The 57,671-nt window shown below is 71.7% G+C and carries 41 protein-coding genes and 1 pseudogene (2 of these 42 only partly in view); 25 read left to right on the forward strand and 17 right to left on the reverse strand.

Translation table 11 applies throughout. The features are described from left to right. The 4 genes from ACSRUE_RS10800 to ACSRUE_RS10815 form a co-directional block, all read left to right on the forward strand. Window positions 1–404: the 3' portion of a hypothetical protein gene (locus ACSRUE_RS10800; RefSeq protein WP_441290928.1), read on the forward strand. Its footprint begins 100 nt before the window's first position; 404 of the gene's 504 nt are visible here — the last part of the coding sequence; its start codon lies off the left edge, out of view; its stop codon occupies window positions 402–404. 81 nt (window positions 405–485) lie between these two features. Continuing rightward, window positions 486–2,291 carry an acyl-CoA mutase large subunit family protein gene (locus tag ACSRUE_RS10805; protein ID WP_441290929.1) on the forward strand — a complete coding sequence of 602 codons (1,806 nt, stop codon included), beginning with the start codon at window positions 486–488 and terminating at the stop codon, window positions 2,289–2,291. Between the two features lie 346 nt (window positions 2,292–2,637). Next, window positions 2,638–4,374 (forward strand): ABC transporter substrate-binding protein, encoded by a 1,737-nt coding sequence (locus ACSRUE_RS10810; RefSeq protein ID WP_441290930.1) that lies wholly within the window; start codon window positions 2,638–2,640, stop codon window positions 4,372–4,374. Between the two features lie 144 nt (window positions 4,375–4,518). Continuing rightward, window positions 4,519–5,166, forward strand: coding sequence for a hypothetical protein (locus ACSRUE_RS10815; RefSeq protein ID WP_441290931.1), 648 nt, complete (start codon window positions 4,519–4,521; stop codon window positions 5,164–5,166). 43 nt (window positions 5,167–5,209) lie between these two features. Here the strand turns inward: ACSRUE_RS10815 and ACSRUE_RS10820 are convergent, their stop codons facing one another. From ACSRUE_RS10820 to ACSRUE_RS10830, 3 genes are all read right to left on the reverse strand, one after another. After that, a complete protein-coding gene (locus ACSRUE_RS10820) occupies window positions 5,210–5,881 on the reverse strand; it encodes a c-type cytochrome domain-containing protein (RefSeq protein ID WP_441290932.1) in 672 nt (223 codons plus the stop codon). A gap of 184 nt (window positions 5,882–6,065) precedes the next feature. Then, window positions 6,066–7,295 (reverse strand): AAA family ATPase, encoded by a 1,230-nt coding sequence (locus tag ACSRUE_RS10825; protein ID WP_437764050.1) that lies wholly within the window; start codon window positions 7,293–7,295, stop codon window positions 6,066–6,068. Window positions 7,296–7,360: 65 nt separating this feature from the next. Continuing rightward, window positions 7,361–8,299, reverse strand: coding sequence for an FKBP-type peptidyl-prolyl cis-trans isomerase (locus ACSRUE_RS10830; RefSeq protein ID WP_441290933.1), 939 nt, complete (start codon window positions 8,297–8,299; stop codon window positions 7,361–7,363). 190 nt (window positions 8,300–8,489) lie between these two features. Here ACSRUE_RS10830 and ppdK point away from each other — a divergent pair, with 190 nt between their 5' ends. The 12 genes from ppdK to ACSRUE_RS10890 all read left to right on the forward strand — a co-directional run bounded on the left by ppdK (window position 8,490) and on the right by ACSRUE_RS10890 (window position 24,569). Then, window positions 8,490–11,255: a pyruvate, phosphate dikinase gene (gene ppdK / locus ACSRUE_RS10835; protein WP_441290934.1), complete on the forward strand. Its 2,766-nt coding sequence runs from the start codon at window positions 8,490–8,492 to the stop codon at window positions 11,253–11,255. Between the two features lie 202 nt (window positions 11,256–11,457). Then, window positions 11,458–13,002 (forward strand): hypothetical protein, encoded by a 1,545-nt coding sequence (locus ACSRUE_RS10840; RefSeq protein ID WP_441290935.1) that lies wholly within the window; start codon window positions 11,458–11,460, stop codon window positions 13,000–13,002. Between the two features lie 88 nt (window positions 13,003–13,090). Continuing rightward, a complete protein-coding gene (locus tag ACSRUE_RS10845) occupies window positions 13,091–13,822 on the forward strand; it encodes a PspA/IM30 family protein (protein WP_441290936.1) in 732 nt (243 codons plus the stop codon). Window positions 13,823–14,032: 210 nt separating this feature from the next. After that, the gene (locus tag ACSRUE_RS10850) at window positions 14,033–14,725 is read left to right on the forward strand and encodes a hypothetical protein (protein ID WP_441290937.1); all 693 of its coding nucleotides are present in this window, start codon (window positions 14,033–14,035) and stop codon (window positions 14,723–14,725) included. Window positions 14,726–15,113: 388 nt separating this feature from the next. Further along, a complete protein-coding gene (locus ACSRUE_RS10855; RefSeq protein ID WP_441290938.1) occupies window positions 15,114–15,431 on the forward strand; it encodes a helix-turn-helix domain-containing protein in 318 nt (105 codons plus the stop codon). Between the two features lie 196 nt (window positions 15,432–15,627). Beyond that, window positions 15,628–16,794 carry an MFS transporter gene (locus tag ACSRUE_RS10860; RefSeq protein ID WP_441290939.1) on the forward strand — a complete coding sequence of 389 codons (1,167 nt, stop codon included), beginning with the start codon at window positions 15,628–15,630 and terminating at the stop codon, window positions 16,792–16,794. Continuing rightward, complete coding sequence (locus tag ACSRUE_RS10865) at window positions 16,791–19,106, forward strand: molybdopterin oxidoreductase family protein (protein WP_441290940.1); 2,316 nt, start codon at window positions 16,791–16,793, stop codon at window positions 19,104–19,106. The genes ACSRUE_RS10860 and ACSRUE_RS10865 overlap by 4 nt, the downstream gene beginning before the upstream one ends. 18 nt (window positions 19,107–19,124) lie before the next feature. Continuing rightward, window positions 19,125–19,760, forward strand: a complete 636-nt coding sequence (locus tag ACSRUE_RS10870) for a 4Fe-4S dicluster domain-containing protein (RefSeq protein WP_437764059.1) — start codon at window positions 19,125–19,127, stop codon at window positions 19,758–19,760. Further along, window positions 19,757–20,323 (forward strand): ubiquinol-cytochrome c reductase iron-sulfur subunit, encoded by a 567-nt coding sequence (locus ACSRUE_RS10875; RefSeq protein WP_441290941.1) that lies wholly within the window; start codon window positions 19,757–19,759, stop codon window positions 20,321–20,323. Before ACSRUE_RS10870 ends, ACSRUE_RS10875 begins: the two co-directional genes overlap by 4 nt. Further along, window positions 20,320–20,544 (forward strand): DUF6755 family protein, encoded by a 225-nt coding sequence (locus ACSRUE_RS10880; protein WP_441290942.1) that lies wholly within the window; start codon window positions 20,320–20,322, stop codon window positions 20,542–20,544. Before ACSRUE_RS10875 ends, ACSRUE_RS10880 begins: the two co-directional genes overlap by 4 nt. Continuing rightward, a complete protein-coding gene (locus tag ACSRUE_RS10885; protein WP_441290943.1) occupies window positions 20,545–21,618 on the forward strand; it encodes a tellurite resistance/C4-dicarboxylate transporter family protein in 1,074 nt (357 codons plus the stop codon). A 1,412-nt stretch (window positions 21,619–23,030) separates the two neighbouring features. Then, window positions 23,031–24,569 carry a hypothetical protein gene (locus ACSRUE_RS10890; RefSeq protein WP_441290944.1) on the forward strand — a complete coding sequence of 513 codons (1,539 nt, stop codon included), beginning with the start codon at window positions 23,031–23,033 and terminating at the stop codon, window positions 24,567–24,569. Between the two features lie 25 nt (window positions 24,570–24,594). Here the strand turns inward: ACSRUE_RS10890 and ACSRUE_RS10895 are convergent, their stop codons facing one another. Further along, a complete protein-coding gene (locus ACSRUE_RS10895; RefSeq protein WP_441290945.1) occupies window positions 24,595–27,096 on the reverse strand; it encodes a hypothetical protein in 2,502 nt (833 codons plus the stop codon). A 506-nt stretch (window positions 27,097–27,602) separates the two neighbouring features. Here ACSRUE_RS10895 and ACSRUE_RS10900 point away from each other — a divergent pair. The 3 genes from ACSRUE_RS10900 (at window position 27,603) to ACSRUE_RS10910 (ending at window position 35,597) form a co-directional block, all read left to right on the forward strand. Continuing rightward, window positions 27,603–29,336, forward strand: a complete 1,734-nt coding sequence (locus tag ACSRUE_RS10900; protein ID WP_441290946.1) for a S53 family peptidase — start codon at window positions 27,603–27,605, stop codon at window positions 29,334–29,336. 70 nt (window positions 29,337–29,406) lie between these two features. Beyond that, a complete protein-coding gene (locus tag ACSRUE_RS10905) occupies window positions 29,407–32,859 on the forward strand; it encodes a poly-gamma-glutamate biosynthesis protein PgsC/CapC (protein ID WP_441290947.1) in 3,453 nt (1,150 codons plus the stop codon). Then, a complete protein-coding gene (locus ACSRUE_RS10910; protein ID WP_441290948.1) occupies window positions 32,856–35,597 on the forward strand; it encodes a hypothetical protein in 2,742 nt (913 codons plus the stop codon). Before ACSRUE_RS10905 ends, ACSRUE_RS10910 begins: the two co-directional genes overlap by 4 nt. A 150-nt stretch (window positions 35,598–35,747) precedes the next feature. Here ACSRUE_RS10910 and ACSRUE_RS10915 read toward each other — a convergent pair whose 3' ends face one another. Beyond that, window positions 35,748–36,092 (reverse strand): hypothetical protein, encoded by a 345-nt coding sequence (locus ACSRUE_RS10915; protein WP_441290949.1) that lies wholly within the window; start codon window positions 36,090–36,092, stop codon window positions 35,748–35,750. Between the two features lie 630 nt (window positions 36,093–36,722). On the opposite strand from ACSRUE_RS10915, the gene ACSRUE_RS10920 reads away from it, so the two are divergent. The 4 genes from ACSRUE_RS10920 to ACSRUE_RS10935 all read left to right on the forward strand — a co-directional run bounded on the left by ACSRUE_RS10920 (window position 36,723) and on the right by ACSRUE_RS10935 (window position 45,813). Continuing rightward, window positions 36,723–37,796 (forward strand): PEGA domain-containing protein, encoded by a 1,074-nt coding sequence (locus ACSRUE_RS10920; RefSeq protein WP_441290950.1) that lies wholly within the window; start codon window positions 36,723–36,725, stop codon window positions 37,794–37,796. Further along, window positions 37,796–38,743, forward strand: coding sequence for a formylglycine-generating enzyme family protein (locus ACSRUE_RS10925; protein WP_441290951.1), 948 nt, complete (start codon window positions 37,796–37,798; stop codon window positions 38,741–38,743). Before ACSRUE_RS10920 ends, ACSRUE_RS10925 begins: the two co-directional genes overlap by 1 nt. Window positions 38,744–38,995: 252 nt before the next feature. Then, window positions 38,996–44,431 (forward strand): hypothetical protein, encoded by a 5,436-nt coding sequence (locus ACSRUE_RS10930; RefSeq protein ID WP_441290952.1) that lies wholly within the window; start codon window positions 38,996–38,998, stop codon window positions 44,429–44,431. Between the two features lie 206 nt (window positions 44,432–44,637). Beyond that, on the forward strand, window positions 44,638–45,813 hold the full coding sequence (locus ACSRUE_RS10935) for a serine hydrolase domain-containing protein (protein WP_441290953.1): 1,176 nt from the start codon (window positions 44,638–44,640) through the stop codon (window positions 45,811–45,813). A 96-nt stretch (window positions 45,814–45,909) separates the two neighbouring features. Here the strand turns inward: ACSRUE_RS10935 and ACSRUE_RS10940 are convergent, their stop codons facing one another. The 3 genes from ACSRUE_RS10940 to ACSRUE_RS10950 form a co-directional block, all read right to left on the reverse strand. Further along, window positions 45,910–46,341: a nuclear transport factor 2 family protein gene (locus ACSRUE_RS10940; protein ID WP_441290954.1), complete on the reverse strand. Its 432-nt coding sequence runs from the start codon at window positions 46,339–46,341 to the stop codon at window positions 45,910–45,912. A gap of 22 nt (window positions 46,342–46,363) precedes the next feature. Further along, complete coding sequence (locus ACSRUE_RS10945; protein ID WP_441293077.1) at window positions 46,364–47,593, reverse strand: flavin-dependent oxidoreductase; 1,230 nt, start codon at window positions 47,591–47,593, stop codon at window positions 46,364–46,366. A 226-nt stretch (window positions 47,594–47,819) separates the two neighbouring features. Next, complete coding sequence (locus ACSRUE_RS10950) at window positions 47,820–48,083, reverse strand: hypothetical protein (protein ID WP_441290955.1); 264 nt, start codon at window positions 48,081–48,083, stop codon at window positions 47,820–47,822. Window positions 48,084–48,293: 210 nt separating this feature from the next. On the opposite strand from ACSRUE_RS10950, the gene ACSRUE_RS10955 reads away from it, so the two are divergent. Further along, window positions 48,294–48,731 (forward strand): hypothetical protein, encoded by a 438-nt coding sequence (locus ACSRUE_RS10955; protein ID WP_441290956.1) that lies wholly within the window; start codon window positions 48,294–48,296, stop codon window positions 48,729–48,731. 211 nt (window positions 48,732–48,942) lie between these two features. On the opposite strand, the gene ACSRUE_RS10960 is transcribed toward ACSRUE_RS10955, so the two are convergent. The 5 genes and pseudogenes from ACSRUE_RS10960 to ACSRUE_RS10980 form a co-directional block, all read right to left on the reverse strand. After that, complete coding sequence (locus ACSRUE_RS10960) at window positions 48,943–49,461, reverse strand: hypothetical protein (RefSeq protein WP_441290957.1); 519 nt, start codon at window positions 49,459–49,461, stop codon at window positions 48,943–48,945. A gap of 542 nt (window positions 49,462–50,003) precedes the next feature. Next, window positions 50,004–50,261 (reverse strand): annotated as a pseudogene (locus tag ACSRUE_RS10965) (hypothetical protein); the annotation flags it as partial. Then, window positions 50,210–51,073, reverse strand: coding sequence for an alpha/beta fold hydrolase (locus tag ACSRUE_RS10970; RefSeq protein WP_441290958.1), 864 nt, complete (start codon window positions 51,071–51,073; stop codon window positions 50,210–50,212). The gene ACSRUE_RS10970 and the pseudogene ACSRUE_RS10965, both read right to left, overlap by 52 nt. Before the next feature lie 270 nt (window positions 51,074–51,343). Beyond that, entirely contained in the window at window positions 51,344–51,754 is a 411-nt protein-coding gene (locus tag ACSRUE_RS10975; RefSeq protein WP_441290959.1) for an ADP-ribosylglycohydrolase family protein, read from the reverse strand. A gap of 390 nt (window positions 51,755–52,144) precedes the next feature. Beyond that, entirely contained in the window at window positions 52,145–52,642 is a 498-nt protein-coding gene (locus tag ACSRUE_RS10980; RefSeq protein WP_441290960.1) for a DUF4260 domain-containing protein, read from the reverse strand. 113 nt (window positions 52,643–52,755) lie between these two features. Here ACSRUE_RS10980 and ACSRUE_RS10985 point away from each other — a divergent pair, with 113 nt between their 5' ends. After that, entirely contained in the window at window positions 52,756–53,739 is a 984-nt protein-coding gene (locus tag ACSRUE_RS10985; protein ID WP_441290961.1) for a LysR family transcriptional regulator, read from the forward strand. A gap of 130 nt (window positions 53,740–53,869) precedes the next feature. Here ACSRUE_RS10985 and ACSRUE_RS10990 read toward each other — a convergent pair whose 3' ends face one another. The 4 genes from ACSRUE_RS10990 to ACSRUE_RS11005 form a co-directional block, all read right to left on the reverse strand. After that, entirely contained in the window at window positions 53,870–54,319 is a 450-nt protein-coding gene (locus ACSRUE_RS10990) for a hypothetical protein (protein WP_441290962.1), read from the reverse strand. Between the two features lie 8 nt (window positions 54,320–54,327). Next, window positions 54,328–55,302, reverse strand: a complete 975-nt coding sequence (locus ACSRUE_RS10995; protein ID WP_441290963.1) for a hypothetical protein — start codon at window positions 55,300–55,302, stop codon at window positions 54,328–54,330. Window positions 55,303–55,369: 67 nt separating this feature from the next. Then, window positions 55,370–56,287 carry a hypothetical protein gene (locus ACSRUE_RS11000; protein WP_441290964.1) on the reverse strand — a complete coding sequence of 306 codons (918 nt, stop codon included), beginning with the start codon at window positions 56,285–56,287 and terminating at the stop codon, window positions 55,370–55,372. A gap of 273 nt (window positions 56,288–56,560) precedes the next feature. Next, window positions 56,561–57,671, reverse strand: partial view of an AAA family ATPase gene (locus ACSRUE_RS11005; protein ID WP_441290965.1) — the end only. The gene runs 3,914 nt beyond the window's last position; 1,111 of the gene's 5,025 nt are visible here — the last part of the coding sequence; its start codon lies off the right edge, out of view — the gene reads right to left on this strand; it ends in the stop codon at window positions 56,561–56,563.

A 57,671-nucleotide genomic window follows, 5' to 3' on the forward strand; every position in this document is an offset into this window, starting at 1 on the left:
AGCCGTCCATCGCGGCGCCCGAGGCGACCGTCTCGGCGAGTGCGCTCGGGACCGGCCTGACCGCGAGCTTCGCGCTGGAGCTGCACCTGAGCGCGCGGGCCAGCGGGCCCAGCCGCGTCGCGGTGCGCACCTTCGCGATCACGAGCGCCGATCAGAAGACCTCGATCGTCGAGCCGCTCCCCGTCGAGACCACGGCGGCGCTGCCGGTCGAGGTCGCTCCGGACAGCGACGTCACCGTGGCGTTCACCGTCGATACAGGCGCTCAGGGCGGGACGTTCCCGGCCGACGCCGCGGCGGCGCTCTGCGCCCCGGAGGGGATCCGCATCACGGGCGCGATCGAGGACTCGCTGGAGGACGGGGCGACGCCGGTCGCCTCCGCGGTGTTCCACCCGGTCTGCCCGTGATGCGGCGCACGCCCGCCGCCCCGGCGCGTTCACCGGCATTGTCCGGCGTCGTCGCGCGCGCGCCGCGCTAAAATGCCGGCCATGGCGCCTCGAGAGATCACCCCCCCTCCGGAGACCGCGGCGGACCGAGCGGCCGGGTCCCCGGAAAACGCCGACGCGAGCGGCGGCGACGCGCTCCCCTCCACGAACGGCGGGGGCGGAGAGGGGCTCGCGCTCGACGAGGCAGGGCTCGCGGCGCTCCGGCGCGCGGTGGCCGCGTGGCGCGCGGGCCCGGTCGCCGAGGCGTCGGCGCGCTTCCCGCCGCGGAGCGAGCGGTTCACGACGTGGAGCGGCATCGACGTGCCCGACCTCGCGACCCCGGCCGACGCGCCGGTCGACCACGCGGCGGATCTCGGGCTGCCCGGGGAGTACCCGTTCACGCGGGGCGTCCAGCCGACGATGTACCGCGGCAGGCTCTGGACCATGCGGATGTTCGCGGGCTTCGGCACGCCGGAGCAGACGAACGCGCGGTTCAAATACCTGCTCGCAGAGGGCCAGACGGGCCTGTCGACCGCCTTCGATTTCCCGACCCTCATGGGCTACGACTCCGACTCTCCGCGGTCGCTCGGCGAGGTGGGGATGTGCGGTGTCGCGGTCGACACGCTCCGCGACATGGAGGCGCTCTTCGACGGCATCCCGCTCGACCAGGTGACGACGTCGATGACCATCAACGGCCCCGCGGCCGTGCTGCTCGCGTTCTATATCGCGCTCGCCGACAAGCGCGGGATCCCGCGGAGCCGCCTCGGCGGCACCGTGCAGAACGACTGCCTCAAGGAGTTCATCGCCCAGCACGCCTGGCTCGTCCCGCCGCGCCCGGCGATGCGCGTCGTGACCGACATGATCGAGTTCTGCGCGCGCGAGGTGCCGCGGTGGAACTCGGTGTCGATCAGCGGCTACCACATCCGGGAGGCGGGCTCGACCGCCGCGCAGGAGCTCGCGTTCACGCTCGCGGACGGCCTCGCCTACGTCGAGAGCTGCGTCGCGCGCGGCCTCGACGTCGACGCCTTCGCGCCGCGCCTGTCGTTCTTCTTCGACGTCCATAGCGACTTCTTCGAGGAGATCGCGAAGTTCCGCGCCGCGCGCCGCATGTGGGCGCGATTTCTCAAGGTGCGGTACGGGGCGAAAAAAGCCGAGAGCATGAAGCTCCGGACGCACGCGCAGACGGCCGGCGTGTCGCTGACGGCGCAGCAGCCGTACAACAACGTGGTCCGCGTCTCGCTCCAGGCGCTCGCCGCCGTGCTCGGCGGCACCCAGTCGCTCCACACGAACTCGCTCGACGAGACGTACGCGCTCCCGACCGAGGAGAGCGTGACCATCGCCCTCCGGACCCAGCAGATCATCGCCCACGAGAGCGGGGTCGCGAACACCATCGATCCGCTCGGCGGGAGCTACTATGTGGAGTGGCTCACGGACCGCCTGGAGAAGGAGGCCCTCGAGTACATCCAGCGGATCGACGAGATGGGCGGGATGGTGGCCGCCATCGAGAAGGGGTATCCGCAGCGCGAGATCGCCGCCTCGGCCTACAGGTTTCAACGAGAGCTGGAATCGAACGAGCGGATCATGGTGGGCGTCAACCGATACGCCGCGGTGGGCGAGAAGACGATCCCCCTCCTCCGGATCGACGAGGAGGTGCAGCGCGTTCAGTGCGAGAACCTGGCCCGGGTCAAGGCCCGGCGCGACCAGGACCGGGTGCGGCGCGCCCTGGCCGACGTGAGGAGCGCCGCGCGCGGCCGTGACAACCTGATGCCGCCCCTCATCGCGGCGGCCAGCGCCTACGCGACCGAGCAGGAGATCTGCGACGTGCTGCGCGACGTCCTGGGGACGTACAGCGATCCGGCCGAGTTCTGAGCGTGCGGGAACGCGCGGGCAATCGCGCGGGAACCCGCGGGAACGCGCGGGCAATCGCGCGGGTAGGAGCGAGCGCGCGCGGCTTGCTGCGGTGCGCCGCGGCCCCGGCGTGCGCATCCGATCAGGTCGCGGGCGGCGCGGCGGCCGGGGAATCCCTCGATTCGTCAGGTTGACACTTCTCTACGTCGGCCGGTAGAGTGCGCCGGCGTCAGGTTGCCGCAGTCGCGGCTCATCCGTGGCGCCGCCGTACGGTCTGCTGTTGTCGCTGCGCTGCGGCGCTGCGAGCTGTCGGTCGAGTGAGAGGATCGTCGTGGGCGACCGAGGTCGCCGCGTAGGGAGCAAGCTTATGAAGAGTCGATCCATGTCGCGCCGCATTTTTGCCCTTTCGGCGCTCGTCCTATCTGTCGGCGCCACGGCGGCCTGCGACAACAAGTCCGAGTCCGGCGGCACGGCGCCCGCGGGCTCGGCCGGTGCCGCGGCCGGGCCGGCTGCGAAGGGCGATGCGAAGGGCGGCTCGAAGTTCGTCACCATCTCCAGGGAGCAGCAGGCGTCCTGGGTTCGTAACTTCAACCCCCTTCTCGGCGAGGGGGCCACGCGCTTCCCCACCGTCGCTGGCATCTACGAGCCCATGATCGTGTACAACACGATGAAGGGCGAGTACGTCCCGTGGCTCGCCACGAAGTACGAGTGGAGCGACGCGAACAAGAAGCTCACCTTCACGACCCGCTCCGAAGTCAAGTGGTCTGACGGACAACCCTTCTCGGCGAAGGACGTCGCGTTCACGTTCGGGCTCCTCAAGAAGTTCCCGGCGCTCGATCTCACGGGCGTGTGGAAGCTCGTCGACTCGGTCGAGGCCAAGAACGACACCACGGTCGAGTTCGTCTTCAAGGAGGCGTTCGTCCCCGGCCTCACCTACATCGGCCATCAGCCGATCGTGCCGGAGCACAAGTGGAAGGACGTCGCCGACCCGGTCACGTTCACGAACGAGAACCCGGTCGCGACGGGGCCCTTCACCGAGGTGAAGACGTTCCAGAACCAGATCTACGAGCTCGGCAAGAACCCGAACTACTGGCAGAAGGGCAAGCCGGCGGTCGAGGGCCTGCGCTTCCCGGCGTACCCGGGCAACGACCAGGCGAACCTGGCGCTCATCAACGGCGAGGTCGACTGGGCCGGCAACTTCGTGCCCGACATCGACAAGACCTACGTCGCCAAGGACCCGGAGAACAACCACTACTGGTTCCCGCTCGTCGGCGGCACCGTGACGATCTACCCGAACGCCACGAAGAAGCCGTTCAACGACATCAAGCTGCGCAAGGCCATCAGCATGGCCATCGACCGCGCCCAGATCGCGAAGGTCGCGGTCAACGGCTACACGGTCGGCGCGGACGGGACCGGGCTCGACGACGCCTACGGGCGCTGGCGCAGCGACAAGGCCGCCGCGGCCGGCGCCGAGTGGACGACCTTCGACGTGGCCAAGGCGAACGCTCTCCTCGACGAGGCCGGCTACGCCAAGGGCTCCGACGGGATCCGCGCGAAGGACGGCAAGCCGCTGAAGTTCGACATCAACGTCGTGACCGGCTGGTCCGACTGGGTGCGCGCGGTCCAGATCACCACGCAGAGCCTGAAGGCCGTCGGCATCGAGGCCACGCTGAAGACGTACGACTTCAGCGCGTTCTTCGAGGCGCTCCAGAAGGGCACGTTCGACATGTCGATGGGCTGGACCAACACCGAGCCCACGCCGTTCAACTACTACCGCGATCTCATGGCCCCGGAGTTCGTGAAGCCCGTCAACGAGGTCACGAACCGCAACTGGCACCGCTTCGCCGCCAAGGACGCCGAGCCGCTGTTCAAGAAGTTCGCGGCCGCGACGGATCCGGCGGAGCAGAAGAGCATCGTCGAGGACCTGCAGATGATCTACGCCACGCAGGTGCCGGTCATCCCGCTCTTCAAGAACCCGTCCTGGGGCGAGTACAGCACGAAGCGCTTCGTCGGGTGGCCCAGCAAGGAGAACCCGTACGCGAAGCTGTCGCCGAACAACTCGCCGGACTACCTGCTCGTCCTGACCGAGATCAAGCCGAAGTGACGGCTCCTGCGCTGCGCGCCGGGCGTCCGGCGCGCAGCGCGTGTGTTCTCGGCTAGCAGCGTTTCTCGCTCTCTCTCCTCTCTTTCACCTCCGACTCAGCACAAACCTTGGCCGCCGGCGGCGCCGGTGCGAAGATCGCGCTGCATGCTCCCCTCGGGCGTCCAGATTGCGCGCTTCGCCGCGCTCCTCTCCGGAGTCTTCCTCGCCGCCTGCGGCGGCAACCAGCACGCGGGCGCCGCGGCGTTCTGGGAGGGCGACACCGTCGATCCCGCCGCGCCGGCGGATCAGGCGGGCGCGAAGAAGAAGGCGCCGCGCAGGGCTTTCGGCGCGTCCGACGATTTCGGCGGCGCGCCGTCGACGCCCGAGGAGCGGGCGCCCTCGTCGTGGGTGGGCGTGCGGCACGATCTCTCGCTCGCGCGCGCCGACTCGCGCAAGGAGCGCTGCAGCTGCCTGGCCGTGGAGGTGGGGGAGGCGCGCGATTCCAGGTTCCAGTGGGCGGCCGGCGCGCCGGAGACCTCGGCCAACACGCTGGCCATCGCGCTGAGCGCGCGCGGGGTGCCCTGCCCGGGCGGCGCTCCCGACGAGGAGAGCCGGCGCCCCTCGATCTCGGCGGTCGATCAGGAGGGGAACGATATCGTCATCGAGGTCGAGGAGCTGCCCACAGGACGGCCGCTCGCGACGGGCGCCGTCATCCCGAGGCCCGCTCCGGGCGGGGCGATCTACGTGAAGGGGCGCAGCGCGAAGATCCCGTATGCGCGCGCCGCGGGCGGCGCGCGCTGCAAGGTCTACTGAGCGCCTGCGCTGCAGGGACAGGCGCTGAGCCGGGCAGACGGGCTCACTGGGCGGGAGCGCCGGCGCAGATCCAGTCGTTGATCTTCTTGATGCTGGCCTCGGGCAGGGCCGCGCCCGCGGTCATGGGGGGCATGCGCGAGTCGTCGCCGCAGAGGCCGGAGCCGCGCACCTTGTTGATGATGTAGCTCTCGCTCGGCTTGCCCGGCACGACGAGCTTCCGGCCGGTGCATTCCGTGCTGTTCCCGTTGACGAGCTCGCCATGGGCCGCGTTCGCACGGAGATCGAGGCCGGCGGACGCGGGGCCGTTGTTGCCGTGGCACCCAGCGCAGGTCGTGTTCAGGATCATCCGCACATCAGCGAATGTCGCGGTGCCCGCGCCGCAGAGGGGGTCGCCGACGGGGGCGGAGCCGCCTTCGCCGCCGGTGCCAGCGCCGCCGGCGCCGCCGCCCTGGCCGCCCGTGCCGACATCGGAACCGCCGGCGCCGCCGCCCTGGCCGCCCGTGCCGACATCGGAACCGCCGGTGCCGCCGCCCTGGCCGTCGGTCCCGCCGGTGCCGCCGCCCTGGCCCGCGCTGCTGCTGCTGCTGCTGGCGCTGCTGCTGGTCGAGGAGCTGGTGCTGGTGTCGGTCTCGCCACCATCGTCAGAGCAGGCAGCCGCCGAGAACCCGATGGTCAGACAGAGGACCAGTTGAAGTGCAGTTTTCTGGGAAAGCATGTGAGGACCCTCTTTGACGCTGTGTTCGCGCGGCGAGCGCCGCGCTGTCAACTCGCGGAGGACCCTAGATGGCATTGTGAGTATCCACAACGCATTTCAAGAAAATGAAAATGATTATCAGTGCTGCGAGCTCGCGACACTGCAATGCAATGATAGGGCTGTACTGGACTTTGTATCGTCGCGTCTACGCGGAGAGCGCCTTCGAGGAGAGCAGCTCTCCCGGATCGCGCTCGGCCAGGTCCTCGAAGCGCGGGAGGTCGGCGAGGCGGCGCGTCGTCGTGGCGGAGGTCTCGGGGTCGCGCTGGAACGCGATCGCGCGGCTGAGGCCCTGCTTCGACACCCCCCGGAGCAGCGCGGGCGAGTGCGTCGTCGCCACGATCTGGCAGACGGAGGGCCGCGCCGCCCCCTCGAGGAGCTGCGCGAGCAGGCCGGCGCGCTCGGGGTGCATGCCGGCGTCCGGGTCCTCCACGAGGAGGAGCGAGCCCTCCGGCGCGGTGAGCACGCCGGCGATCTTGCCGAGCGCGCGCAGCGCGCCGTCCGGGAGGCTCGGCGCCGGGACGCGGGCGCCGCCCTGCTCGACGAGCACCATCATCACGTCGCCGAGGCCCGTCTCCGCGAACTCGATGTCCTCGATCTCGGGCGCGAAGATCGAGCGCACCCAGCCGAGCACGTCGGCCTTGTGCTCGGCCTCCTGGCAGAGCCAGCGGAGCACGGCGGAGAGGTTCTGCCCGCCGGCGCCGAGGTTCTCTATCTCGTGCGGCACATACCCCCTCATCCGCGAAGGATCGATGTCGAGGGAGAGCGTGCTCCGCATCGCGACCTGGAGCGCGTTGCAGAGCGCGATGACGTCCGCGAGGCTCACGTCCTCGCCGCGCCCGCGGTGGTGCTCTATCTGGCCGAGCAGGCTGCGCCGCGCGGGGGAGCGATCCATGGATGCGATCCGCATCGAGCGGCCCTTCTTCGACGCCGCCTTCATCGCTCCGCCCGAGGCGAACCCCTCCAGCCCCTTCAGCGCCGACGCCGGCGTGTCGAAGAGCGGGCCCCCGGCCGACTTCGCCTCGAGCGACTCGTGCTCCACGATCACGTCAGGCTCGACCTGACACGTGATCTTGTGTGTGAGCTCCTCCTTCCCGATCGCCCATCGGCTCTCGATGGTGAACGACTTGGCGCCCCTGTGCGTGGCCCCTTGCGTGCCGCCGCGCAGGCCCGGCCACACCTCGCGCCTGCCGTCGACGCGGCCGCGGAAGATGTCGCACAGGGGCAGATCCAGCCCGACGCCCTGCAGGAAACGCAGGGCGTCGAGGAAGTTGCTCTTCCCGGAGCCGTTGGCCCCGAGCAGCAGCGTGAAGGGGGACAGCTCCACCGTTTGATCGGCGAAGCTCTTGAAGTTCCTGAGTCGGATGGATGTCAGCATGCCTGGCCGCTCGCAGCCATCATGTGACCAGGCAGTCGGCCGGATGTAAAGCGCCGGCCGACGGTTCAGCGAAAGTCGATGAGCTCGACGTCGAACACCAGCATGCCGGCGGGCGCGCCGGGTCGTGTGGGCTTGTCGCCGTAAGCGAGGTCGGCCGGTATCCAGAATCGCGCCTTCTCGCCTTTCACCATCAGCTGTAAGCCCTCGGTCCACCCCTTGATCACGCCGCCCACCGGGAAGGTGGCCGGCTCGTCGCGGACGATGGAGCTGTCGAACATCTTTCCGTCGGTCGTCCAGCCCGTGTAGTGGACGACGGCGCGGCTCGTCGGCTTCGGGTGCTCGGTGCCCGTGCCCTTCTGCAGGACCTGGTAGGCGAGCCCGGAGGCGGTCTTCTTCGCGCTCTTCGGCGCGGCCTTCACGTCCTTCGGCGCGGGCGGCGGCTTCGGCGCGGGGGCGAAGTCGAGCAGCTCGACGTCGAACACCAGCATTCCGGCCGGGGCGCCCGGCTGGGCCGGCGTGTCGCCATAGGCGAGCGCCCCGGGGATCCAGAGGCGGCGCTTCTCGCCCTTGCTCATGAGCTGGAGCGCTTCCGTCCACCCCTTGATCACGCCGCCCACCGGGAAGGTGGCCGGCTCGTTGCGGACGATGGAGCTGTCGAACATCTTCCCGTCGGTGGTCCACCCCGTGTAGTGGACCGTCACCTTGTCGTCCGGGCCGGGATGCGCCGTGTCCTTGCCCGGCGCCAGCACCTTGGACGCGAGGCCCGATGCCGTCTTCTGCGCGTCGGCGGGCGGCGCCGCGACGTCCGGCGGCGCGGGCAGGCCGCCGGGCTCGGGCGGCGGCTGCAGCGAGGCGGCGGGCTCGGGGGTGGGCGCGGGCGGCGGGGCCGGCTTGACCGAGACGCTCACCGGCGCGTCGGCGGTCGCCTGTGAGGCCGGCTTCTGGTCGCACGCGGTGAGGGGGACGGCGAACATCGCGACGAGGACGAGAGAGAAGCGCTTCATGCGCGGCTTCATAGCTCGTCCGCCGTCGAGAGCCGGTATTTTTGTGAGGTGCACGCGTGAGGTGCGCGCCGCGGTTCCGACGGCTCTGGATCGGAGTGGGGCCGTCTGCGGTCGGCCGTCCGTCGTACCCTCATTCCGCCGTTCGAGGGCGCTCGACCTGACTGCGAGGACGGTCTAGCGTGCACCCGCCATGGGGAGATCGATATATTTCTTCGGCGCAGGGCAGGCGGACGGGGACGCACAGCAGAAGGAGCTGCTCGGCGGAAAGGGCGCGGGGCTCGCCGAGATGACCCGGCTCGGCATCCCGGTGCCGCCGGGCTTCACGGTCACCACCGAGGTCTGCAACGCCTATTACGCCTCGGGCAAGGCGCTCCCCGCGGGCGTCGAGGACGAGATCAAGGCGGCGATCGGCCGGCTGGAGTCGCTGCGCGGCGCGGGGTTCGGCAGCCCCGAGGCGCCGCTGCTCGTGTCGGTCCGCTCGGGCGCGCGCGCGTCCATGCCGGGAATGATGGATACCATCCTGAACCTCGGCCTGAACGACGAGATCGCGCGGGGGCTCGCGCGGCGCACGGGCAGCGAGCGATTCGCGCTCGACGCCTATCGGCGGTTCATCCTGGCGTATGCCGATATCGTGCTCGGCGTGCCCCGCGACCGCTTCGAGGAGGCGCTCGGCCGCGCGCGCAGGCAGGCCGCCGCGAAGCTCGGCGTCGACGCGACGCGCCTGAACTCCGCCGAGCTCGAGCGCAAGGTGCCCGACTCCCAGCTCGATCCGGAGTCGCTCGCGGCCTTGATCCAGCGCCAGAAGGATATCGTCCTCGGGGCGACGGGCCGCCCGTTCCCCGACGAGCCGTACGCGCAGCTCTGGGGGGCGATCGGCGCCGTATTCGATAGCTGGAAGAACCACCGGGCGCAGGTGTACCGGAAGATGCACGACATCCCGGAGGCCTGGGGGACGGCTTGCACCGTCCAGGGGATGGTGTTCGGCAACCTGGGCGACGACTCCGGCACGGGGGTCGCGTTCACGCGCGATCCGTCGACCGGAGAGCGGCGCTTCTATGGCGAGTGGCTCCCCAACGCGCAGGGCGAGGACGTCGTCGCGGGGGTGCGCACGCCGCACCCGCTGTCGATGACTGGCACCGGCGGCGGCGGCGCGGACGACGAGAGCTCGCTCGAGGCGCGGATGCCCGCGGCGTACGCGGCGCTCGTCGAGGTGCAGGGCAAGCTCGAGCAGCACTTCCGCGACGTGCAGGACCTGGAGTTCACGATCCAGCAGAACGAGCTCTTCCTGCTCCAGTGCCGCACCGCCAAGCGCACGGGCCGCGCGGCCGTGCGCATCGCGGTCGAGATGGCCAAGGAGGGCCTGATCAGCCAGCGGGAGGCCATCCTGCGGGTGGATCCGGGCTCGATCGATCAGCTGCTGCACCCGAGCATCGACCCGAGCGCGCCGAAGTCGCTGCTCGCGCGCGGCCTGCCGGCGAGCCCCGGGGCGGCGACGGGGCAGGTGGTGTTCAGCGCGGACGAGGCGGAGCGGCGCGCGGGCCAGGGCAGGGCGGTGATCCTCGTGCGGTCCGAGACGTCGCCGGAGGACATCCACGGCATGAAGGCGGCGCGCGGCATCCTGACGGCCCGCGGCGGCATGACGAGCCACGCGGCCGTGGTGGCGCGGGGGATGGGCAAGAGCTGCGTCGCCGGCTGCTCGGCCATCAGCGTGAGCCAGGGCCGGATGGCGGTGACGATCTACGACGATCACGGGCGCGCGACCGGCACGATCACGGTGAAGGACGGCGATCTCATCACGCTCGACGGCGGCACCGGCACGGTCTACCTCGGCGCGGTGCCGACCATCCCGGCGGCGCTGAGCGGCGAGTTCGAGGAGCTCATGGCGTGGGCCGACGCGGTCCGGCGCCTCAGGGTGCGGTCGAACGCCGACACGCCGCACGACGCGAGGACGGCGCGCAACTTCGGCGCCGAGGGCATCGGGCTCTGCCGCACCGAGCACATGTTCTTCGACGAGGAGCGTATCCAGGCGGTGCGCGAGATGATCCTCGCGGACGGCGAGCTCGGGCGGCGGCGCGCGCTCGCGAAGCTGCTCCCGTTCCAGCGCAGCGATTTCGCGGGCGTCTTCCGGGAGATGGCCGGCCTGCCGGTGACGATCCGGCTGCTCGATCCGCCGCTGCACGAGTTCTTGCCGCAGGACGAGGCGCAGCTCCAGCAGCTCTCGAGGGCGACGGGCGCCTCCGCGGAGGAGCTCCGGCGCAAGAGCGAGGAGCTCGCCGAGTACAACCCCATGCTCGGCCACCGCGGCTGCCGGCTGGCGATCACGTCGCCGGAGATCTACGAGATGCAGGCGCGCGCCATCCTCGAGGCGGCGTGCGAGGTCGCGGCGGCGGGCATCGAGGTGGAGCCGGAGATCATGATCCCGCTCAGCATGACCCGGCGCGAGCTCGCCCTCACGCGCGGGCTCGTCGAGGGGGTCGCGGAGAAGGTCTTCGCCGAGAAGGGGCGGCGGGTCGACGTCCGGTTCGGGACGATGATCGAGCTCCCGCGCGCCGCGCTCAGGGCCGGCGAGCTGGCCGAGGAGGCCGAGTTCTTCAGCTTCGGCACGAACGATCTCACGCAGACGACGCTGGGCATCTCGCGCGACGACGCGGGCCGGTTCCTCGGCGCGTACGTCGAGGCCGGCATCTTCGCGAAGGATCCGTTCCAGTCGCTGGACGTGCCCGGCGTCGGGGAGCTCGTGGAGATCGGGCGGGATCGAGGGCGCGCGGCGCGGCCCGGGCTGAAGCTCGGTGTCTGCGGCGAGCACGGCGGCGATCCGAGCTCGATCGCGTTCTTCGAGCGGGCGGGGCTCGATTACGTGTCTTGCTCCCCGTTCCGCGTCCCCATCGCCCGCCTCGCCGCGGCGCAGGCGGCGCTCGCGGCCGAGGCCGCGCGCGGTCCGCGCGCGACGGACTGACACCCACCTTCCGGTGAACTATGCCCGGACAGGGCGCCGGGACATCCGTTCTCACGAGCGTGCTTTGATTACGCTCGTGCGAGCTTTGGTATCGCGCCAAGTCTGCTAAACCAGGAACCTCGCTGTTCATCGCCGGTGTCTCGCCGGGCGCGCCTGCCTGCCCGGGCCGCTCCACCGCGCGCTGGCGAGACATGGAGGTTTCATGCGTCATCTCGGCGTCTCCTCTGCGCTCCTCGCATTTCTCGGGGCCGCGACATCGGGTGTGTTCGTCGCGGTCGGCTGCCACGCCTCAGGCCCGCGCGTCGAGGTCGGCGCGAGCGGCGGCGCGCCCGGCGACGGCGGAGGCGGCGCGGGCGGCGGCGGCGCGCCCGAGGGCGGCAGCGGCAGCGGTGATTTCGTTCCGGATAACGGCCTTGGCGGGGCTGCCCCTGGCGACGACGCCGGCGGCGGCGGCGATGCCGCCGTGAACCCGTGCGGGACCCAGTGCGGTCCCGAGGAGCTCTGCGATCTCAACCACCTCGGCCTCGACGACGACTGCGACGGTCAGGTCGACGAGACGTGCTCCTGCGTCGCGGGGCAGGCGCACGCGTGTTTCATGGGCGATCCGTCGTACCGCGGGGCGGAGGGGTGCTTTCCGGGCACCGAGCTTTGCAACGAGGTGGGCGTCTGGGGGCCCTGCGTCGGCGGCAGCCACGCGACCGAGGCGTGCTTCAGCGAGAACCCCGCGGGGTGCCACGCGCTGAGGGTGCCTCCGTTCGCGAACGTGGATCTGAAGGAGGGGACAGGCACGTTCAGCGTGGACGCCGAGCCTGGTTCGGAGACCTGGAGCGTCGTTTGCCCCGCGGGCATCGACCCGTGTCCGGCGGTCTCCGGGGCGAGCCCGGCGGATGATTACAAGCCGCTCCAGTCGGGGGAGTACAAGGTCATCTACACGAAGCGCCTCGCCGACGGCGCGACCGAGTCGTGCGAGTATGCCCTTTACGTCGGCGCGCCCGGCCTGCGGGTCGAGCTCGAGTGGGAGCACGACCTCGGCGGCGAAGGGGTGGATCTCGATCTGCACCTGCACAAGCCGGGCGACACGCGGCCGTGGGCGGTCTCCGGCTCGCCGGACGACTGCGGTTACAACAACTGCACCGTGGACACGCTGGGGTCGGATCCGGAGCTCCGGTGGTTCAGCGACGGCGCGTCGCCGCCGGAGCCGGTGAGCTGGTATGCGGACCCGGAGGAGGCCAAGAACACGTGTTATTTCGCCCCTCGCGGCGCCGGGCAGGCGTGGCGCGATCTCGGCCAGGGTTGCTATAACCCGCGGCTCGACATCGACAACATCACGTGCGACCCCGACGTCACGGACCCGGACAGTGATGATTTTTGCGCGCCCGAGAACATCAACGTGGATTTCCCGCCGTTCGGGCAGTGGACGCGGATCGGCGTCCATTACTACTCGGCGCATGGCCGGAACTACGCGGTTCACCCGCGGATCAAGATCTTCTGCAATGGCTCCCTCGGGGCGGATCTCGGCCCGACGGGGTTCTACGACCCGGAGGCGCCCGTCACGTTCGCGCCGGCCGACGGGAGCACCCGGTACTGGCTGGTCGCCGACGTCGCGTTCGTCGAGGGGGGGGAGTGCGGGGAGGACACCTGCGTGGTGAGACCGCTGTACGAGGACGAGACGCTGAAGACGCCGCTGCTGACGACGCGGTCGTCGGTGGAGTCGAGCTTCGGTCCGGCGTACCCGCCGCCGCCCTGATCGCCGGTCTCCCCGGGGCCGCGGGGGGCGCCCGCGGCCCCGCGCGCGGGCGCTTTACAGGGGCGGCGGGGCGGTGCACGCTAGCGGCATGGGCATCTTCGACCGCATGGGAAAGGTCATCTCGAGCAACGTCAACGCGCTCCTCGACAAGGCGGAAGATCCGAAAAAGTCGCTGGATCTCATCGTCGAGGAGATGAAGGACCAGGTCCGCGCGGCGCGGAAGGAGCTGGTCGACGCGGTGGCGGCCGAGAAGGTGCTGCGCAAGAAGGTCGACGAGCTCGACGCCGAGGCGGAGAAGTGGGAGAAGCGCGCCGAGCTCGCGCTGAAGGCGAACGACGAGAAGCTCGCGCGCGAGGCGCTCGTGCAGAAGAAGCGCGTGGTGGGCGAGCGCGACCGCGCCGAGGCGATGCGCGCGGAGCAGCGCTCGGCGGTGCTCTCGATGAAGACCGAGCTCGAGCGCATGGAGGCCAAGCAGGAGGAGTTCCAGGCGCGGAAGGGCACGCTCGCGGCGCAGATCCAGCAGCAGCGCGCCGGCGGCGGGTCCGAGGGGCTCGGGGCGCGGGGCGGCCAGAGCGCGTTCTCCGAGTTCCGGCGCATGGAGGAGCAGGTCGAGGGGCAGGTGGCGCAGGTCGCGGCGTCGCGCGAGATCGAGGAGGCGATCTCCGGCGGCGGGCTGTCGGCGGCCGAGCTGGAGGCGAAGTTCGCCCAGCTCGAGCACGGCCGCGGCGGCGCCGGCGTTGGCAGCGCGGACAAGCCGGGCGGGGCGGCGGTCGACGACGAGCTCGCCGCGCTGAAGAAGCGGATCCGGATCGGGTCCTGAGGGGCTGAGGGGGAGAGCGGCCGCACCACGAACCGGCGGGGGCCGCCTGCCCACGCCGGGGCGCGCGGGCGCGGGCGGCAGCGCCGAGGGGCGCGTCGGGGGCCGTCCGGGTCGCTTCGTTCTGCGTGCATGGGGCTCATGTTACGCTCCCACGCATCGCAGAGAGCTGAGGTGCGAATGAAGTGGACATCGATTGTCTTTGCTGGATGCTTGCTGGTTGCCTGCGGAGACGATGATCCCAACCCGGGCGGCGGCGGCCATGCCGAGGGCGGCGGCGGCGGCGGCCATGCCGAGGGCGGCGGCGGCGGCGGCCATGCCGAGGGCGGCGGCGGCGCGGGCGGCCATGCCGAGGGCGGCGGCGGCGGCGGCCATGCCGAGGGCGGCGGCGGCGGCGGCCATGCCGAGGGCGGCGGCGGCGCGGGCGGCCATGCCGAGGGCGGCGGCGGCCATGCCGAGGGCGGCGGCGCGGGCGGCCATGCCGAGGGCGGCGGCGCGGGCGCAGGCGGTCATGCCGAGGGCGGCGGCGGCGCGGGCGGCGGCGGCCTCGGCTCGGTGGAGCTCGCGATTGCAGCGGACGAATACGCCACGGCGGGCTGCGCGACGTTCGTCGCCGGGGCCTGGGGCGTGGGGGAAACCGACTTCAGCGACGGTGAGCCCACGAACGACGAGTGCGCCCTGGTGCCCGTGATGGCGGACGGGGAGCCCTTCTGGATCGCGTCGCGCGAGTTCGAGGGCGACATCCATCTCGAGGGGCTGGAGCACAGCTTCTCGACCGCCGCGGCGTTGATATCCGAGACGAGCTACTCGCTCGTCCTCTTCAACTTCACCTTCGAGGAGATCTTCTCCGGCAGCCTCACCGTGACGTACCTGACAGGCGATACCGTCACCCTCTCCATCGAGTAGAGCTCGTCCTTTGAGGAGGCGGGAGCGGTGAGCGACGAGGTCTCCCCGTGCTCACCGCGACCGTCGAGAGCCGCGAGAGCCGCGAACGATGCTACTCGTACGCCCACAGGACGAGGAACTTGGTCGTGTTGCTCCCCGGATTGAACGCGTCACCCTCGTGGATGCTTGCCGTGAACTTGATCGCTCGGTTGTTGTCGATCAGCGACGCACTGTGCCCGATAGAGCCCTTGTGGCCATCGATCTGGACGGAGACCGTGCCGGGGACGATCTTTCTCCCATCTCCGAGCCGCTTGTAGCGACGGTGAGCTCGGCTGTATTCGGCGGGCGTCTGCGCCTTGTAAGAGCAGGACGGCCTGCCTTCGCAAGCTGCTACGTCGCGCCGGCCATCGTGGCCATCAGCGGATCGGCGAGCCCGGCGGCATCGTTCCGTCTCGCCCAGATGGGCGTGCGCTCGTTCCTGGCCAGGCCGCTGCGCCTCGAGGAGCTGGATCGCACGATCGACGACGCGCTGGCCCGTTCGCCCGATCTGCGCCCGCAGGTGCGCGCAGCCGTGGGGCGGACCTCGATCCAGGAGGTCGAGGAGCAGGTCCGCACCATCCTGGTCGACGAGGCGCTCGCGCGCGCCGGAGGGAGCCGGCGGAAGGCGGCGCAGCTCCTGAACATCTCGCGCCAGCTGCTCCAGCACATCCTCCGGCGGCGGTCGTAGGCGGTCGTAGGCGGTCGTAGAGGAGGCCCGCGCCACGAAAATACGGCGAGGTTCGACGCGTGCCTGTGCTACAGCGCGAGAGCGCCGCGCGAGAACGCGGGATGGATCGGCGCAAAAATGACGCGATCCACGCCTGAGCTCGACGCTCGTCCGTCAGCTCACGCAAATTCACGCAAGTCGAGAGGGACATCAGGCGATGACTCGAACACGAACCACGACCCGCGAAGTCGCACGTTCGGTGACGTGGGGCCTCGTCGCCACGATGGTGCTCGGGGCCCTCATCCTGGTGGGCTCTCGCAACCTCGCCCACTTCGATGCGGCGCTCGTGGCGTACACCTTCTCGATCCTCTTCGCGACCTTCGGCCTCACGTACCGCTACGTGATGTGGCTATCGCGTCCACCGACCGCGCTCTACTGGCGGCGCGGCTGGCAAGCGTTCCTCCGGCGCGGCTTCCGGCTGCGCAACGCCCGCTCCTGGCTGTCCCGCTTCAGCCTGGATGTCCTCATGAACCGCTTCATCGTGCGACGCGGAGCGCTGCGCGGCTTGACGCACCTGCTCATCATGTGGGGCTGCACCCTCGCCGTGGCGATCACGTTTCCGCTCGTCTTCGGCTGGCTCCACTTTCGTCCGGTGTCCTCCGATCCGGCGCTCTACGAAGCGGTGGTCTTCGGATTTCCTGCGTTCCAGTTCCCCCACGACTCGGCGCTGGGGTTCTTCCTGTTCCACGGCCTCGTGTGGGCGTCGTTCCTCGTGATCGCGGGGGTCATGCTGGCCATGCGGCGCCGGATGCGGGAGCAGGGCGCGGGCGCGCTGCAGCGGTTCGCCGAGGATCTCATGCCGCTCCTCCTGCTGTTCGCCGTGAGCGTCACGGGGCTCATGCTGACGGCGAGCTATACGTGGATGAAAGGGTACGGGTTCACGTTCATCTCCATCCTGCACGCCGTCACCGTGATCATGACGTTCGTCTGGCTGCCGTTCGGCAAGTTCTTTCATATCTTCCAGCGCCCGGCCCAGCTGGGCGTCGGCTTCTACAAGGACATGGGGCGCGCCGAGGAGAAGGCGCACTGTCGGCGCTGTGGACACGCCTTCACCTCGCGGATGCACGTGCTCGACCTGATCCAGGTGGAGCGAGAGCTGGGATACCGCTACGAGATCCCTGGCAGTGAGGCCGAGCACTACCAATGGATCTGCCCGCCCTGCCGGCGCGCGTCGTTCGCGCTGGCGCAGGGGTTGTCGTGGCATGGCCGCCGCGGCGGCGCGCCGCTGCCGAGCGAGGGGCCTCTCCCCATGCCGGTGTATGCCAATGCTGGGCTCGGCGAGGGCCCTCTGGACACGGAAGACGCGGAGAATTTTCACCCATGAACGGATCGAAGGACACCTCCGGAAATGCTGCGGCGCGGCCCGCCTTGCCGACGCCGGAGCTGGATCTCGGCGTGATCCGCGAGTTCGGACCTCACCGGGCCTATGCGAGCGACCTCCGCGTCGACAGCGGCGTCGAGCCCGACAAGCTCGTGAAGACGCATTGCTGCTTTTGCGGTCAGCAGTGCGGAATGCAGCTCAAGGTCAAGGACAACACGATCGTCGGGATCGAGCCGTGGTACGAGTTCCCCTTCAACCGCGGCATGCTCTGCCCGAAGGGGGTCAAGCGCTACCTGCAACAGGCGCACCCCGATCGCCTGCTCTCCGCCTACGAGAAGGACCCGGCGGCGCCCTCGGGCTTCCGGAGGCTCGCTTATGAAGACGGGATCCGCCGGGTCGCGGACGCCATCGAGCGTATTCAGCGGGAGCACGGCCGGGACGCGTTCGCCCTCCTGTCGGGCGCCAGCCTGACGACCGAAAAGACGTACTTGATGGGCAAGTTCGCCCACATGTGCCTGCGGACGGCCAACATCGACTACAACGGTCGGCTGTGCATGGTCAGCGCGGGGGCGGGCAACAAGAAGGCGTTCGGCGTCGACCGCGCGGCGAACCCGTGGAGCGACATCCTGGGCAGCGAGGTGATCGTCGTCGCCGGCGCCAACGTGGCAGAGTGCGCGCCGATCACCACGGACTACCTCTGGCAGGCGCGCGAGCACGGGGCGAAGATCATCGTCGTCGATCCGCGCATCACGCCGATCGCCCGGACGTGCGACCTGTTCCTCCCCGTCAAACCGGGGCGCGACACCGCCCTCTTCAACGGCATCTTGCAGCTGATGATCGAGAACGACTGGCTCGATCACGACTTCATCCGGCAGCACACCGTGGGCTTCGACGCGGTGGCCGAGCTGGTGCGCGAATGGACGCCGCGGAGGACCGCGGAGGTCACCGGGATCGCGGAGAAGACGATCCGGCAGGCCGCCGAGTGGTGGGGCACGGCGAAGACGAGCTTCTTGCTGCACGCCCGTGGGATCGAGCACCACAGCCACGGCGTGCAGAACGTCCTCAGCACGATCAACATCGTCCTTGCTTCGGGGCGCATCGGGCGGCCGGGCTCCGGCTACGCCACCATCACGGGTCAGGCCAACGGGCAGGGCGGCCGCGAGCACGGGCAGAAGTGCGATCAGCTGCCGGGCGGCCGCGATCTCGGCAATCCCGAGCATCGGGCGTACGTGGCGAGCGTCTGGGGCATGAGCCCCGACGACCTCCCGCGGCCCGGCGTCGATGCGTACGAGATCATGCGCAAGGCCCACGCCGGAGAGATCCGCGGCCTGCTCTCCATCTGCTTCAACCCGGTCGTGTCGCTGCCGGACAACAACTTCGTCCGCGCAGCGCTCGAGAAGCTCGATTTCTTCGTCGCGATCGACTTCTTCATGAGCGAGACGGCGCGCTACGCGGACATCGTGCTTCCGGGATCGCTCCAGGAGGAGGACGAAGGGACGGTGACGCAGGTGGAGGGGCGCATCGTTCGCATCCACAAGGCGGTCGATTGTCCCGGGGAGGCGCGGCAGGACTGGCGGATCATCCAGGACATCGCGAAGGCCCTCGGCCGGGAGCGCGGGCTCACCTTCGAGGGCCCGCGGGAGATGTTCGATGAGCTCCGGATCGCCTCGAAGGGCGGCATCTGCGATTACTCCGGCGTGACGTACGAGCGGATCGAGGAGAACTTCGGCGTCTTCTGGCCGTGCCGGAGCGAGACGCCGGAGGGAGCGCCCGACCCGGGCCCCCAGGGGACCGTGCGGCTGTTCGAGCCCGGTTCGTGGAACCCCGTGGCCAAGGGGAGCGGTCCGTTCTACTTCCCCGACGGGAAGGCTCGCTTCAACCCCACGCCCTACGTCGGGCCCGCCGAGGACGTCGACGACGCGTACCCGGTCATCCTCACGACCGGGCGGGTCGTCAGCCAGTTCCTGTCCGGCAACCAGACGCGCCGCATCGGGCCGCTCGTCGATCATTGCCCGGAGCCGCGTGTGGAGATCCACCCGCGGCTCGCCGGGCAGCTCGGGATCGCCGAGGGGGACTGGACCCAGGTCGAGAGTCGTCGAGGGAGCGTCACGTTGCGCGCGTCCGTGGTCAAGACCATCCGGCCGGACACCGTCTTCGTCCCCTACCACTGGGGCGGCCGGAAGAGCGCCAACCAGCTCACGATCTCCGCTCAGGATCCGATCTCGAAGATCCCCGAATACAAGGTTTGCGCCGTCCGGGTGAGCAAGGCCGACGCTCCTCCGAACCACGCAATGATCCTCGAACCCCAGCAGTGAGCGGAGGCTCCTCGTACGATGCCCGTCCCCGAGACGCACGAATTCTTCGTCGACCCCAGCCGCTGCATCGGCTGTCAGTCGTGCATCCAGGCCTGCACCGAGTGTGACACGCACAAGGGGCAATCGATGATCCAGCTCGACTACGTGGATCGAGCGCGCTCGACGCAGACGCTGCCGGTCATCTGCATGCACTGCGACTCGCCCACCTGCGCCGAGGTCTGCCCCGCCGACGCCATCAAGCGCACCGAGGACGGCGTCGTCCAGACGGCGCGAAAGCCGCGCTGCATCGCCTGTAACAACTGCGTGCTCGCGTGTCCGTTCGGTGTCCCGAAGATGAACACCCGGATGAACCTGATGATGAAATGCGACATGTGCTACGACCGCACGTCGGTGGGGCTCAAGCCGATGTGCGCCTCGGTGTGTCCGAGCCAGGCGCTCGCCTTCGGCACGCGCGAGGAGATGGCCAGGCTCCGCCCGCGCGCCAGGCCGGTGAACACGTTCCGCTTCGGGGCCCAGACGATCCGGACCAAGGTGAACGTCATGGTCCCGGCGGATTCGGCGCAGGAGATCATCGACGTCACCGCGGCGATGTACGAGCCCACCATCGGCCATGACATGCTCGACGACGTGTTCGCGGGCGAAGGGGGAGCATGAGCCAGCCCATGACCGGCGATCGAGGCCCTCTCGAGCCGCGCTCGGTGCCGCCGGACCGAGCCCCGGACACCGTGCAGCCGCGCTGGCGGCGCGACTTCCCGATCGACTGGGCGGAGGACGACTATGTCTCGCGCCGCGATCTGATCAAATACGTCGTGTTGACGAGCGGCGCCTTCGCCGTCGGACACCTCTGGCTCGTCTACAAGAGCCTGTTCGGCCGGCGCGAGGCGAGGGCGCCGGCGCGCCCGGTGGCCGCCGTCAGCGAGCTCCCCGTGGGGGGGGCCAAGACGTTCACCTATCCCGAGGGCAGCACGCCGCGGCTCCTGGTGAAGACGGGGCCGCGCGCCTTCGTGGCGTACGATCAGCAGTGCACGCACCTCCAGTGCCCGGTCATCCCCGCGGTCGAGCAAGGCAAGCTCCACTGCCCCTGCCATAACGGCTGGTTCGACCTGCACACAGGGGCTCCGCTCGCCGGTCCGCCGCAGCGACGGCTCCCTCGCGTGCTGCTCGAGGTGCGCGACGAGACCGTCTATGCGACCGGCGTCGAGGACTCGGCGACATGAAGCCGAGGAGCCGCATCGCCCGCGCCCAGCGCATGACGATCATCAACGGGATGCTCGTCTTCGTGATCTTGGTCGTCGTGCTTCAGCTCTGGCTCTTCACGGCGACGGTGAACGCGACGCTGGGCGGCGACACGACGGTCGCGCTCCCCGCGGCGCTCGTGAGCCTTTTGTGCCTGGGTCTCAACATAGGACTCCTCCGGTACCTGGTCCGGTTCGAATAGATGGACGGCTCAGGCAGGACGACGCTGACCCGCCGGATCGCGCGCGGAATCGAGGACCTGTATCCCGGCTATTTTGCGCTCGTCATGGCGACGGGCATCGTCTCGATCGCGTCCGAGCTCGTCGGTCTGTCATGGACCGCCCGCGCCCTGCTCGGGGTCAACCTCGCGATCTACGCGCTCCTGAGCCTGCTCCTGCTCATGCGCCTCGCCGTCTACCCCGGGCGCGTGCTGGGCGATCTCCGCGATCACGGCCGCGGTCCTGGGTTCTTCACGCTCGTCGCCGGGACTTGCGTGCTCGGAACGCAGCTCCTCGTCGTCGGCGGTGCGCCCTCCGCCGCGCGCGTGCTCTGGTTCGCGGGCATCGCGCTGTGGGGGGTCGTCATGTACAGCTTCCTCACCGCGGTCATCGTGCGCGAGCAGAAACCCTCGCTCGAAGAGGGCATCAACGGCGCCTGGCTCATCGCGATCGTCGCCACGCAGGGGGTCTCCGTCCTCGGTTCGCTCCTCGCTCCCGGCATGACGGCGCCCGCCCCGGTGCTGTTCTTCGCGCTGTGCATGTTCCTGCTCGGCGCCCTGCTCTACCTCACGATCATCACGCTGATCTTCTACCGCTTCACCTTCCTTCCGATGACGATGGAACGGTTGACGCCGCCCTACTGGATCAACATGGGGGCGGTGGCCATCACGACCCTCGCGGGCTCGACGCTGCTGCTCGCCCGGGAGGCGTCGCCGCTGATCGCGAGGATCGAGGCGTTCCTGACAGGCTTCACGCTCTTCTTCTGGGTCGCCGCGACCTGGTGGATCCCGCTCCTGGTCATCCTGGGGATCTGGCGCCACGCCGTCCACCGGTTTCCCTTTCGTTACGATCCCCAGTACTGGGGAATGGTGTTCCCGCTGGGGATGTACACCGTCTGTACGATTCGATTGGCGCGAGCCGTCGATCTGGATTTCTTGCTGATCATCCCCCGCTACTCGAGCTACGTGGCGCTCCTTTCGTGGATCGTGGTCTTCGTCGCGATGGTCCTCTCGCTGCTGGCCTCGGGCAAGGCACAGGCCCGAGCGCCATCCGCCTGAGGGGGCGACGGCGGCCCGCCGGCGCGCGTCCGCCACGGTCGCCCGAAAGCGCGCGTCCGCCACCTGCCAGGCTCGCTCGCCGGCGCTCCGGCGAGCCGGTGGATCTCGCGCCGCGCTCCAGCCCGCACGCCCTCCGCGCCAGGCGAGCCGAGCCGTTCGGCGTCACGCTCAGCGGGCAGGCGCTCGCGCCGCGGGTCGTCCACGCGGCGCTGCCGGCGGCGGAGCGGCTCGTGACGACCTGTACGCGCTGCTGCAGCTCGTCGACCCGGCGCTGCTCGGGCCGCTCTGGCGGTTCAACGCCGGCTTCCACCGCCAAGGCCCCCGGAGCGCTGGCCGCGGCGCGGGGCTCGCGGCGCTCCGACCTCCGCGCTCCGATCCGCGGTCCGAGGTTGCGGAAGGGGTCGATCACCTGACATCTCCCGGCATCATCGCGCCTCGCGCGCAGAGCAGAGAGCGCGTGTGCAGGGAGCGGACCGCGGTCCCGCGTCGGTCGCTGCCGCGGGGCGATCCTCCTCTGGAGGGCGCGTCGTCGCTTCTCGGCATGAATGTCTCGGCTGCGCGCGGCATCGGAGGGACACGCACCGTATCGATTCGCGGTGCCCGGCGGGGACCCTCGGGCATCGCCTGCGCTCGAGGAGATCACGATGGGTCGCAGCCGGTTCCGCTGGGAGCGCGATCGGGCTGGCCAGCCGGTTCGTGCTGGAAGCACTGTTGATCGACAGGAGCAGGGCGGGGGCGCGCGCGGCGGGACATCCAGGGGGCTTCGCCCCGGCTGCGCGGCGACGGGCGGTGGGGGACTTTGGCCGAAGGTGGGGTCTTTGGAACCGCCGAGAACGTCAAGCGCGCCAAGCGCGCCAAGAAAACCACAATAATCTTGGCGTCTTATGGCGCCTTGGCGGTTCCGTCATTCCGGGCGATCCCGCGGTGCCCGGACACGGGGACCGCGCGGGCTCGCGGCGAGATCTCTGCGGCCTGCACCATCCCGTCCGGACCAAAATGCGAAGCCTTACTAAATTGTGTTGCCATAGTCGGCTGACCCATATACAGAGTTAATCTGTGGGGGACCGCGCGTGCATGACGCTCCCGCGTCGCAAGGGTATCAGGGCGACGGCGGACTCTCATGACCACCGGACCAGGCGCTCGGAGTCCGGCCGCGCTTGATTCTGCGGTGCCCGGCCAAGGGGACCGCGGGGGCTCACGGCCTGATCTCTGCGGCCTGGACCATCTTGTCCGGACCAAAATGCGCCGGACCAAAATGCGCTAACTTACTAAATTGTGTTGTCGTGGTCGACTGATTCATCTATAGATCTAATCGTGGGGGACTGCGCGCGCATGAAGCTCCCGCCTCGCGGGGGTATCAGGGCGACGGTGGGCTTTCATGACCATTGAACCATTGGCGGAGGGTACGATTCATGGACAAGCACATTCAATATGCTCTATCGACCCTGCTCGTGGCTACGTCGCTGGGCGTGGCGGGAACAGCGCATGCCTACGTGACCATCACGGGGGACGTGTCGCCCGGGAGCCCGAGCGACCCGTGGGATCTGGGGTCGAGCGTCCTCCGCGTGGGCGGCGCGAGCGACCCCTGGGAGCCCACCTTCAATAGCGGGGAGGTGATCGTCGCGAGCGGCGGACAGCTGTTCAGCGCGGGCGCACTGGTAGGGAATGATCGCAGCGGCACGGTTCAGGTCGTCGGGTACGGCTCGAAGTGGACCAACAGCGGATCCATCCAGCTCTGCGTCAAGGGCTACAATGGTCATGGGCTGCTCGTCGTCCGGAACGGCGCCGAGGTGCTCACCGATGATCTCGTGGTGGGGAATCAAAACTCCGAGAGCTATGGCGACGTGCTCGTCGAAGGGTATGACGCCACCCTGACGAGCCAGGTGAATACGTACATCGGCCTCAGAGCGCGCGGTCGGGTCGATATCAAGCAAGGGGGGAGCTTCTTCTCGAACAATGTCTACATCGGCGGCGGCAGCGGCGCGTCGGGCTGCTCGAGCTGCAATGGCCACGTGACCGTGACCGGCTCCGCGACGAGGTGGGTGAGCACGGGAGAATTCATCCTGGGCGTGAACAGCCAGGGCACGCTGGACATCGACCGGGCCGAGGTCTTCACGAACAATGCGAGGATCGGTCGCGCGGAGACCCTGTCGAGAAGCAAGGCCAGCGTGCACGGTTGGGGTGGTACGTGGACCAACCAGGGGCTCTTTCGCGTGGGGACGGTGGAAGGAAGCGGCGAGCTCACCATCGGGGCGTACGGGACCCTCGTGACGGAAGATACCGAGATCCATTCCGAGCTCGGCCACGCCTTCATCAAGGTGAATGACGTCTACGCGTCATGGCTCAACAGCGGCGACGTCACCGTCTTTGCCAGCGGCAATCAGTCTCCGTCGCTCTTGGTCGGCAAGGACGCCTTCGTGAGCATCGACGGCCTCCTCCGGACCGCGCCGAAGGCCGTCGGCCTCTATCCCTACCTGGGGCCCTCCGTGCGCATCGAGGACGGCGACCTCATCGCGGGCGCCATGGAGGTCGAGGAGGGCGACCTCGACTTCGCCGGCGGGCGCCTCGAGACCGGCAGCTTCGTGGGCGATCTCGCCAACATGCAGTCCGGAGAGCTCTCGGTCGGAGAGGCTCACCCGGCGACGGACATCGTCGGCGGCTACAGCCAGGGGCCGGGGGCCACCCTGAGGATCGTCGTCGGGGGAGCGAGCCCCTCGCCGCTCCTCCAGGTCGACGGGGACCTCCTCCTCGATGGGGGGCTGGAGGTCGCCCCGGCCGACAGCTCGGTGTCGTTTCAGGTCGGGGACACCATCGCCCTGCTGGGCTGGGGCGGTGACCTCGCGGGGACGTTCGCCGCCGTGAACATCGCCGTGCCGCTCGCCCCAGGCCTCGCCTGGGACACCTCGGCGCTCTACACCAGCGGCGAGATCACCGTCGTGCCCGCGACCTGATCACGCCACGCCCCGGCGCCCGCGCCTACTTCGGCCCCGCCCTGCCGATCGCGATGACGTTCTGCTGCGCGGCCGGCTTGCCGCCCTCGTTCGCTGACACGAACGCGCGCGGGTGCGCCCGGAGGAGCGTCACGGTGAGGGTGATGCCCCAGCCGTCGTTGGTCTTGAGCTCGGCGTGACCGTGGCTGTCCTCGACCGCCACGATCAGCCGTCCGAGCGGCTCGAGGCCGGCCGGCGCGGAGCCAGGGGCGGTGAGCACGCGCTGGAGCGCCGACTCCGGCAGCCCGAGGCCGAAGCCGACGTCCAGGATCGACAGCTGCACGCCCTGGGGCGCCTCGCGCACCGACACCACGGGGCCGTGGCCAGGGAGCCCGCGGCCCGCGACGTCGGTCAGGAACGCCTCGAGCACCTGCTCGAGCTCGCCGCGGTGCCCGAGGGCGTGCGTCGCGCCGCGGATGGGCTCGAGCCGCACGGCCCGGCCCGTCGCGCGCGCGGCGCTCGCGACGGCATCGGCCACGACGTCGCCGAGCTGGAAGGCGCAGAGCGGATCGGCGGCGTCGCGCACCGCGAGCGGCCGCACGTTGTCGGACACCGGGGCGGCCTGCTGGACCGGGATGAGCGCGGCGACGTAGCCCGCGATCCACGAGGAGCCGTCGGACTCGCGCCGCAGGGGGCGCACCGAGATCACGGCCGGCTCGGGCCCGCTGACGCTCAGCTCGATGCCGTCGTCGCTCGCCATCACGCTGGAGAGCGACACGGCGGCGTCGCTGGCGGACGTGGCGCCGAGGACGTCGCCCAGCGTGAGCGAGCCCGGCGGGAGCGCCGCGCTCGCGCTCTCCGCGGGCACCGTGACGTCGCGCGCCCGCAGCCACTTCGCGAACTCGGGCGCGACGAAGCGGACGTCGCCGAAGGCGTCGGCGTACAGCAGCCCGACCGGCGCGCTGCGCAGCATCGAGCCGAAGAGCTGGAGGTCGTCGAGCGCGACGCGCGCGCCCTCGACGAGATCGTCCTCCGGCGAGCCGCCGCCGCGCGCCTCGCCCGCGCCGGCCTGCGCCGTGCGCGCGAGGCGCTTCCTGCGCAGGAGCAGCGCGAGCTCGCGGCCGACGTGCTCGGCGCGCTCCGGCTCGCGTGAGAACGTCGACTCGGCGACCGGGCCGCAGAAGAACACGTACCCCTCGATCTCGCCGAACGCGATGAGCGGGACCACGACCGCCGGCATGTCCTGCTTCGCCAGGAACCGGCGCGAGAGGCGGATCGCCGGCACGCCCTGCTCGCTGCTGTACGGCGGGCGGCGGACGTCGCGGCGGAGCTCGGCGACGAGGCTCTCGCCGCCGCCCTGCCTGTCGTTCCAGAACCGGAGGTGCCAGCTCCCCGCGGGCAGCTCCGCGACGAGCACGAGATCGGCCGGGTGCGCCTGCTCCGCGAGGCGCGCCACGCGCGGCCAGAACTCCTCGTCCGGCAGCGTGTGGACGCCCTGCATGCGGAACAGCGCGGCGCGCTGGATGAGCTCCGCGGCGCGATCGACGGAGCGCTGGGCGACGAGCCCGCGCACGATCATGACCCCCGCGAACGCGACCGCGAGGCCGAACAGCGCGCTCGGCAGCGCGATGAGGCTCGCCTCGGCCCGCGCGGCGAGCACGCCCTGCCCCGCCGCGAGCGCGAACACGCCGAGGAACAGCGCGGCCGTGGCGACCAGGCTCCCGTAGCGGCGGCGCGCGATCCACACGAGCCCGCCCGCGAGCAGCACGAACAGCGCCGGCACCCACGCCGGCGCCGCGGCGCGCCGGCCGCCGTCGAGCAGCCCGCCGAGCACCGCGGCGACGCCCCTCGCCGGCGGCAGCGCCGACGTCGCGACCGCCTGGGGCGCGACGCCGCCGGCGCCCACCGCGACCACGGCGACGCGGCCCGCGAGCGCGCTCGCGGGGACCTGGCCGTCCGCGAGATCGCGCAGGCTGACCGCCGGGACGCTCTGCGGCGCCTTCTTGAGCACCCAGGGCGCCGCCGAGACGCCGAGCGCGCCGAGCTCCGGCGCGCGCTCCCCCGCCGCGAGCGGGAAGAAGCCGACGACATCGCCGGCGCTCAGGCGGAGCAGCTCGGGCGGCATCCGGACGACCGGCACGGCGCCCGCGGCGCCCGTGGCGTTCGCGGCGCCCGCGCGGCTCGCTGCGCCGCCGCCGCCCCCGCAGAACGCGTCGGCCGGGGGGATCAGCAGCGCGCCGCGCGCGCGCCCGCGCTCGAGCAGCCCGGGGAGCGAGCGCTCGCAGATCCCTTCGCGCAGCGCCTCGGGCGAGGCCGTGACGAGCAGCACCTGCGCGGACGGCGCGGCGTCGGCGAGCGCGGACGCGGTGAGGCCGCGCGCCACGTAGTCGAGCCGATCGAGCGGCGCCACGGCGGCGATCAGCGCCCCCGCGACGATCGAGAGCACGTCAGGCGTGAGCCACCCGAAGCGCGTCGCCTCCGCCTGCGCGGCCATCGGGCGCGGGATGCGAAAGGGCTTGGGGATCCGCGGACGGTAAGTCTTCGCCATAATCCATGAAGGCCGCGGCTCTCGAGGGGGTGCGCGGGACGCCCCGGGCAGCCTGAGCGTCGCATCGTGGTCGAATCAATACAATTGTCCACCCGGGTCCGCCGCGCCAAGAGCATCGGCCGTGCGACGAGAAGGTCGCTCCCTGGGGCCCCAGGCGCAGCCGTTGCGCCCGCCTCTACCGCCCTCCGGTGCGCCGCGATCTCCGACCTGGCCGTGGCGCCGCGGTGAATCCCGGCCGCGGCGCCGCGGCGCAGCGGTTCGCGACAGGGTGCGACGTGGTGCTCCCAACGCTCCGCCGACGCGCGTTGTGTTGCGGGCGGCGCACGTGTGATGCGACGTCAGCGCGCTGTGACGATTCGGCTGGATCGGCCTGTCGGAAGGGGTTTGAATCCTTGGTGCATATGCGCCGTGCTTCACCTGTGCTTCGTGCCGCGCCCGTCCTCGGTCTGCTCAGCTTGGTCAGCAGCGTGGCCTTCTCGGGCTCTGGCTGTGGCTGCGAGTCGAGTGTGCAGATCGCCGATTCTTCGGGCAGCGGGGGCGCGGGAGGCGGCGGGGGCGGCGGCGGCGCGGCCGGGAGCGGCGGCGGCGGCGCGGCCGGGAGCGGCGGCGGCGGCGCGGCCGAGGCCGGCGGCGGTGGGGCCGGCGGGGCCGGCGGGGAGGAGCTGCCGGACGAGCTGCCCGACTTCACCGAGGAGGAGCGTGAGCCCACCGAGGCCACGGACGGCATCCCGAGCCCGCTGCCGGGCGTGTACACCGACAAGGGCGTGGCCGGCGGCGACGAGGTGGTCCGCGCGCTGATGGGCTTCCCCATCCGCAACTCGGGGCTGCTCGAGCAGCGGATCGCCGAGATCTACGACCCGGCGGGCCCGCGGTTCCGCCAGTACATGACCCGGGACGAGTGGGTCGCGGCGTACGCGCCGCGGGAGCGCGACGTGCACCTCGTGAAGCTCTGGCTCGAGGAGCAGGGGATGCAGGTGAACTTCACGGCCGCGAACCGGCTGCTGATCCAGTTCACCGGCACGGTGAGCCAGTTCAACGAGACCTTCGACACGGAGCTCCGGGTCTTCGAGCGGGAGAACCCTCAGGCGGGCAATCCGCCCTTCGACGTCTACGGCGCCCTCGGCCAGCTCACCGTGCCGACGTGGGTGTCGGAACGCACGACCGGCATCATCACGGCGGATCTCGCGGCGAGCACCAGGCCGCTCCCGGGCGAGGCCGGGGAGATCGAGCCGGATCCGCCGGACGGCGTCGAGGGGGGGCTGGCCCCGGCGCAGATCGCGGGCGCGTACGACATCGACGATCTCTACGAGCTCGGGTTCACCGGCGAGGGCGTGAAGCTCGGGATCACGATCGGCGCGACCTTCAAGTACAAGGACCTGCAGTCGTTCTGGCGCGCGCTCGGCGTGGAGCGGGCGAACCCGCTGGTCGTCCAGACGATGGAGCCGGTCTCGACGCGCTATGTGGAGTCGACGCTCGACGTGGCGTGGGCGGGCGGCCTCGCGCCGGGCGCGGACCTCGTGGTGTACCAGGGCCCCGACGCGCGCAACACGTCGATGGTCTACACGTTCAACGAGGCCATCGGCCGCGGCGAGGTGTCGGTCATCACGGACTCGTTCGCCCACCGCGAGGACTCCGAGCCGCCGGCCGTGCGGCTCCAGTACCACCGCTCGGCGCAGATGGCCGCGGCGCTCGGGATCACCGTGGTCGCGGCGACCGGCGACTCGGCGCAGACCGACACGCCCTCGGCGAGCCCGTACGTGACCGGGGTCGGCGGGACGTCGCTCTGGCTCGACGAGGACGGCGAGGTCGAGGACGAGCTCGCCTGGTCCGGCTCCGGCTCCGGCCCGACGCTCTCGTTCCCGATCCCCTCCTGGCAGGTCGGGGTCGTCGAGGGATCCGGCGGCAAGCGGGCGGTCGCGGACGTCGCCATGCACGCCGCGCCCTCGCCGAGGCCGTACTGGGTCTACTACCTCGGCGAGTGGCGGACGTACGGGGGGACGTCGTTCTCGGCGCCCGCGTTCGCGGGGCTCATCGCCGTGGTGAACAGCTACCGCGCCGCGCAGGGCCTGCCGCGCGCCGGGTTCCTCAACTCGATCCTCTACACGACCCCCGCGGTGCAGGCGACGTTCCGCGACGTCGTGCGCGGCCAGACGGAGTTCTTTGCCGCGGGGCCCGGCTGGGACTACCCGACGGGCTGGGGCGCGCCGAGCGCGATCGGCCTGGCCACCACGCTGCCGTAGCGCGCCCGCCCTGGCGACCGCGCCGGGCGGCGGCGCGCGCCGACCCGCCCCGCCGCCGCCGCCCCGCCGCATGCTCGAGAACCTGCCGCTCTTTCCCCCGAACGGGCTCGATCGGAGCCTCCACACCGCGGTCCTGATCGGCCTCGTCTTCGGGACGTTCTTCACCGAGACGCTCGGCTGGACGTACGCGGGGCTCGTCGTGCCCGGCTACCTCGCGACGGTGTTCTTCGCGGCCCCGGTCACCGCGGTGTTCATCATCGCGGAGTCGATCGTGACGTACCTGTTCGTCGCGCTGATCGGCCGCTGGATCACCCGGACCGGCGCGTGGTCCACGGCGTTCGGGCGCGAGCGGTTCTACCTGTTCATCGTCGGCGCGGTGATCGTGCGGCTCTTCGTCGAGGGCTTCGTCGTGCCCGAGGTCTCGGCGCGCTACGACTTCGTGCACTCGCGGGAGCTCTACAGCATCGGGCTCGTGCTGGTGCCGCTCATCGCGAACGCCTTCTGGAACAGCGGCTTCTTGCGCGCGGCGCCGCGGCTCGCGGTCGTCACGGCGCTGACGGCGCTCGTGCTCGGCGTGCTGCTCCGGACGACGAACCTCTCGGTCTCGCGCTTCCAGGTGCTCAACGAGAGCCTGTCGCTCGAGTTCCTCGAGCTGCCGAAGGCCCACATCATCCTGGTCATCGGCGCGCTGCTCGGCGCGCGCAACAACGTCCGCTACGGGTGGGACTACAACGGCATCCTCGTGCCCGGCCTGCTCGCCGTGGCGTGGTACGAGCCGACGAAGCTGCTCACGACGACGATCGAGGCGCTGGTCGTCTTCTACCTCTCGCGCTGGATCACCTCGGTCCGCCCGTTCTCGCGGATGCTGCTCGTGGGGCCGCGGCGGATGATCTTCGTGTACGTGCTCGGCTTCCTCATGAAGATGGCGATCGGCTTCGCCATGGTGCGGTACGCGCCGGGGCTGCAGATGGTCGACTACTTCGGCTTCGGTTACCTGCTCCCGAGCCTGCTCGCCGTGAAGATGTGGAACAAGGAGCACGTCGGCATCGTGATCATGCCGACGATCCAGGTGTCGTTCACCGCGTTCCTCGTCGGCAACGGCGTCGGCTACGCGCTCGTGGCGCTCGGCTGGGGCGGCGCGCCGCCGCCGCCCGCGGCCGCGGCGAGGCCGGTGCCGCGCATCGAGAGCGCCGCGCTGTCGCTCGTGCTGGCGGACACTGCGCCCCGGCCCGGCCCGCGCCCGAGGGCGGCCGCCATCGCCGCCGACATCGAGTCGCGGCGGATCGCCCACCGGCTCGCGCGCAGCGTGCTGCGCGACGGGCGGCCGGCGGACGAGCTGCTCGGCGCGGCGGAGCGCGCGCGGGTGTCGGTGGCGCGGGAGGGCGACGGCGAGCGGCCGTGGTACGTGCTGAGCCCGCGGTTCGACGATCCGGACGACACGCCGAGCGCGCCGCGGGCGGCGATCCGCAAGCGCGTCGGCCGGAGCCCGACGTCCGCGCCCGAGTGGCTGGTGCTGGCCGTGCCCACCGAGCTCGGCTCGGCGCTGCCGGCGGTGGCGCTCCGGGTCGCGGAGCTGCTCGACGCGGCGGGGGTCGTGCTCCTGTCGCGCCACGGGGCGATCCGGCGCCACGACGAGGCGTTCGTGGCCGCGATGCTCGACGCCATGGAGAGCCCCCAGGTGCTCCTCGTCGAGCCGGGCGGCGGCGACGGGCCGGAGCTCAGCGTGGTCGGCTCGCCGGCGGGGCTGCCCGTCGTGTCGATCGGCCTGGGGCTCGGCGCCGAGACGGCGATGACGTTCCGCCCGGCGGCGGAGCCGTCCACGCCCCTCGGCGACGCGCCGCGCTTGCACGTGCCGCGCGAGGTCGCCGAGGCGGTCGGCGCGCGCTCGCTCGGCGCGCCGGAGGCCGTGCGCTGGACCGGGACGCTGGAGGAGGAGCTCGCGAAGCGGATGGTCTCCTTGACGGAGGTCCAGCCGGGCCGCTTCCGCCCGCCGTCGCTCGAGGAGCTCAGGCTGTTCGACGCCGTGGTGGCGCCGCGCCTGATCGCGGCGGCGACGCGCCCCGGCGGCGCGTCCGGCGCGGCGCCGCCGACCGCGTGGGAGCGGGCGATCCTCGGGCGCCTCGGCTTCCGCGAGGTGCGCATCGGCGGCACCGACGCGGCGCCCGCGGCGTGGGGCATCGCGGAGCCCGGGCCGGCCGAGGGCGGCCCGGAGCGGCGCGGGAACCCGGCGTGGCTCGTGCTGGCGCATGCGTCGGCGTCGCCGCCTGCGGCGTCGACAAGCGCCATCTTGCCCGCGCCGCCCTCGGCGGAGGCGGTCAAGTCATCCATGACGGGCGCGATGCTCGTCGAGGTGCCCGCGCCGCGGTGGCAGATCGGGGCGTTCGGCGCGGGGCTCGCGCTCGCCGACGCGCTCTCGGCGCAGTCGCTGTTGCTCGCCGGGGCGGTGCCCACGGCCGAGCCGAGCGGGGCCGCCGACGTGCGGCGCGCCGAGGGGCTGCGCAGCTACTTCCAGCGGGCGCACGAGGTCTGGGTCGGGGACGGCGGCAACGCGCTGTCGGTGCAGGCGATCGAGGCGGATCGGACCTACGAGCGGGACGCGGTGATCTCGTTCGGGTACGAGGTCGTGCGGCCCGGGCACGTGCCGACGTTCGCGGGGCCGCTGCTGGAGACGCTGCGCGATCTCGAGCTGCGCGTCGGGATCTTCGACGGCACGCGCGAGCAGGTGCCGTTCAGCGGCGCGACGGACATGGCGATGGCCTACGCGAAGCGGTTCGCCGAGGGGCGGTTCGCGATCGTGTACCTGGGCAGCGCGGTCCGGCGCTTCTTCGAGCTCCGGCGCTTCGTCGAGCCGGGGCAGGGGGAGACGCGCCTCGAGGCGCGGCTCGCGCGGCTCGGCGTGACGCCCGAGCCGCTCGACGTGGCCGCGCGCGCTCGGGCGCTCGCGTCGTGCGCGGGGAGCGCCGGCGCAGGAGCGAGCGGGGACGAGCTCTGTCCGACCCGGGGTGTGACCGCAGCGTGCGATCTTGCCGCTGCGATAGAGCCCTTCCGGCGCTACACGACCGAGCGGAACCCGTATTACCTGAGGGCGCACTTCGCGCCGCAGGCGACGCCGACGGCGGGGCCGGGGGGCGCTCCGGCGAAGGTGGACGCGTCGCCGGCAGCGCCGCGGGCCGGGTCGGACGCGTCGCGGGCAGCGGTGGCGGTCGTGCCTCGGGCAGGGCTCGCGGCCGCGGCGCGCGCCGCGGCGGCGGCCGCGCTGCGCGGGAGCGCGCCGGTCGCACCGCGGCGCGAGGCACAGTGCCATGTGGAGATCGGGCGCGACGTGATCACGGGGCGCCCGTGGGTCATCGCGGCGCGGCCGGGGGAGGCGCAGCTGCTGCCGATCGACGGCGCGCTCGTCGCGGTGCCGGGCGCGGCCGTGCCCGGCGGCCCGCGGCTGCGGCGCGCGGTCACGGTCGGCACGAGCGCGCTCCGGGTCGAGGCGGCCGGGCCCGGGGCGGCGCCGCAGCAGGGGGCCCCGTGACCGCCCCGGCGAAGCGCCGCGAGCCGGCGGGCCACGAGGCGGCCGCGTCGCCGCGCTCCCACGCGGCGCGGCCGCCGTCCCGGGCGCGCCTGGCGACGGCGGGGTTCCGCGCCCGCGACGGCGCGCCGCGCAGGGCGCTGAACCCGCGGTGGCTGATCGCGATGGCGCTGCTCGGGGTGACGGCGTTCGCGCTCTCGCAGCTGTCGAGCGCGCCGCCGCTGGGCAGCGCGCTGCCGGCCGAGGACGAGATCCTAGCTTATCACATCGAGCCGGAGCGGGACCTCGTGATCAAGATCCCGGCCGAGATCGACGCGGTGGAGGTGACGACCTGGGGGAGCGTGAGGGCCGACGCCTGCGACTCGGCACGGCGCTACCCGTACGGGTTCGTCGCGGCGTTCGTGAACGAGCGCGGGGAGGAGGTCGCGCGGCACGCGATCGATCTGGAGAGCCGGGTCAGCTGCGATCCGGATCGTCCGCTCGGCGAGGGCGAGTACGCGGCGCGGCTCGCGAGCGGCGGGGGCGCGGTGACGGATCCGCGCTCGACGCTGCTCATCACGCACGACGTGCTCCCGCTGGGCGGGCAGGTGCGGCTCCGGGCGAAGCCCGCGGTGGGGAGCGACGGCGGCGACGGCGCGCGCGCGCCGAGCGAGCTGACGATCCTGTCCCGGCTGGAGGGGCGCTACCAGCGCAGCGAGGCGTCGCGCGCGGTCTACGAGCAGAGCCTGGACGCCGAGGAGCGGCGGCAGCTCGGGCTCCGGGCGTCGGCGCTCGGCTTCGCCGACCTGCCGGAGCCGGCGCGGAAGGAGCTGCTCCGGGGCTGGGCGCGGCGGCTCGAGGCGGGGGGCCGCGAGGGGATCGACTACGAGATGTCGCGCCTGCTCTTGCGGCGGTTCCGGATGCCGTACCCGCGCGCCGAGGGGCGGGGCGCTTCCGAGTTCGTGATCGGCGAGCGCCGCGCGGCCGCGCTGAACTTCCGCGGCCCGCTGTCGCTCGACATCGAGGGCCCGCCGGGCCGCACGGTGCGGGTCGCCGACGGCGCGAGCGGGTCCGCGAGCGTCGAGCTCGGCCCGCTCGGGAGGGCCACGGTGCGGCTCCTGCGGGAGGACATCCGGACGGTGGTGATCGACGGCGTCGGCCCGGATTTCGGCGTGCGGTTCGGCGCGCCGGGGGCGCAGGCGATGCAGCAGCTCGGCGAGATCGTCCACCCGGCGATGCCCTCGCCCGCGGGTGAGGGCGGCCCCGACGCCGCGCCGGGGGCGCTCCCGCCGGGGGCCGCCGCGGAGCCGCCCGCGGCGCGAGCGGAGGCGGCTCCGGCGCGGCTGCAGACGCCGCCGGACGTGCGGATCGTGCGCTACCTGGCGCTGGATCCGAGCGACCCGGTCATCGCGCGCATGGCGCCCGGCCAAGAGCTCCTCGGGCTGCTGTTCCGGACGCAGATCGACGCGGGCGGGGGCGCGAACCAGGGCGACGCGACGGTGGTGGCGCGGTGGGGCCCTGGGCCGTCGGAGCGGGCCGAGCTCAAGGTGACGCTCCCGCGATCGCGGTTCGAGTGGTGGAACGAGGGGTTCGACGCGTCCGAGCCGCGGCTCGCGATCCTCCGGCCGCCGGCGGGGGTGGAGCGGATCGAGATCACGGGCGACGCGAGGACGCGCCTGCGGCTGCGCGCGATCGAGCCGGGCGTGAACGAGACGCTGTACCGGCTGCCGTACCGGGTCACGCTGGCCGAGGACGAGACGTGGCGCTACGCGCCGTTCGACGTGAGCACGTGGACGGACGTGCGGGCGCTCAACCTCGACGATCTGGAGCGGAAGGAGCGCTTCTCGGATCTGCGCGAGCAGGTGCGGATCGAGCGGGCGGGGGAGGGCGCGAGGTCGAACGCGGATCGGCCGGAGCGGGTGCTCGTCCCGGAGCACGCGCCGGTGCGCCGGCGGCTGCTGATGCCGGCGTGGCAGTCGGCGGGGGAGCCGTCGCCGGGCGACGCGTGGACGCCGCTGCTCGTGGCGAAGGACGTGCGGGTGGACGGGGCGGGGGCGCGGGCGGGGCGGCTGTCGGTGATCTACCGGGCCGCGCGCGCGTCGCTGGGCAAGGAGGTGGCGGTGCGCGTGGACGGCGAGGTGGCGCTGAGGGAGCCGATCGTGGCGCTGTCGGGGTCGCTGCGGGTGGCGGCGCCGGCGGGCGCGCGGCGGGTCGAGATCGAGGGGCTGGGCGAGACGGGGGTGGCGTACACGGACGCGCCGCCGGCGAACGGCGGGGCGATCGTGCGCCGGCGCGACGTGTTCGAGCTGACGCGCGGCCGGCCGATGACGTACGAGTTCGAGCAGGAGGCGGGCGAGACGCTGCACCTGGTGCTGTTCGTGGTGACGCCCGGGGAGAACGCGGACTACCGGATCCGGTACCGGCTCGAGGGGGCGAAGCCGGCGTCGCGGGAGGCGGCGTTCTTCCGGCGGGTGACGATCCCGGACGGCGTGCTGGCGGGCCGCGGCGGCGACCTGACACGCGCGACGCTGTGGGAGGCGGCGACGGAGAAGCGCGGCACGGATGGTGTGGGGCGCGCGGTGATCCGGCTGGGCGACGACCTGGCGCCGGGGGAGCGGGCGGTGCGGCTGTCGCTGCTGGGGCGGCAGCCGGGCGATACGGGGGAGCCGGCGAAGGCGGTCTGGGTCGGGGCGGTGCTGGTAGGGCAGAAGGCGCCGGGGCGGGACGACGGGCCGAGGCTGTGGGTGGAGGACGATCCGTGAGGAGGAGCGGGTGAAGCGTGGCGCCGGGGCTCGGCAGGAGATTCCAGCGCCATCGGGGACCGATGTTGGAGAAGGCGCGCAGCCGGCCTTTCTTGACCGAGGCCAAGGGGAAGGCAATCGAGCCAGCCCGATGAGCACTTCCTCCCCGAGTTATTCGAGCGCCCGACGAACCTGATCGCGCCGTCGCCGATTGTCCTCGTCGTCGGGTAACAGGAGCGAGAAATTTTCGCTGTCGATCACGAGGAGTATCCCGTCGTGCCGGAGGAAATCCCGGCCCAGCAACAAATCCTCATGGCCTGACATTTCTCGGAGCTCTGGCCGCTCAGCCCCACCGACCTGCCGTGCGTGCGATGGCGAGTCGTTGACATTGGCCGACGACCGCTGAGCCGCCTCTATGTCCTCTTCGGCCGCATCGTCAGGGGCGCTCTCCAGGTTCCATAGAGGTGGACTGATAAAGCTCGACAGGTTGGGCGCGGCTCTGGCCAGCAGAGCCATGGAGCGCGACGAGAGGACCCAGCACGCGGCGGGTCATGAGGAGTACCATGTCGTCGTCCGACGTCGGGACGAAGGTCCCCGTCTGCCGCACGCGACACACGGGTTCGGGGAGCAGCTCCGACGGCGCTCGCCTTTGAAGGACGTCGACCAGGAAGGCGCGCCCTCGCTCGTCCTGCTGAACATCGACCGCGTGCTGCGGGTAGAAGCGCTGAAAGTCGTCGGTGACCGTGCGGTGCGGACCGAACATGGATCGGAGCGGCCCACGAGGACGGGACCGATGCCGGCCTTGCGCCGGGGCGGGACGACGGGCCAAGGCTGTGGTGGGAGGACGATCCGTCAGGCGGAGCCGGGGTGGAGCGTCGGATCGGTGTGGAGGGCAGAGCGTCGTCGAAGCGCCTGGTACGTGGCGCGCCGCTGAACTCCGCTTCTCGTGAGCGTTCGTGTCGCGGATCGACTCGATGGGTCGCTGTCATCTTCACGAGCGGCTTGCCGCGCCGCGCGCCGCTCAGCCACGCGGGAGCTACGTCGAGCGGAACCACGGGCTCGCTCATTGACGGGTTGGTCGTGCCCCCCTTTTTGTTGTAGGGTCTCCGCGCGCGCCCACGCGGCGCAGCAGCGGAACGAGCACACATGGCGGAAACGACGACGAGCCCGCTCGGGAAATGCCTTGTTGCGGTGGCGCTCCTTCGCCGCCCGGAGACCAGCCGCGCGCGAGGCGCGCGCGCCTTTGCCGGCCTCGCGTCTGTGGTCGCGGTCGCGCTCGGGGGCGCGGCGGCGCACGCGCAGGAGCCCGGGCGCGACCCGGTGGCCGCGGAGGCGCTCTTCAAGGCCGCGCGCGCGCTCGTCGACAAGGGGGACGACGCGGCGGGGTGCCCGAAGTTCGAGGCGAGCCTCGCGCTCAACCCCTCGGCGAGCACCCAGATCAACATCGCGCGTTGCCGCGAGCGAGAGGGCAAGCTCGCGACGGCCTGGCACGATTACCATCGCGCCCTCGTCCTGAACCGCGAGACGGCCGGGGAGCAGCGGCGCCGGAGCCTGGAGGAGGTCGCCAACCAGGGGATCGCGGCCCTCGAGCCGCGCGTGCCGAAGCTCGTGATCATGGTCAAGGGCGCGCCCGCCGGCATGGAGGTGCTGCGCGACGGCACGGCGCTTCCGGCGGCCGCGCTCGGGGAGCCCCTGCCGGTCGATCCCGGCCCGCACGAGATCCGCGCGAGCGCCCCCGGGCACCAGGCAGAGACCCGCTCGATCACGCTCGCGGAGGGCGAGACGACGACGGTCGAGCTCACGCTGCGACCCGCGGCCGCGGCCAGCGCCGCGACGCCGCCCACCAAGGCGAACGAGGCGCGAGGGGGCACCCCGGCCTGGGCCTGGATCTCCGGAGCCGCCGGGATCGCCCTTGCCGGCGCGTCGGTCGGGTTCCTGATCGACGACCTCTCCGCGATCAGCGCATTGCGCGAGAACTGCCGCGAGGTCCCGGGCGGGACGTACTGCGCCCCCGGCTATGACTTCGCGGCTGACAATGCGCGCAAGAACCGCGATTTCGGCCTCTTCGTCGGCCTGGGCGCCGCGGGGCTCGTCGCGATGGGGGTGGCGGTCCATGGGATCGTCCGGTCGGGCGACGAGGCGGCGCCCGCGCCGGCGGCCGTCGCGGTCCCCTGGATCGCGCCGTCCGGCGCTGGCGCCAGCATCTCCGGGAGCTTCTGATGCGCACGGGCGAGAGCAACCGCGTGGTGGTCTTCAGGCCTCTTGCCGCGCTGGCGATCCCGCTGGCCGCGGCGGGCGCGTGCATCCCTGACGTGGAGCCCGACGTCTTCGTCGTGCCGCACTGCGAACAGGTCGCGCCCACCTGCGGTCCGGCGGCCGACGAGAGCTGCTGCGCGGCGGGCGAGGTGGTGGGCGGCCAGTTCAACCGCCTGAACGACGCGCGTTATCCTGCCACGGTCGCCGATTTCCAGCTCGATCGCTTCGAGGCGACGGTGGGCCGGTTCCGGCAGTTCGTCGCGGGCTATCCGGCGACCAGGCCGAAGGCGGGAGCGGGCGCTCATCCGCTCATCGAGGGCAGCGGCTGGGACCCGGCGTGGGATGCGAGCTTGCCCGCGGGGCAGCACGAGCTGCGGGCCTCGCTGCAATGCGACGCCAACTTCCGGACGTGGACCGATGAGCCCGCCGGCAACGAGGCCGCGCCGATCAACTGCGTGAGCTGGTATCTCGCGTTCGCCTTCTGCGCCTGGGACGAGGGCCGGCTGCCCACGGAGGCGGAGTGGAACTACGCCGCGGTCGGGGGGAACGATCACCTCGCCTATCCGTGGGGCGACGAGGCCCCGAGCCAGGATCTGGCGGTGTTCGGCTGCGATACCACGACAACGGTGTGCCCGATCCCGTCCGTCGGGTCGAAATCCCCGGCGGGCGACGGGAGATGGGAACAGGCGGATCTGGCGGGCAGCCTGTTCGAGTGGGTCCTCGATTACCACGCCGATCTGACGGGGGCGTGCACCAACTGCGCGACACTGACCGACGGAGGCTTCGGAAGGGGCTCCCGCGGAGGGGCGTTCTCCCACACCGAGGAGACGCTCAGTCCGACGTACCGTATCGGCGAGCTGCCGGAGAGGACGCTGTCTTTCTACGGGTTCCGCTGCGCGCGGGACGAGTAGGGGCGGCGACACGACGGCGGCGTCGAGGCCTGTGGTGCCGTCGACTCGATGGCTTTCAGGAACCGTTTCCGGTGCGCCGGGGCGGTCGGACCGGTCGGCCAGGAGCGTTTCCGGTGTCCGGAGGCGGTCGGACCGGTCGGCCGGGAACGCACCCCCCTCGCCGATCGCGCGCTTGCGCTCGAACCCGGAAATCGGGTAGCCCGGTAGATCACGGCGCGGGGCGTGAGTGGGCATGGTGCAAGGGTAATCGCCGTGGATCTCGACGCCTTCCCCGGGGCCGCCGCCCGCCGCGCGCTGCTCGCCGCGGCGCTCGTGCTCGCCTTCGGGGTCGCCCACGGCGTCCCGGGGGCACGCGAGGCCGCCGCCGCCGAGCCGCTCGTCTGGGTGGCGCCGGAGAGCGCCCGCGTCGTGCCGTGGAGCAGCGGACCGCAGCAGGGCGCCCCCGCTCCGGACGAGGCGCGCGCCGCGCCCGTCGTAGCCGACCCCACCGCGCCCGTCGCGCTCGCCGCGGGGCAGCTGCTCCTCGTGCCCGTGCAGCCAGGCGACCGGCTGGAAGTGCGGGGCGACGTCGCAGGGATCGGCCTCGGCTCCGGCGTCGGGAGCGTGCCCGATGTGATCACCTGGATGCCGCTGCCTCCCGTCAGGGCCGGCGCGCGCGATTTCGCGGTGCCGACGTGGTCGAGCGCGCGCTTCGTCGTCGTGCGCGCGGCCGCCGCGCGCCGCGCCGGGAGCACGCCGGTCGCCGTGCGGGTCGCCGCACGGGAGCGCGCGCCGCTGGCCTGGTACCGCCTCGACGAGGACGTCGCCGCGTGGCTCGGCGGCCGCGCGCCCGCGCCGGCCACCGCGCCGGGCGAGGCGGGCGCGCTGCTCCGCTGGGTCGACGCCGCGCGCGCGGCGCTCTCCGCCCCGGCCGCGGCGGGCGCGCCCTCCGCGCGCCTCGCCCCCGCCGCCGCGCGCCTCGACCCGGCCGCGGCCGCATGGCTCACCGCGCGCTATCTCGAGGAGTCGCTGCTCCTCCGGCCGCTCGTCGAGCCGTACTTCGTCGCGCGCGGCGTCGAGCTGCGCGGAGGCCGCGAGGGCCCCGATCTCCCGGCCGTCGAGCGCGCCACGCCATGGCGCTCGCTCGGCGCCGGGGCGCGGCTCGAGCTCCGCGCGCCCGGCGCGGACGTGCTGCGCATCGCCCTCCGGGCGCGCACCTACGGGACCACGCGCGTCGTGGTGCGCGCCGGCGGCGCCGTCGTCCGGGAGCTCGTCGTTCGCGCCGGGTCGCGCCTCGCGGACGCCGCGCGCTGGAGCGAGCCGCGGTGGATCCGGGTGCCGCTGCCGGTCGATGCGCGCGCGGTGACCGTCGACGTCGTCGAGGGGGAGCTCGCCGTCGCCGCCAGCGGCTACCAGCAACGCGCCGGCGTCGCCGAGCTCCTCGCGCCGCAGCGCGACCGCGCCGCCCTGCTCGATCGCGCGGCGCGGCGCGATCAGGCCGGCGACGGCGCTCGCGCGCCGGTCCACGCCGAGGCGCCGCGGCTCCTCGCCGCCGCGGGCCGGGCCGCCGCGCCGGGCGCCGCGAAGGCCGCGCTCGACCTCGCCGCGCGGCCGGCCGTGCCGCCGCCGCTCCGGGCGCTCCTCCTCGCCGAGTCGGTGCGGTGGGCGCCCTCCTCCGGCGCGGCGTTCGCGCGCGCGGCGCAAGCCTACACGGCGGCGCAGGCGTCGGTCGCGGCGCAAGGCGACGCGGCGGCGCAGGGCCGCGCGGCGGCGGGCGCCGCGTCGCTCCAGCGCGCCATCCTCGCGCGGCTCGCCGCCGCGCACGCGGAGCCGGGCGCCGCGGACGCGCCCTGGTCCGGGCCCGCTCAGCCCGGGGCCGCGGCGGCGCGCGAGCCCGCCGGAGGCCGCGCGCACCCGGACGACGTCGCGGCCGTGTCCGCGCTGGGCGCGGCGATGTCGCCGCCGCGCGATGGCCGCCGGCCAGCGGGGGCGCCGCTCGCGGAGCGTTACGCGCTCGGCCATGGCGACGTCGAGAGCGCGGCGCCGCTCGCGCGCACCGCCTGGGCGCGCGAGGCCCCGTGGGACGCGCTCGACATCCCCGACGGCGTGGCCGCGTGGAGCGCGATCGCGCAGCCTCGCGACGCGCTGCCGCCGGCGGGAGGCGGCACACCGGGGCGCGCCGCCGCGGACGGCCTCTGCGAGGTGGACGCGGAGTCCGGGCTCCGCTGGACGCTCCTCGACGCCGCGCGCGCGCAGATCGACGTCGAAGCGCCGCCGGGGGCCCACGCGCGGGTGCTCCTGCGGAGCGCCTCGAGCCAGGTGGTTCCCGAGTCGCCGGTGCTTATCGACGGCGCGCCGGCCGCGGTGCACGGCGGCGCCGGGCTCACGTCGGTCGTCGCCGTGGCGCCCGGGGCGCGCACGTTCCAGCGGCCCGCGGGCGCTCCGCCGGTGCTCGCGCGCATCCCGCGCAGCGGGCGCGCGCCGTGCGCGTCCCTGCGCGAGATCGTGCAGTGGGCCTGGGTCGACGGCACCGCGACCTTCGCGCTCCCCGACCCGGAGCGCGCCACGCTGGCCCGCGTCGTGATCGCGCCGCCCGCCGTGGCGGGCGAGGCGGCGCTGGCGTCGTCCGGAGCGCAAGGCGCCGCTGCGCCGTCGCCTGGAGCGCAAGGCGCCGCTGCGCCGTCGCCTGGAGCGCAGGGCGCCGCTGCGCCGGCGCCCGGAGCAGCGGCGCCGGCGCCCGGAGCGCGAGGCGCGCCGCCCCCGGCCGACGGCCCCGCGCGCGTGCTCCGCGTGCGCGCTGGCGCCGCCGTCCACGAAGCCTGGGTGCGCGCCGGCGCCACGGGCTCGATCGAGGTCCCGGTCCCCGCCGGCGCGCACGAGCTGCGCGTCGAGACCGATGCGCCGGCGCTGCTCCGCGCCTCGGTGCGCCTGCACCCCGCCGCGCCCGGCGCCCCGCGCGCCGTCACGCCGGTGCGCCCGCCGGACGGCGCGCCCGTCGACGGCACCCTCGAGCAGATCCGGGGCGCCACGCGCGCCCTCCGCGCCGCGCCCTCGCCTGCCCGCGCCGCGCCCTCGCCTGCCCGCGCCGCGCTCCACGCGCAGCGCGCCGCGGCGCTCGACGCCCTCGGCTTCCCGGCGCTCGCCGCGCTCGACCGCCCCGCCGAGGAGGATCGCTGGGACGCGGTGCATCTGCCCGGCGCGCCGACCGCGGGCGCGCCGCCGAGCACCGTCTTGACCCTGCCGCCGGGCAGCCCGGTGGCGGTCCCGCTCGGCCTGCCCGCGCGCGTGCCGCCGCTCCCGCTGCCCGACGACCGCGCGCCCCTCGCGGCCGCGCGCGGCGCGCGCGCCAGCGTCGATCCGCGGCGCGGCGTCGCGCTGCTCGCGGGCCCTGCGGGCGACAGCGCGGGCGCGGACGCGCTGCTGCTCGGCCTCCTCGCCGAGCGCTCCAGCGAGGTGCAGCTCGCCGCCGACGCCTTCACCCGGATCGGGCTCGCCCACCGGTCCGCCGCAGCGCTCGCCCGGGCCGCGAACCTGGCCACCGACGTGGCTTCCGCCGCCCCGGCGCCCGAACGACGGCTCACGCTGCGCGCCCTCGCGCTCGCCGAGCTCGCCGTCCAGGAGGCCGCCCGCGAGGCCTCCGCCGGTCAGCAAGGCGCCGCGCCCGCGGCCTCGGGGAACGCCGCGCAGGGCCCGGCCGTGGCGCCTCCCGCCGGCGCCGCGCCGCCGCCTGTCCAGCTCCCGCCGGCCGCCCTCGCGCGGCTGGCCCCGGTGACCGGCTGGGCCGTGCCGCCGCGCGCCGACGCCACGGCCGGCACGGCCACGCTCGAGATCCGGGCCAGGGCCGATCGCGATCTGCCGCTCCGCGTGCGGGTGCGGCGCGCGCTCGTCGACGCGCCGGAGGCGTCGCTCCTCATCACCGACGGCGCGCGCGCCGAGTTCCGGCTCGACCGCGCCGCGCCGGGCGCGATCGTGCTCGACGGCGTCTGCCGGGCGCTCGACCGCGAGGAGACCCCCTGCGCGTTCTCGATCGCGCTCGACGGCGAGCCGGTCGCGTGCTCCGCGGCGTCCGGGCCGATGGCCGACCGCTGCGTCGTGCAGGTGCCGCGGGGCAGCCACCGCATCGAGGCGCGGCCTCCGGCGGACCGGAGCGCCCTCGGCTGGATCCGCGCGACCGCGGCCGGCGCGGCGCAGCCCTTCTCGGGCCGCGTCCTGTCGACCTGGAACGACATCGACCCGGCGCGCCCCCTGGAGCTCGCGTTCGTCGGCCCGACCGTGGTGCGCGTCCGCGCCCGCGCCGCCTACGAGTGCGCGTCGCCCCGCGCGCGCGCCGCGCCCGCGGACGGCGGGGATCCGGCTTGCCATCCCGAGGTTGCCGCGGCCGCGCCCTCGGGCCAGCTGCGCTTCTCGGTGGCGCCGCTCGACGGTGTCGGCGGCGAGGCCGGCGGCGGCGCGGTGGAGGAGGGGACCCTCGCGCTCGACGCCTCCGAGGACCGCGCCGCGCGCCGCCTGGGCGTCACGCGCGAGCCGTTCTTCTGGCTCGGCGGCGAGGTCGAGTCCCGCGTCGCCGTCCTCCCCGAGGGCCCGCATGTGCTGCGCGTCGCCTCGCCCGGCGGCCGGGCGCTGCTCCGCGTCGAGCTCGCCGTCGCGAACGGCGCGCCCCGCCCCCGCGCGCCGCCGCCTGCGCCGCCGCCGCTGCCCGCGCCGATCGCGCCCGCGGACGAGCTGCTTCGTCCGGCGCCCCCGGTGGGAGAGGACCCGGATCCGGGGCCCCTCTCCGTCGGCGGCTACGCGCGCCTCGTCGACAGCGAGCTCGCCGAGGAGGACCACCGTCTTCCGGTCCGCTCCCTCGAGCTCGGCCTCGACGTGCACCGCGAGCTGATCGCGCGGCGCGCCTGGATCGCGGCCGCGGGGTTCGGCCGCCTGCGCGACGGCCCGGAGAGCTTCGGCGCGGAGGCGCGCTTCGACCTGAGCTCGAGCGGCTGGGTTCCCGGCGGTTCGCTGAGCGGCCGCGTCGTGTTCCAGCCGGACGCCAGCGAGGCCATGGGCGCCAGGGCGAGCGCGAGCGCGTTCTGGTCCATCCCGCTCGGCGAGCTCACGCTCTCGCCGTGGGCGGGCTTCACGTGGCTCATGGTGGACGAGTCGCTGCGGGGCTTCATCGGCGCCGACAAGGACGTCTACACGCCGTACGGCGCCAGGCACGACACGCAGGCCTCGCTCGGGGCGCGCCTGCGGTACCGGCCGTTCGCCGACGCGCTCGTCACGGCGGGCACGTCGCTGCGCCTGAGCCCGGCGCCGTCGGCGCTCGACCGCATCGACGCGACGCTCGACCTCGACCTGCTCCCCGGCAGGGGGCTGTGGCCGTGGATCCAGCTCGGCTGGCTCGCGAGCTACCGGCCGGTGAACGAGACGCGCGACGAGGCCTTCCTGCGCGACGCGTTCACCGCGGGGCTCACGTTCTGGAGCTGGCTCGCCCGCGGGCACCGCGCCTCGCTCGGCGCGGAGGGGACGTTCCTGTTCGACGTCCCGAGCCTGGCCGAGACCTCGCCGCGCGTCTCGGGGTTGATCTTCCTCCGCTACGACTACACCGCCCGCCGCGGCCTCCGCGATTTCACGCCGGCGTCGACGCCGTTCCGCGATCGGCAGGAGGAGGGGAGCGGGCGCATCGAGCGGGAGCGGCCCGCCGTCGAGCCCTCGTGGGAAGAGCCGTGAAGCAGGCTGCCCTGCCGGCGCGGGCGCGCGCCCTCTCGCCGGAGGACGCGTGCGCCGCGTCCCCCGCGGATTGACCGGCTCGTGGTGCAGGCCGCCACAGGCGCCTGCAGCGGTAGGAAGCGGGCCGCGAATCTGCGCGTTCGTGCGACATCGACGAACCCGCAAGAACCATTGAACGGAAACGAGTCGAGCGGGAACGCACGCGCATGACACTCAGCAAGCTCTCGATTCCGCTCTTCTGCATGGCGTCGCTCCTCCTGGGTTGCCCGAGCAGCTCTCCCGAGGAGGCAGACACCACCTACGACGAGCTGCTCCAGCAAGGGGTGGACAAGATCCGCGCTGGCGGGATCGTCGCCGTGCATGCCGAGGTGCTCGACGGCGACCGACGGATCCTCGCCCGCAGCGGCGTGGCGGAGCTCGGCGGCGAGCAGCCGATCGACTTCGACAGCTACTTCCGGATGGGCAGCAACACCAAGACGTTCGTCGCCGTCGTGGCGCTGCAGCTCGCCGCAGAAGGAGCGCTGTCGCTGGACGACACGGTCGAGCAGTGGCTCCCCGGCGTCGTGTCGGGCAACGGCAATGACGGCTCGCTGATCACGATCCGCCAGCTGCTCCAGCACACGAGCGGCCTCTACAACTACACCGGTCAGGGCGAGCCGAGCCTGGACGCGCTGCGCTCCGCCGACGAGTACATGCAGCATCGGCTCGACCACATGGAGCCGGAAGAGCTCGTGGCGCTCGCCATGGAACACAAGCCGAATTTCGATCCGGAGACGCAGTGGGCCTACTCCAACACGAACTACGTGCTCGCCGGCATGATCATCGAGCGTGTCACCGGAAATCACTGGAGCGAGGAGGTCGAGGCGCGCATCCTCGATCCGCTCGGCCTGGACCGCACGTTCGAGCCCGGCGACGAGACGGATCTGCCTGCCCCGCACGCCGTGGCATACCAGCAGTACGAGGTCGGCGGGCCGCTCGTCGACGTCACGATCGCGAACCAGACCTTCGCCGACGCCGCCGGCTCCCTCGTCACGACCACCGCGGACCTCGCGAAATTCTGGCGGGCGCTGAGCGAAGGCTCGCTGCTCGATCCAGAGCAGATGGCGGAGCTCCACGACACGGTCCCGGCGCCGGCCCTCGACGCGATCGCGCCTGGCATCGGTTATGGCCTCGGGATCGCGTGGATCCCGACGAGCTGCGGCGGAGGATACTGGAGCCACCCCGGCGACACGCTCGGGTACTCGACCCGGAACGCCGCGAGCGACGACGGCTCGCGCGTCGTCGTCATGTCGCTGTCGACGTCGACCAACGACATCGAGGCCAGCTACGCCACGATCGTCGACACCTTCGAGATCATCGATCAGCTCATGTGCGCCGATTGAACGTGCGCCCGGCGCGAGCGGCGCGGCCGCCCCGAGCCGTCCGAGCGCCGCGCAGCTCGGCCCGCTCGATCCCGGGCAGATCCTGGATCATCGAGTCTATTTTTTGACGGTTGAATGCACAAAGTGCAACTTCCACTCATTTCCCACCTTCTTGAAAATCGCGCTCTCCAGAAAGTCGCGTGTAATGGTGCTCGCGTCGTTCTGCGCGAATTTGCCATGGTTGATGTAGACCATGCTCCCCGAGTTGCTGTCGACGTTGATCTTGACATCATCCAACGAAAAGGTGGCTTTGGTTATCGGAGATCCATTGATGATCTCGATCAGGCCGTCGTTGTTGATGATCTTCCCGTTCTCGTAGATGACAAAATCGGGCGTCGTCAAGGTCTTCATTCGCGCGAAGTCCCTCCGGGTGACGCAGTCGAAGTACGACACGATGACTGCCTTCAGCTTTTCGGGGCTATCTGGTCTATTGGGCTGACAGGCGGACAGCGCTCCGGCGAGCGCCAGCAGGATAAATGCTGATTTCATGGATGTCGTCGACATTTTCTTGTCAGCGCACAGGGGGCTCCGAGGCGTGCTTCAGGCCGGTCAGCACCCTGTAGCGGGCGGCGATGGCCTCCAGCTCGCCGGGGGCGAAGACGTCCTCGATACGGTCGAAGCCGTCGGGCGCGCGCTCATAGGCGATCTGCAAGCACTGCTCCGGACCGTTGCGGCGATTGGACGCGACGATGGCGGCGGTGGCGGGCAGGCGCTCGGCCTCGTAGGCGGCCAGCGCCTCCACCGGATCGGCATGGGCGGCGAGCGCGCGGACCAGGGCGCGGGCGTCCAGGATGGCCTGGCTCGCCCCGTTGGAGCCGTTCGGATACATGGGATGGGCGGCGTCGCCCAGCAGCGTCATGCGCCCATGGCTCCAGCGCGGCAGCGGATCGCGGTCGACCAGCGGGAACTCGTAGATCGCCTCGGCGCTCCGGATCAGGTCGGGCACATCCAGCCAGCCGAAGCGCCAGTCCTCGAACCTGGGCAGGAAGTCGGCGGGGTCGCCCCGCCGGTTCCAGTCCTCCCGTCGCAGGCTCCTGGCGAACGCGAGATCGGCGGCCCAGTTGATCTTCTGGCGGCCGTCCGGCCCCGGTGGGGAGATCGGATAGACGACGAACTTCTGGTCCTGGTGCCCGGCAATGATCATGCTGGCGCCGGTGAGGAAGGGCATCGCCAGGGTGGTCCCCCGCCAGAGGATGTGACCGCCGTAGATCGGCGGCCCCTCGTCCGGATAGAGGCTGGCGCGCGCCGCCGAGTGGATGCCGTCGGCGCAGATCAGGAGGTCGGCGGAGACCTTCCACGCCGCGCCTGCGCGATCGAGGAAGAGCGCCTCGACGCGGCCCCCGCCCTGCTCGTGGCCCGCGAGGCGCCGATCGCAGAGCACCCGGCCTGTGCCCAGCCGCTCGACGGCGGCGTCGAACAGCACGCCTTGGAGGGCGCCGCGGTGGAGGGAGAGCTGCGGCGTGGCATGACCCGCGAAGCGGCCGCGGGGCTCGCCCCAGATGCGCTGGCCGAAGCGGTTGAAATAGAGGAGCTCGCGGGTCGCCACGCTCTTGGCCAGCAGGGCCTCGAAAAGACCCAGCTCGCCCAGCACCTCGGCGGCGTGGGGCAGGAGGTTGATGCCGACCCCGAGCGGCAGGATGGTGGGCGCCGCCTCGAACACCGTCACCTCATGACCCGAGCCGTGCAGCGCCAGAGCCGTGGCCAGGCCGCCGATCCCACCGCCCGCGACGATCACCTGCATAAGTCCTCCCGTAGACATGCGGCTCGACGCCGCCCCTCGTTGAAGCTGCAGCCGATCGCCGGCACGGCGGCCGCGGAGGGTCATCATCGCGGCCGCCGAGTATTGAAACGAGCGCGCCGAGCGGTCCACGGTTCCTTACCACGACGGCCTCGCCGTCGCTCGAGGACAGCACGTACCTGGCGTCCAGCACCGTGCTCGATCCGAGCAGCTGGTCGTCTCCTCCCGATCAGGTCCTGAAGGTCGTCGAGCAGGAGGCCCTCGCGATCACCCGCAGGCTACATGTCCGAGAACTCGATCCTCTCGAAAGCATTACGACCTTCGTGAACGTGGACAGCTCGACGTCGCGCGGCTGCTCATCCGACCAGGCCAGCATCCCCTTGGTCAGCTCGTAGCTCACCCTCGCGTCCGGATCCTCCGTGAGCGCCTCGATCTTCGCCCGGTCGGCGGGCGGGAACAGCTCGTTCGAGTCACTGTCGAACAAGTCGCTCATTCGACGAGCGTATCCAGGTGTCCATACCGCGTCCAGGAGCCGCGCGCCTCCGCTTGGTCCTCGTCGTGGCCATCCCACCGTACAGCCACGCTGCACGCGCTGGTGGACATGTAGGACCTTCCGCGATCCGCATCCCTCCCGGAAAAGCGACGCTGGTTCAGCAACTTATCCATGCATCGACGGGGCCGCGTCCACGCCACGGCCCGCGGGGTGAGCGCCGCGCTGCAACGGAGAGTCTTCGCCTGCGCCACCGAGCTGTCACGAGCGCGGAGCATGCTGTTTCCCAGGAACATGCGGATCGACCCGCCAGCCACACTGGGACGACACACCGTGACCCTGTACCTCGGGCCGGTGGAGGACGAAGGCCCCGAGGCCAGCGAGTCATTTGGCGAAGCCATCTGGTTCGACCGCCGGGATCCACGATCCATTCGCCGCGCTCAGGAGATCCTCCGCGACCGGCTGCGACTCTCGGTCGCACCGACGCTGTGCGACGAGCCTTCGCCTGGCCTCGGGGCAGCGCTGGGCCGGATCCTCGCGGCCCTCGTCAACGTGCTCGAGCGCTGGCGTCGGCGCCACGCCGGTGAAAACCACCTTGAGCTCGCGCCTCGAAGGACGGGATCGAGCCGCAAGGCATCTCCATCCTGTTAGAGCGTGTCGCCAAACCTGAACAAATAGGCGTTTCGGACTCCGAGAGGTACGCGCTGGTGACCTCGTCCCACGGCCGAGTGCTGTCCTGGGAGTACGAACGCGGGCTCGCCGCCCTGACCGAGCGGCTGGCGCGCGCCGGGCTCGTGGTCCCCTGAGCGGCATCGACGGCGCTCATCCCTCTGCGAGCGCGAGAGGCCGCTGGGCGCGAGCATCACTTGTTCAGTCGCTGGACTTGCCCACGTTTGACCCTCACCACGTCGCCGAGGCCCTGCTCCTGGAGGCGCCTTTCGAGCGCAGCCGAGACCTCGGGGGCGCTCTGGTCGACTGTGACGGAAAGTCCGGAGAAGGATGCGTCCAGACCCCAGGTCAGCCCGATCGACTTGGCCTTCGGATGCCAGTCGCGTGCTTCGACGATCGAACTGCCCTTGGCGAGCCGTTCCCGGGGGAAGCAGCCCGGTCGCAGGGCCACATGCAGCGGGTCGACGCGCCCTTCGAGCTGGCTCTTGAGCTTGTCGAAACCATCGAAATCCGTGTGAAAGACCACGATGGCAATTTTCCCCTCATCGTCGAAGGTGATCCCGATCAACGACGATGCAACCTTCTCCACCTCCTGGTTGAGCAACTCGAGTCGCTGCTGCAACACCGGAGCGGCGAGCCATGCGTGGCTCGGCTCGCGGCCGGCCGCCGAGCTCGGCAAGCCGCAAAATGGATTCTTGTCGACGATGACCATCGTGCCAGATCCTGAAGCGGCGCCTGGAGAGCCCGCGTCGGTGGATGCCGGAGCCGGCTCGCCAGAGCGAGCTGGCTCCGGCGCGGGGGGTGCCAGCGGAGCCTGCTCATGCGCAGGGGCTCCCGCGCTCGCGGATGCGGCCGTAGGCGCCCGATCGGGGAGGCTCTGACACGCCCCTGCGAGCAACGCTGCGACCAGCGGCCAACTCTGTGCTTTATTGTGCAACTGTAACCCCCAGCTGTGCTTCGACGTCAGTTACTCACCGGCCACGAACACGACCCACGGGTCCCGCTGCTCCGGGTAGGCGGCGTCGAGGTACGCCGTGACCGCAGACTCCATCGTGTCCCGCAGGAAAACAACGACCGATCGCAACGCGCCCCTACCGCCTCCGCTCGCCGAAGATACCGGCGCTCCAGCGGCGAGCGCAAGCTCGTCCGCGCCAAGCGCCATGTGGCCGCGAGGGCAACACAGCCATGCCCTCCCTTGACACCGTAGGTCGCCCCGAGGCGGGCGATCGTCTTGGAGACGCTGGGCATGGACATGCCGATACGCCGGCAGGTCTCGGCGAACGACCCCGCGTCCACGACCGCCATGAAGCACCGCAGCTGCGAGCGGGACATCTCGGACAGCGACGTGGACATGGCGTCGACGATAGGTCGATCGCAGCGCGTCGTACAATTCCTGCGAGCGCGCTCGGCGAGGACCGACGCGAGGAGGCTCTCCTGTACGAGCTCACGGTGCGCGCTTCCTAACGCAGCCCGTCCACGCGCCTGACGAAGGCGCTCATCAACGCGGCGCATTCGGCCGGATGGGTCTCCAGCAGGAAATGCGGGCCGTCGAGGATGTGCGCCTCCATGCGCGGGAGCGCCTTCATCCAGGAGAGGGTCTCCTCGAGATCGAAGAAGACATCGTGCCGCCCCCACAGCATCAGCGCCGGGGGTTGCCAGCGGTCGAGATAATCGGCGATCTCCCCGAATCGCGCGACATGGCTGCGATAGTCGAGCACCAACGCACGCTGCGTCTCGATCCGGCCGGGGAGCGACATGATCCGCCAGTCCTCCTCCCACAGCCTGGGATCGATGCGCTCTGCGATGTCCCGGGGCACGCCGCCCAGATATTGGTCGCGCGTCCCCTCGAAGGTCAGATGCGCGGTCGCCTCGGCTTCCCGCTCCGGCGTGGGATCGTCCCAATAGGCCCTGGTCGCCGACCATTGCGGCCCCATCCCGCTCTCATGGGCATTGGCATTCTGGACGATGAGGCTGCGTATCCTGCGCGGCGCGCGCGTGGCGAGATGAAGTCCTACCGCCGTTCCATAATCGTGGAGGTAGAGGTGGAAGGACCCGGCTCCGAGCCGCGCGAGCAGTCCGTCGATCATGTCCGCGAAACGCGAGAATGAGGGGCGCTCGACCGGCTCGGAGCCGCCGAACCCCGGAAGGTCCGGGGTGATCACGAAGCAGTCCCGCGCGAGGGTGTCGATCACGTTCCGGAACGATTCCGAGGAGCTTGGAAAGCCGTGGATCAGGAGAATCGCCGGCTTCTCCCGATCGCCCGCCAGGCGGACCGACATTTCGGCGCCTTCAATCTCGAACCTCACCAGCTCCGGTTTTCTCATCGCACCTGGTTCCTTCGATGCCTTCAATCGTCTGACGGGCCTCCCGGCAGAAGGTGACACGCCATTCGCGCGCCGGCCACTGTCTCCCCCCTTCAAGCGGCCTATTTCGCCTGCCCTGCGCTGCCTGACGGCTTGCGGGTGAGCCGCGAAGCCCGCCGAGGCCGACGTTCGATCGTGCCACGCCCGTCCGACCTGTCGCAAGGCTTCGGTCATCCACGCCGCAGGCTTCGTCGGTTCCAGCCGCTTGTTCGCCGAGCCCGGCCCTGGTCGTCATTTCAGCAAGGATACGAAGCGGTTGAGTATCGGAGTGATCTGCGGGAGCTCGGGGAGCCTCGCGACGAGATCATCGGGGAGCGGCCGTCCCCCGACGGCGGCGATCTGGGCTCCGATGGCCGCGATGGTATCGGCGTCGCCGCCCAGCGAGACTGCGGTCGCGATGACCGCGCCGATGGGCCCGTCCGTGGTCGCCGCTGCGACGAACAGGGCCATCGGTACGGCCTCAACCACATGGCCGGAGCACCCGAACCGGACAGCGGCTTCGCTCGGTGTGCCTCGAAACTCGGCGAGATCAAGCAAATGATCGCGAACCGCTGTGTCCGGCAGAACGGCCGCGACCACGGAGAACCAGTGACGAAAGCGCTCGGCGATCCGCTCCGGCTGTACGCGTCCTCGGCTCTGCACGATGGCCTCGCACGTGGCGAGGGTCAGTCAGGTGTCATCGGAGAGCCGCGGAGCCTCTGGGAAGACGGGCTGTACCGGCCCGGCAAGGCCCTCGTACGGACCGCCCCATGCGTCGCCGAGCGCACCAGCGAGGAGGCAGCTGCGTGCGCGCGTTCGCATCTCAACGGTCGTCATTGATCTCGATCCTACGCGAACTCCAGCCGACGACGGCGGCTGGGGCACGCCCGGCCAGGGCGGCGGCGGCGACGAGCCAGAGCCAGCAGTGTGTCGAGCGCAACCTCATGTCTCGCCATCGAACGCTCGCTGTATGATCTCGGGAGAGGACGGCGTCGCCGTGGAGACGCGCCGATTTTCTGGCAGCCGTCCACTCTATTACTCCAGCAGCCGTCTTCAGGCCGGCGACCGTTGAAACCATCGTTGCTTGAAAGAGCGCTTCGAGCCCACGCGGCCGAGGTGCGTGTCGCCGAACGCCGTCCCGTACTTGAGCCCATAGCCCAGCATCCGATCGAAGCCGATGTGCCCGACCCAGATCGCCGCGCCGAGCAGCAGCGCCGGTGAGCCGAGCGCGACCGACGCGACCGCGAGCAGCGCCGGAGCCAGATGGCTGTGCCCCGCGTTGTAGACGACCGCGCCCACCCGCGGGCCCGCGAGGTAGCCGAGCATCGACAGGTCGGGCAGGAGGAACAGCGCCGCGAACCATCCCCAGCTCCCGCCCAGGTGCGCGTAGGCGAGCAGCGCTGCTCCGAGCACGAGCGCGCCCTCGAGGCGCAGGAGCGCGCGCGGCATGCCCTTGGCCCCGCCCGCCGAGACCTCGCAGGCGGGCTGCGGCACGGGGCGGCGGGTAGAGGCGGCAAGGTCGAGCGCAGGGAGCGTCGCGGCGGTGGTCATGGTCGTTCTCCTCGTCGTGTGTACCGGCGCGGGTGCCGGCGACGGGGAGAGCATGGTCGCCGCGGGTGCTCATGAACATTGTACAAATGCGTCCATCCGCTCATCATCTTTTGATGAGCCCAGCCGAGCCCTCGTGGGACCTCTACGGTGCCTTCCTTGCCGTCATGCGCACCGGCAGCCTCTCCGCCGCCGCGCGTGCCCTCGGCGTCGCGCAGCCCACCGTGCGCCGCCAGATCGAGCAGCTCGAGTCGCAGCTCGGCGTCGTGCTCTTCACCCGCGCGCCGAACGGCCTGGTGCCGACCGAGCTCGCGCTCGCCACGCTGCCCTACGCCGAGTCGATCGCCGCGAGCGCGCGCGCCCTCGTGCGCGCCGTGTCGAGCCCCGCCGATGCCGACCGCGGCACCGTGCGCGTCACGTGCAGCGAGGTCGTCGGCGCCGAGGTGCTCCCCCCGATGCTCGCCGCGCTCCTCGTCGCTCATCCGCGCCTTCAGATCGAGCTCGTCGCCACGAATCGCACCGAGGATCTCCTGCGCCGCGACGCCGATGTCGCCGTGCGCATGGCGGAGCCGACGCAGGCCGGCCTGGTGAGGCGCTGCGCCGGGCGCGTCGAGCTCGGCCTCTTCGCCACCGGGGCGTACCTCGCCGCGCGCGCTGCCCCGACGTCGCTCGCGGGGCTCGTGCCGGGCCACGCCCTCATCGGCGCCGACGGCTCCCGCGCCATCATCGACGCGCTCGCCGCCGCCGGGCTCGTCACCAGGCCGCGCGATTATGCGTTCCGCAGCGACAGCGACATCGCGCAGCTCGCCGCGGTGCGCGCCGGCCTCGGCATCGGGGTGTGCCAGCTCCCGCTCAGCCGGCGGCCGGTGCCGCTCGTGCGCGTGCTGCCCGCGCTCGCCTTCCACCTGGACGTCTGGGTCGTCATGCACGAGGATCTGCGCGCCGTGCGCCGCGTCCGCCTCGTCTTCGAGCACCTCGTCGCGCTGCTTGGTGCCTACGCGACCCAGGCACGCGAGACACGGCCGGTGGCGGCGAAGGCCCGGCCGCCGGGCACGCGGGGAAGGCCCAGCTCGGGCCGAGCGGCGAGGACCCGTTCATGACGGCCGAGGTGGCTGGCCTGGGATGCACGATGAACTCGTACTCATCGATCAATCCCAGCTCCGCCAACGCACCGCGCTGCTCGGAGCTAGCCAGTCAGTCCACCTCTGGGCCTCTCTCTGCACGGAGGCGTCACGAGCGACGTCGCGCGGTCGGCGACCATTCGAGCCGGAGCTCCGGATACTCCTGCCCAAAGGGGTCGCGCTCCAGCTGCGCGGCTTTGCTGAACTCGACATCTCGTGCGCCGTCGACGTAGAGCAGCCGAAACGGGCAGCAGCTGCCGTCCACAAAGGCGACGCAGAAGGTCGTGAACGGATTCGTCAGACCCGCGGGGCCAAGGATGAACGCTTCAAGCTCCGTACGATCGGCGAAGCCCCAGACAGAGGACGCTGGCACATGGGCCTCGTGATCGACGACGAGGAAGCGATCGTTCAGCTCGAGCTCCGTGGAAAACGGCGGCTGAAGAACGCCGGTCGTCATTTCGATCCTGGAGAGCGTCTCCAAGAGGTCGCCGCCGTCGAACGCCCAGGGATCAGCGACAGCGCATGCGGTCAGGGCGTCGGCCAGCTGAATCAGGTTCATGGAAGCGCTCATCCACTCGTTAGCCAGGACAGCGATGGCGACTGCTGGAGCCCGATACGCCACGCAGACACAACTCCTCGCTTGGACGTTGTGTCGATTGCAATCAGAAGCTCACGATCATGAACGACCAGCGCGACCTCGAGCGGGGCAGGGAGCTCATGTCGCGCCGCAACCTCCACGGATGTCCCGTCGCACGTGCATACATAGACATCCTGCCCATCAGCAAGAACGAGTCGCCGGCCGTCAGGACTCAGGCTCAGCCAGGAAAACGGGACGGGGGCATCCATCGCGACCACCTTGGCGCCGGGCTGAGCTCGCACGAATGCCAAGCGTCCTGACATGCGATTGTGGGTCACGCTCTGGCTGGTCACGTCAAACGGAACGCCGAGACCAAGGAGAACCACGGCGGCTTGGTCCGCGTACGCTGCATGAATGAAAGGGCCCGGCGCTGCGATCGCCGTGAGGGTCACTTCGGCGGCATCGAGCATCGCAACGACGCCCTCGCTGCCTGAACATATCAGCGCGCTTCGCGCGTCGTGACGATAGAGCCCCTGGCAGGAACCGACTGTCTTGCGGCGACAGGAGCCGTCATCGAGATGGAAGAGCCCTGCCGTTGGTCCTCGCGAGGACATGCACACAGCGAGCTCGCCGATGCGCACAACGTGGTGAGCGTACTGTGGCACACCCTTGTCCCAGCGCCTCATCTCGCGCAGAGTCGCTCGCTCGAGCTCAAGAAGGCGCTTGCCGGATGCGACAAGGATGGATTCTGGCGAGGGGCTCAAAGCCGTCGAAACCACGGCGGACCGGACGCGAGCGGCGCCGGTGACCTCGCCGTCCGACAATGACAAGCGCCGGAGCGACAACGATGCGAAGGGAGCGCCCCAGCCATCCGAGACCAGCAGAGAACCCGTCATGGCATCCAAGACAGGCACCATCGAGCCGGTCAGCGAGTACGGAAGTTCGGTGGTCCAGATGGGTGTCATTGACGAGTGGGGAGATGAAGGGACGGGCTTTCAGGATCTCTGGCCAGTCGGGTCGCACCATCGACCGTCAGGAGAGCACTTCGGTGGCCGTCTTCGCCCCGAGGACGTTCTCGATCCAGCGGTCGAGGGTCGCGACGTCCGTGCATGCCTGGATGCGCGCGCTCTCGTCCCCGGTGAGCACGATCCCTGCACGCGCAAGCAGCCGCAGCAGCGTGTCCCTCTTGCCCTCGAGCCTGCCCTCTCGCATGCCCTTGAGCTCGCCCTCACGGATGCCCTCGAGCTTGCCGCGATCGATGAGCTTCTGCACGAACGGGGGAAACGTCGCCTCGCCTTCGATCTGCCGTTCCATGACCAATGCCTCCAGAGCCTGTCTCATCGGCTCACGCAACCCGTTCCAGATGAGCTGAAAATAGACCATCGCGTGCGCCTGGTCGAGCCGGCCGAGGCCGGCGAGCGCCGCCTGGACTACCGTCAGCCCGCTTGGCCCGTTGCCGTGCGCCACCGCCGACAGCACGGCGAGCTCCGTCTCCTTCTCCGCGTCGGCCGGGTCGGTGATCTCGGGAACGACGGCCGGACCGAGCACCAGCGGCTCGACGTTGCCGAGGCCCAGGCCGAGGTCGATGTTCTCCGCCGCCCAGGCCGCCACGCCCGCGTCCGGCGCGACCACGAGGACGACCGTGCCGCAGCGCTTCCTGGCGCGCACGACCGTGACGTACGCCGGCCACGAGTACTTCTTGTCCGGGTCCACGTCGCGCTGCACCTCGAGGACGATCGCCAGCACCAGCGCGTCGCTCTCGTCTCGAAGCTCGAGCACCAGATCGGCGCGGAACTCCACCGGGATGAGCTGGTCGAGCGACGACTCGACAACCGCGACCGAGGCGTGAGGCGGCACCTCGACGTGGAAGAGCGTCGCGAGCAAGCGGGGCGCGAGCTCCGGGTGCTCGCGGAACATCTCGACGAGGGCGTTGTGCTCGAGCGTCGGCATGACGCCCGGCCTCGAGCACGCCTCATGCCGGCACGAAACGCCGGAGAAATGCGAGCAGAGCTCCAGCTCACGGGGTGGCGGCGCCATGGCGGACGGGGACAGCCACCGCTCCTCCCCAGAAGCTCACGATCATGAACGACCAGCGCGACCTCGAGCGAGGCTGAGAGCTCTTGCCGGACGCGACGAGGATGGATTCTGGCGAGGGGCTCAAAGCCGTCACGCTGGCGAGGCGCGAGGGAGCGACCGAGAGGCCCCGGCCGCGGCGCCGGCGCGTCAGCCGCGGGTATGGGCGAGCGCGTAGGCCATGCCGCTCTGCAGCGTGCCGAGCGTCAGCAGGCCGCCGAGCCCGGCGGCGTGGCGGACGAGCAGCTGGGCCGTCTCGGGCCGCACCCCGGTGAGGATCGCCTGGGCGCCGACCAGGCGCAGCGCGCTCGCGGCCCGGGCGAGGATCGCCGCCGGGGCGGCATCGAGCTGGCGCACGCCGGTGATGTCGAGGATCACCACCTGCGCGCGCGTGCGGACCGAGCCCTCGAGGGCCGTCGCCAGCACCTGCGACGCGCGGGCGTCGTCGAGCACCCCGATCAGCGGCATCACCACGATGCTCTCCGTGATCGGCAGCAGCGGCGCCGCCATGTCCGCCAGGCGCTTCTCCTGGACGCGCAAGATCTCCGCCTGCGCCGCCGACCGCTCGCGCTCGGCCCGCTCGCGCTCGCCGATCTCGCGGCGCGTCTGCGCGTGGGCCTCGCGCAGCGCCTCGCCCTGGCGCACCAGGTCGGCGTTGACCGCCTGGAGCTGATCGAGCGCGGTCTTCAGCTCGTGCGTGCGCGCCTCGACCTGCTGCTCGAGCTGCTCGCGGGCCTGCTGCACGCTGGCGTAGAGCCGGGCGTTCTCGATCGCCACCGCCACCTGCGCCGACAGCAGCTGCAGCAGCTCGACGCGCTCGGGCGCGAAGGCGTCGCGGATCGCGTTGTTCTCGACGTAGAGGATCCCCGACAGCCGGCCCTGGTGGAGCAGCGGCAGGCACAGCACCGAGCGCGGGCGCTGGCTGGCGACGTAGGGGTCGCGGGCGAAGCGGGGCTCGGCGCCGGCGTCGCCGAGCAGCACGCACTCGCGGCTGCGAGCGACGAAGCGGACCACCGAGGTCGCCAGGGCGGCGTCGTCGCGCATCGGCTGGTCGAGGCCGACGCGGACCTCGTCGGGCGCGGTGCGCATCTCGGCGGCGATCGACAGGTCCTCGCCCCGCGGCACGAGCAGGAAGCCGCGCTGGGCGCCGGCGCGGAGCATGACGATCCGCATCAGGCGGTCGAGCAGCCGGTCCAGCACCAGCTCGCCGGCGACCGCCTGGGCGGCGCGCATCAGGCCCTCGAGGTCGAGCGAGCCGACG

It is taken from the genome of Sorangium sp. KYC3313, assembly GCF_052075895.1.
Classification (GTDB): Bacteria; Myxococcota_A; Polyangia; order Polyangiales; family Polyangiaceae; genus Sorangium; species Sorangium cellulosum_B.

What these genes read in the sequence shown, in the direction of transcription:
- ACSRUE_RS10805 (WP_441290929.1), top strand. Translation starts at nt 486, where the DNA reads ATGGCGCCTCGAGAGATCACCCCCCCTCCGGAGACCGCGGCGGACCGA.
- ACSRUE_RS10810 (WP_441290930.1), top strand. Translation starts at nt 2,638, where the DNA reads ATGAAGAGTCGATCCATGTCGCGCCGCATTTTTGCCCTTTCGGCGCTC.
- ACSRUE_RS10815 (WP_441290931.1), top strand. Translation starts at nt 4,519, where the DNA reads ATGCTCCCCTCGGGCGTCCAGATTGCGCGCTTCGCCGCGCTCCTCTCC.
- ACSRUE_RS10820 (WP_441290932.1), bottom strand. Translation starts at nt 5,881, where the DNA reads ATGCTTTCCCAGAAAACTGCACTTCAACTGGTCCTCTGTCTGACCATC.
- ACSRUE_RS10825 (WP_437764050.1), bottom strand. Translation starts at nt 7,295, where the DNA reads ATGCTGACATCCATCCGACTCAGGAACTTCAAGAGCTTCGCCGATCAA.
- ACSRUE_RS10830 (WP_441290933.1), bottom strand. Translation starts at nt 8,299, where the DNA reads ATGAAGCGCTTCTCTCTCGTCCTCGTCGCGATGTTCGCCGTCCCCCTC.
- ppdK (WP_441290934.1), top strand. Translation starts at nt 8,490, where the DNA reads ATGGGGAGATCGATATATTTCTTCGGCGCAGGGCAGGCGGACGGGGAC.
- ACSRUE_RS10840 (WP_441290935.1), top strand. Translation starts at nt 11,458, where the DNA reads ATGCGTCATCTCGGCGTCTCCTCTGCGCTCCTCGCATTTCTCGGGGCC.
- ACSRUE_RS10845 (WP_441290936.1), top strand. Translation starts at nt 13,091, where the DNA reads ATGGGCATCTTCGACCGCATGGGAAAGGTCATCTCGAGCAACGTCAAC.
- ACSRUE_RS10860 (WP_441290939.1), top strand. Translation starts at nt 15,628, where the DNA reads ATGACTCGAACACGAACCACGACCCGCGAAGTCGCACGTTCGGTGACG.
- ACSRUE_RS10865 (WP_441290940.1), top strand. Translation starts at nt 16,791, where the DNA reads ATGAACGGATCGAAGGACACCTCCGGAAATGCTGCGGCGCGGCCCGCC.
- ACSRUE_RS10870 (WP_437764059.1), top strand. Translation starts at nt 19,125, where the DNA reads ATGCCCGTCCCCGAGACGCACGAATTCTTCGTCGACCCCAGCCGCTGC.
- ACSRUE_RS10875 (WP_441290941.1), top strand. Translation starts at nt 19,757, where the DNA reads ATGAGCCAGCCCATGACCGGCGATCGAGGCCCTCTCGAGCCGCGCTCG.
- ACSRUE_RS10880 (WP_441290942.1), top strand. Translation starts at nt 20,320, where the DNA reads ATGAAGCCGAGGAGCCGCATCGCCCGCGCCCAGCGCATGACGATCATC.
- ACSRUE_RS10885 (WP_441290943.1), top strand. Translation starts at nt 20,545, where the DNA reads ATGGACGGCTCAGGCAGGACGACGCTGACCCGCCGGATCGCGCGCGGA.
- ACSRUE_RS10890 (WP_441290944.1), top strand. Translation starts at nt 23,031, where the DNA reads ATGGACAAGCACATTCAATATGCTCTATCGACCCTGCTCGTGGCTACG.
- ACSRUE_RS10895 (WP_441290945.1), bottom strand. Translation starts at nt 27,096, where the DNA reads ATGGCGAAGACTTACCGTCCGCGGATCCCCAAGCCCTTTCGCATCCCG.
- ACSRUE_RS10905 (WP_441290947.1), top strand. Translation starts at nt 29,407, where the DNA reads ATGCTCGAGAACCTGCCGCTCTTTCCCCCGAACGGGCTCGATCGGAGC.
- ACSRUE_RS10915 (WP_441290949.1), bottom strand. Translation starts at nt 36,092, where the DNA reads ATGGCTCTGCTGGCCAGAGCCGCGCCCAACCTGTCGAGCTTTATCAGT.
- ACSRUE_RS10920 (WP_441290950.1), top strand. Translation starts at nt 36,723, where the DNA reads ATGGCGGAAACGACGACGAGCCCGCTCGGGAAATGCCTTGTTGCGGTG.
- ACSRUE_RS10925 (WP_441290951.1), top strand. Translation starts at nt 37,796, where the DNA reads ATGCGCACGGGCGAGAGCAACCGCGTGGTGGTCTTCAGGCCTCTTGCC.
- ACSRUE_RS10935 (WP_441290953.1), top strand. Translation starts at nt 44,638, where the DNA reads ATGACACTCAGCAAGCTCTCGATTCCGCTCTTCTGCATGGCGTCGCTC.
- ACSRUE_RS10940 (WP_441290954.1), bottom strand. Translation starts at nt 46,341, where the DNA reads ATGAAATCAGCATTTATCCTGCTGGCGCTCGCCGGAGCGCTGTCCGCC.
- ACSRUE_RS10945 (WP_441293077.1), bottom strand. Translation starts at nt 47,593, where the DNA reads ATGCAGGTGATCGTCGCGGGCGGTGGGATCGGCGGCCTGGCCACGGCT.
- ACSRUE_RS10950 (WP_441290955.1), bottom strand. Translation starts at nt 48,083, where the DNA reads ATGAGCGACTTGTTCGACAGTGACTCGAACGAGCTGTTCCCGCCCGCC.
- ACSRUE_RS10960 (WP_441290957.1), bottom strand. Translation starts at nt 49,461, where the DNA reads ATGGTCATCGTCGACAAGAATCCATTTTGCGGCTTGCCGAGCTCGGCG.
- ACSRUE_RS10970 (WP_441290958.1), bottom strand. Translation starts at nt 51,073, where the DNA reads ATGAGAAAACCGGAGCTGGTGAGGTTCGAGATTGAAGGCGCCGAAATG.
- ACSRUE_RS10980 (WP_441290960.1), bottom strand. Translation starts at nt 52,642, where the DNA reads ATGACCACCGCCGCGACGCTCCCTGCGCTCGACCTTGCCGCCTCTACC.
- ACSRUE_RS10985 (WP_441290961.1), top strand. Translation starts at nt 52,756, where the DNA reads ATGAGCCCAGCCGAGCCCTCGTGGGACCTCTACGGTGCCTTCCTTGCC.
- ACSRUE_RS10990 (WP_441290962.1), bottom strand. Translation starts at nt 54,319, where the DNA reads ATGAACCTGATTCAGCTGGCCGACGCCCTGACCGCATGCGCTGTCGCT.
- ACSRUE_RS10995 (WP_441290963.1), bottom strand. Translation starts at nt 55,302, where the DNA reads ATGACACCCATCTGGACCACCGAACTTCCGTACTCGCTGACCGGCTCG.
- ACSRUE_RS11000 (WP_441290964.1), bottom strand. Translation starts at nt 56,287, where the DNA reads ATGCCGACGCTCGAGCACAACGCCCTCGTCGAGATGTTCCGCGAGCAC.